The sequence below is a fragment of the Halomonas sp. 3H genome (assembly GCF_024206005.1).
GTDB lineage: Bacteria > Pseudomonadota > Gammaproteobacteria > Pseudomonadales > Halomonadaceae > Halomonas > Halomonas campaniensis.
Window position 1 is genome coordinate 1,289,808 of record NZ_CP100360.1, and the last position, 54,875, is coordinate 1,344,682.

The following is a 54,875-nucleotide window of genomic DNA, read 5'->3' on the forward strand; positions in this document are numbered from 1 at the left end:
CGCCGGGGGCAATGGGGGAGCGGAAATAGGTGCCGAAGGTGCCCAGCAGCTCGCCCTGGGCGGTCAGTACCGGGCTCGACCAGCAGGCGCGCAGCCCCTCGGCCCGGGCGGCGTCGCGGAAGGCGTCCCAGCGCGGGTCGGTCTCGATGTCCTCGGTGAACACCGGCTGGCGCAGGAAGGCGGCGGTGCCGAAGGAGGCCACGCCCGGCCCGACCGGGACGTCCTGCAGCCGCCGGGTGTAGCGCGGCGAGAAGCGTCGGCTGGGAGTCAGGCTGAGGGTGCAGTGGCGCGGGTCGTAGCGCATGAAGGCCACCACCGCCTCGGGCAGGATGATGCCGATCCAGCGGGCGATGGCGTCCAGCGTCTCGCCCAGCGGCACCTGCTGGGCGATCAGCTCGTGGACCTCCTGCTGTGCCTCCATGGACGAGAGTTCGTCGATCATTTCCCTGGCCTCCTGCGTGCGGGCGAGCGGATCCTTCCGCCTCATGTCGGTCGAGACTGGAGGCCTATCCTGCCGGATCATGTCGCCGGCGAACAGCGGCGATCCCGACAGCGGTTAATCGGCCGGTCACAGCACGGTGCGATCGAACTGGCGGCGGAAGTACATCTCCAGGCGCAGGTTCACCTCCCAGCGGGTGTCATAGTCGACCTCCCGCGGGAAGTGCAGGGCGGGGGCCACGTCCAGGAAGAGGATGCCGCGGTGCACGTCGCGACGGTAGCGCACCTCCAGGTAGCTGTCCTCGATACGCGGCCGGGAGCCGCTCTCCCCCAGCACGGCGGCGGTGTAGCGCAGCGCGCTGCGCCGGTTGAGGCGACGGTTGAGCTCGGCTGCCTCGCTGAACTCCAGCTTGTCGACCTCCTCGCGCCACTGCACGTTGGTGATGAAGCGCAGGTGGCGCTGCTCGTCCAGGGGGCGGCCAAGGTCCCAGCGGGTGCGGGCGGAGTAGCCGTCCTTGTTGAACCAGGAGAGGCGGTTGTCGCTCTCCAGCTGCCAGGGGCCGTCGTCGAGGGTCCACAGGCGCTGGCTGATTACCCGGGCGTAGGGATCCAGCGGCAGGCGCACGCGGATGCCGGCGCCGACCTGGGTGTTCCAGCGTTCGGTCTTGTCGCGGCGGCTCAGCCGGTTGAGACCGATGCGCAGGCTCTCGACGCCGCTGATGCGCTCGTCGGTCAGCTGGTCATCCTGCTCGGCGAGGGTGCCGCGGGTCTCCTCGGGCTCGCTCTCGATGATCAGGCGCAGCCGCTCCTCGGTGGTGGGCAGGTCGAGGCGGAAGCGCACCCCGAGGTCCTGGTCGAGGGACTCACCCTCGCGCCACCGCCAGGCCTGGCTGAGGCGCAGGTAGGAGTCGGACTCCACGGTGAGCGCATCGGTGGTGCCGAAGAAGCCGTCGATGCGCCGCGAGGAGCTGTCGACCCAGCGCGAGACGCTCTCGTGGAAGGGGTCGATCTGCTCGTTGGCCCAGGCCGGCAGGTCGCTGTCGTTGTCGATGTCCGGCGTGGCGTCGCCTTCCAGCGGCGCGGCGGTATCGGCCTGGGCCCCCAGGGCGGCGCAGGCGACCAGTGCCATTAGGACCTTTCTCATCCGTGGATTCCCTTGTCTGTTCCCCGCCTGCCAGTCTATCCGCGAACGGCGGCGGCGTCGCCCGTGCCGTGCCACCCGCCGGTGGACCGCTCCGGCGCGGCTGGGTACGCTTCCTGCCAGCGACCCGCCCGATCACGGAGTGATGCCATGACCCTGTCCCCCCCGCTGCTTGCCGCCCTCTCGGCGCTGCTCGCCTTTCTGGTGGCCCTGGGCCTGGCCGGGCTGGTGGCGGTCCGGCGTCGCGAGGTCCTGCAGGAGCGCCTGGCCGAGCTGCGCGAGGCGCTGACCACGGCGAGCACCCAGCGCGACGAGGCACGGGAGAGCCGCGAGCGCTACCAGGCCTGGTGGCAGCAGGAGCGGGCCGAGCGGGAGCAGCGCGCCGCGGCGCTCGCCGAGCTGCAGGCGCGCCATGCCGAGCTGGCCACCACCCTGGAGCAGCGTGAGCACCACTTCGCCCAGCAGCTGCAGCTGCTCAGGGAGAGCCGCGACCAGCTCCGGCAGGAGTTCGAGAACCTGGCCAACGAGATCCTCGAGCGCAAGGGGCGGGCCTTCTCGGAGCTCTCCCAGCGCAACATCAGCGGCCTGCTGCAGCCGATCCAGGCGGAGATGAAGGGCTTCCGCGAGCAGGTCGAGACCCTGCATCGCCACGACACCGAGCAGCGCGCCGGCCTGCGCACCGAGCTCAAGCACCTGCAGGCGCTCAACCGTGAGATCACCGATCAGGCCGACCGCCTGACCCAGGCGCTGCAGGGGCAGAAGAAGATCCAGGGCAACTGGGGCGAGCTGATGCTGGAGAACGTGCTGGAGGGCTCCGGGCTGCGCCCGGACAAGGACTACCGGCGCGAGGTGAGCTTCAGCACCGACAACGGGCGCCGGCGCCCCGACGCCATCGTCTACCTGCCCCAGGGCAAGCACCTGGTGATCGACGCCAAGACCTCGCTGTCGGCCTACGTGCGCTACGTGAACGCCGAGGACGAGTCGAGCCGCCGCCAGGCGCTGGCCGAGCACGCCCGGGCGGTGGGCGAGCGCATCACCGAGCTGGCCGACAAGCACTACTACGACCTGCCGGGGCTCAACTCGCCGGAGGTGGTGGTGATGTTCATCCCGGTGGAGTCCGCCTACGTGGAGGCGCTGAAGTACGACGAGACCCTCTTCCAGCGCGCCATCGAGCACAACGTGCTGGTGGCCACGCCCACCACCCTGCTGACCAGCCTGAACATCGTGCGCCAGCTGTGGCGCTTCGAGGACCAGAGCCGCCACAGCGCCGAGCTGGCCAGCCGCGCCGAGCGCTTCTATGCCAAGCTGCGGGGCTTCCTGGAGAGCATGGAGGACGTCGGCAAGAAGCTCGACGGCGCCCGGGACAGCTACGACCGGGCGATGGGCCAGCTGGTCAACGGTCGCGGCAACCTGATCAAGCAGACCGCCGAGTTCCAGGAGCTGGGCGTGGCGGTGAAGCGCGAGCTGCCGGCGGCGCTGGTCGAGCGCGCCCGCCTGGAGCTTGACCACGCCCCCGAGCGCAAGGGCTGAGCGGCGGGCGACGATGCCGCCCGCCGTTCAGCGGCAGAGGGCGTCGCGGGCCTGGGCCGGGGTTCGCTCGTGGCCGGAGGGCAGGGCGGCGGCCGGGTCACGCAGCCAGGCGGCGAGGTCGGCCTCGGTGCGCTCCCGCCGGGTGTAGCGGGTCAGCATGTGGTAGCCGTCCGGGTAAAGCGCCAGGCGCCAGCCGGGGACGTCGTCGCCCCGCTCGGGCAGCCGGTCCAGCAGCGCGCAGATCGCCTCGGGGGGGATGACCTGGTCCTCGTCGCCGTAGAGGATCAGCGCCGGGGCGGGCAGCCGGCGGGCGGCCTCCAGCGCCAGGTCCATGGTCTCGCTGACGCCGTGCAGGGTATCCACTCGGGCGCGGCGCAGGATCAGCGGGTCCCGGGCCAGGTGATCGATGATCTCCGGGTCGTCGGTGGGCCGGATGCCGAGCCGGCGCACCGCGTTCGCCGAGAAGCTCACCGAGGGGATCAGCCGCACGCCGAGCCACAGGGAGGCGCGCTGGTACCAGGGCATGGCGTCCAACCCCCACACCGCCGGCGCCACCAGCACGCTGCCGGCTAGCCCGGGCGGCGGGTCGTCGGCCAGCGTAAGCAGCACCACCGCCGCCCCCATGCTCTTGCCCAGGAGATAGAGCGGGGTGTCCGGATGACGCTCGCGCAGCAGCTCGACGAGCAGCCGGACGTCGTCGGTGAGCCGCTGGTGGCCGGGCCAGATCCGGCGCTGGTCGGTGAGGCCGAACCCGCGCTGGTCGAAGGCGTAGGTCGCGATGCCGTGGGGCGCGAGCGCCTCGGCCATCACTGCGAAGCTGCCGGCGTGGTCGTTGAAGCCGTGCACGGCCAGCACAAGGGCGCGGGGCTCGCCCTCGGCGGGCCAGTGGCGTAGCGGCAGCCGGTAGCCGTCCTCGGCGATCACCCGGTGGGGCTCGAGGCTTGCCGCGTCGGTGCCCGGGCCGGGCTGCTGCTGAAGGGCCTGGCCGCAGCCGGCCAGGCTCGCCGCCAGCAGCAGGCCCGCCAGCGCTCCCGCCGCGCCCCTGACCGGGCGGCTCACGGCGTCTCCGGATAGCCCAGGGAGCGCCTCAGGCGGTCGGCATGGGTCGCCACCCAGCGCGGGTCGATGGGCCCCCAGTCGCGGATCACGTAGCGGCCGATGTTGTGTCGCTCGCCCGCCTCGTGCACGAACTCGCAGGCGATATCCAGCTCGCCCAGCGCCGACAGGGTGTCCTGGGCGGTGCGTCGCGGCATGCCGGTGGCCGCGGTGATGGCGGGGACGCTGGCGGTGCCGTTCGCCACCAGGTGGGCAACGTAGAGGCGGCGGTAGAAGCTGGACTGGGTCTTGCTGATGGCGGTCATCGGGTGGCTCGTCGGGGAGTGGCCCGTCCTATCCTAGCGGCCCCGTGCGGTGAAACCAGCCCTTCATCACGTCGGTGATGCGCCGCATGTCGGCCTCTGAGGTGACGTAGGCCGGCATGGTGTAGAGCCAGCGGCCGATGGGGCGCAGCCAGACGCCCTGCGCCCGGGCCCAGTCGCCGACGCCGGCGAGGGTCGAGGCGTCATGGGCCTCGATCACCGCGGTGGCGCCCAGCACGCGGATGTCTGCCACCGCCGGGTGGGCGGCCAGCGCCTCGTCCATCACCAGTTCCTCGTGCAGCACCCGGTTGAGCGTGGCGATCCGGCCCAGGTAGTCCTCCTCCTCGAACACCGCCAGGCTCTCCAGGGCCACCCGGCAGGCCAGCGGGTTGCCCATGAAGGTGGGGCCGTGCATGAAGGCGTGCTCGGGGGAGTCCCCGATGAAGGCGTCACGCACCCGGTCGGTGGCCAGCGTCGCCGCGTGGCCCAGATACCCCCCGGTGAGCCCCTTGGAGAGCACCATGATGTCGGGGGTGACGTCGGCGTGGTCGGCGGCGAACATCCGCCCGGTGCGGCCGAAGCCGGTGGCCACCTCGTCGAACACCAGCAGCACGTCGAACTCGTCGCACAGTGCCCGGGCGCCCCGTAGGTAGTGGGGCGAGGTCATGTTGAGCCCGCCGGCGGCCTGCAGCAGCGGCTCCATCAGCAGCGCGGCGATCTCGTGGTGGTGGCGCGCCAGCACCTCACGCAGGGCGGCGAGGTCCGTTGCCACCGCCTCGGGCCGGGCGTCGAAGGGGGCGGTGGGCGCCGGGGCGAAGTGGTGGCGGGGCAGGTAGCCGGCGAACAGCGAGTGCATGCCCTCCTCGGGGTCGCAGACCGCCATGCAGCCGGCGGTGTCGCCATGGTAGGCCTTCATCAGCGAGAGCATCCGGTGCTTGCCGGGCCGGCCGCGCAGCTGGTGGTACTGCACGGCCATCTTCATGGCCACCTCCATGCCCACCGAGCCACTGTCGGAGTAGAAGACGTGGTCGAGGCCCGCCGGGGTGACCCGCACCAGCTCCCGGGCGAGCCGGTCGGCGGGCTCGTGGGTGAGGCCGCCGAGCATCACGTGGCAGAGCGCGTCGGCCTGCTGCTGGATGGCCCGGACGAGGCGAGGGTGTCGGTAGCCGTGGATCATGCACCACCAGGAGCAGGTGGCGTCGAGCAGCGTCTCGCCGCCTTCCAGCGTGAAGCGCGGCCCCTCGCCGCCGACCACCTTGGGCGCCGGGCGCTGGGTCTTGAGATGGGCATAGGGGTGCCAGACGGGGGAGTGGTCGTGATGGGTCATTACAGCCTCGGCAGAGGACAGGGAGTAACGAGCGGACGCGAGAAGGCGCCGCGCATCTCGGGGAGATGACGGACAGGAGTGCGTCGAGAGGGGGTGATGCGATGGTGCGGATGAGAGGACTTGAACCTCCACGCCCGAAGGCACCAGGACCTAAACCTGGCGTGTCTACCAATTCCACCACATCCGCACGGATAGGCAGGCGCAGTCATTTTACGGACGGCGACTCCCAAGTCAATGAGCATCGGGTAGTTCCAGATAATCGGCGGCGGCCTCGGCCATGGCCCTGGGAGTCGCCGTCGCCAGCCTCGGCACCACGCCTAGGCAGGGGGCGGGCAGGTGGTGCGCCAGGGTCGCCAGGTTGTCGCGGTAGAGGGCGTCGTCCGCGGCGAAGGCGGTGTCCACCAGGCTGCCCACCCAGCCGGCCAGGCGCAGGCCGGAGGCCGCGACCGCCTCGGCCGTCAGCCGCGCGTGGCCGATGCAGCCCAGGCGCAGGCCCACCACCAGGATCACCGGCAGCCCGAGCCGCACCGCCAGGTCGGCGAGGTCCTCGTCGTCGTTGAGGGGGACCCGCCAGCCGCCGGCGCCCTCGATCAGGGTCAGGTCCCGCCCCGCGGCCAGCGGGGGACGAACCCGCTCGATCAGGGTGTCCAGGCGCAGTGACACCCCGGCCCGCCGGGCCGCCAGGTGCGGGGCGATGGCGGGGGCAAAGGCGACGGGATTGACCGTGGCGTAGTCCACCGCGGGGTGGCTTTCGCCCTGGAGCGCCAGGGCATCGGCGTTGCGCAGGCCCTCGGGAGTGGTCGCGCTGCCCGAGGCCACCGGCTTGAGGCCCAGGGTGGTGAGGCCGGCGCGGCGGGCGCGGGCCAGCAGGCCGGCGGTGATCAGGGTCTTGCCGGCGTCGGTGTCGGTACCGGTGACGAAGAAGGCGCTCATCTCAGGCGTGAAGCTCCAGGGTCAGCAGGCGATAGGTCACGGGCAGGCCATCGGGTTCGCGCAGGGCCTCATAGCGACGTGCGGCGCGGGCCAGGTCGGTGCGGGTCAGGCGGGCGCCGGGGCGCGCGGCCTGGGCGCCGACCCCCTTGATGGAGGCCATCACCGCGGCCAGGTCCGGGTAGTGGAAGCGCTGGGTGCTGGCCTCGACCTGGACGCGGGAGAAGCCCGCCAGTCGTGCCGCACGGCGGTGGCGATCGCTCCCCTGGAAGCCCAATAGGGCGGCGGGGCGGCCGGGTCGTGACCAGGCCCGGCTTACCTCCTCCAGGGTGCCCGGCCCTAGGGTATTGATCAGCGCGCGGCCCCCGGGGCACAGCACCCGATGCAGCTCCGCGAGCGTCCCTTCCAGGTCCGGGCACCACTGCAGGGCCAGGTTGGAGAACACCAGGTCCAGGGCGGCATCGGGCAGCGGCAGGGCGGCGGCGTCGGCGCAGAGCCAGCGGACCCGGTCGCCGTGGCGTCGGCGGGCCTCCTCGAGCATGCCCGGCGCCAGGTCGAGGCCGGTGACCGCGCCGCCCTCGCCGACGCGGCAGGCCAGGCGGGCGCTCCAGTGGCCCGGGCCGCAGCCCAGGTCGAGGACCGACGAGGCGCGTTCGGGCAGCCGGGCCCAGAGGCGCTCGCCCATGACGCGCTGGGCCTCGGCGAGGCGCGCGTAGTCCGACGCGGCCCTTGAGAAGGCCCGCGCCACGCGGCGCTGCCAGTCGGCCGCTGGCGCCGGATCATGGGCGCGGGGCAGGGCGCTGGCGGCGGTCATGCCGGCGCCTCCTCGGCGGGTGCCGACCGGGCGGCCCGCATGTCGCCGGTCATCGCCGCCAAGGCCTCGGCCAGGGCCGCCGGCCGCGACAGCATCGGGCAGTGGCCGGCGTGGTCGAGGACCCGGTCGGCGCCGGCGATGGCGGCCGGGGGCAGCAGCGGGTCGTGGCGGCCGGCGAGGCGCCGCACCGGGCAGGGGGCGTCGGCCAGCACGCGCGATACATCGAGCGCGGCGAGCTGGTCGAGGCCCGCGGCCAGGGTGGCGGGGTCGACGTCGTCGACCAGGTCGAGCAGGCGGCGATGGGAAGCCCGCGGGTCGGGCTCGCCGCCGAGCTGCCAGCGCAGGAAGTGGCGACGGGTCGCCGCCGGGTCCCGGGCGAAGGCGCGGCGGAAGGCGGTAAGCTCCGCGCGGGTGACGCCTTCGGGGTCGCAGAAGCGTGTGCCGATGCCGAGCAGGATCAGCGCACGGGGAGGTGGCAGCCTGGCGAGCAGCGCCCCGGCCAGCAGCCCGCCCAGCGACCAGCCGATCCAGACGGCATCGGCGGACAGGTCCACCGCCATGGCCTCGGCCAGTCCGGCCAGGCTGCCCGGCGCCGCCAGCGGGGCGCGGGCGCCGTACCCGGGCCAGTCCGGCGCGGTGACCGTCACGTCACCCGGCCAGTGGTCCGCCAGCGGCCGCCAGATGCCGGCGTCGACGCCCCAGCCGGAGAGCAGCACCAGCCGCGTCATGGCGTGAGCTCCCGCCGGTAGGCGTCATGGGCCTGGCAGGCCGCGAGCCCCTCGAGCAGGGCATCGAGGTCGGCCTCGGTGTGGGCGGCGGAGAGGGTGATGCGCAGCCGCGCCTGGCCGCGGGGCACCGTGGGCTCGCGGATGGCGCCGACCGAGAGCCCATGCTCTGCCAGCCGGGCCGCCCAGGCCATCACCCGGTGGCTCTCGCCCAGCACCAGCGGCTGGATCGGCGTGTGGCTCTCCGCCAGCGGCAGCCCCAGGGTCGCCGCCTCGCGGCGGAAGCGGGCGATCCGCGCACCCAGCCGGGCGCGGCGCTCCGGCTCCTCGGCCAGGAGCTCCAGGGCCCTGAGGGTCGCCGCCGCCACCCCGGGCGGCTGGGCGGTAGTGTAGACGTAGGGGCGGGCGAACTGGATCAGGTGTTCGATCAGCTCGCGGCTGCCCGCCACGAAGGCGCCCGCGGTGCCCAGCGCCTTGCCCAGGGTGCCCACCAGCACCGGCACGGCGTCGATGCCGTGGGCACGGCCCACGCAGCCGTCGCCGACCTCGCCGATCACACCCAGGCCGTGGGCGTCGTCGACCATCAGCCAGGCGCCGTGTCGGCGCGCCGTCTCGGCCAGCCCGGCGATATCGGCCACGTCGCCGTCCATGCTGAACACGCCATCGCTGACCACCAGCCGGGGGGCGTCGGCCGGGCTGCGGGCCAGCAGGCGGTCGAGGTCGGCCAGGTCGCCATGGTGGAAACGCCGCGAGGGGGCCCCGGCCAGGGCCGCGCCGTCGAGCAGCGAGGCGTGGTTGAGGCGGTCCTGGAAGACCCGGGTCTCGCCATCGCAGAGCGCCTGGAGGGTGCCCAGGTTGGCCATGTAGCCGGTGGAGAAGAGCAGCGCCCGGGGGCGCCCGGTGAGTGCGGCCAGCCGCGCTTCCAGCGCCTCGTGGACCGCCAGGTGGCCGCTGACCAGGTGCGAGGCCCGGGCGCCGGCGCCAAAGCCCCGCGCGCCTTCCGCCATGGCCTCGGCCAGCCGCGGGTCCCGAGCCAGGCCCAGGTAGTCGTTGCCGGCGAAGTCGCGGCCCTCGGGCGCCTCGCCCGCGGTGCGGCGCTGTCGCCACAGGCCGGCCGATCGGCGGCCCCGGGCCCGGGCGGCGAGGCGAGTTGGCCAGTCGGCACTCATGCTCGGGGGCATGGTCAGTCGCCGCTGGCGAGGGTGGCGTCGTAGGCGAGCGCCTCGGCCCGGGCGGCGGCCTGCCGGGCTGCGCGGCGGGCGAAATCAGCCTCGAGCTCATTCTCCACCCGGGCCCGGGCGCGGGCGTCATCGACGCAGGTGTCCCTGCGCTCGGGATGCAGGCCCAGCCGGGCGAACAGTGCCCGGTCCCGTTCCGCCCGGGGATTGCCGGTGGTCAGCAGCTGGTCGCCATAGAAGATCGAGTTGGCCCCGGCCAGGAAGGCCAGCGCCTGGGTGGCATCGTCCATCTGCTCGCGCCCGGCCGAGAGGCGCACGTGGCTGGCCGGCATCAGGATGCGCGCCACGGCGATGGCGCGGATGAAGGCGATGGGGTCCAGGTCCTCCACGTCTTCCAGGGGCGTGCCCGGCACCTTGACCAGCATGTTGATCGGCACCGACTCCGGGTGAGGCTCCAGGCGCGTGAGCTGCTGGAGCAGGGCGGCGCGGTCGCGGGGCGCCTCGCCCATGCCCAGGATCCCGCCCGAACAGACCTTCATGCCGGCATCGCGCACGTGGCCCAGGGTCGCCAGGCGGTCGGCGTAGGTGCGGGTGGTGATGATCTCGCCGTAGAACTCGGGCGAGGTGTCCAGATTGTGGTTGTAGTAGTCGAGCCCGGCCTCGGCCAGGCGGCCGGCCTGGCCGGCGTCCACCATCCCCAGGGTCATGCAGGTCTCGAGCCCCAGCGCCTTGACCCGGGCCACCATCTCCAGCACCACGTCCAGGTCCTTCTCGCGGGGGCTCTTCCACGCCGCGCCCATGCAGAAGCGGCTGGCGCCGGCATCTTTTGCCGCCCGGGCCTGTGCTACCACCTTCTCGACCTCCAGCAGCTTCTCCCTGCCCAGGCCGGTGTTGTAGTGGCCCGACTGGGGGCAGTACTTGCAGTCCTCGGGGCAGGCCCCGGTCTTGATGGAGAGCAGGGTGGAGACCTGCACGGCGTTGGGGTCGAAGTGGTCGCGGTGCACCTGCTGGGCGCGGAACAGCAGGTCGTTGAAGGGCAGCGCGAACAGCGCCTCGATCTCGTCGAGGGTCCAGTCGTGGCGAATCGCCGCCGGGCTGGCTAGGGTCTGGGTATCGGTGCCGGTGGGCGCGTCGTGGGGCACAGGGGTCATGGGAGGCTCGCCTATGGTCAACTTTTCTGGGGCTATGAAGTTGACGGACAGCTTAAGGCGGCTGCGGCACTTGTCAACCTCGGGAATCCTCAAGGTTGACGAAGCGCTGCGGCGCGCCCTGCCGGGCCGCTGCGCCTTCTGCCTTGCGCCGGCCCTGGGCGAGCGCCCCTGGTGTGCGGCCTGCCACGAGGCGCTGCCCTGGAACCTGCCGGCCTGCCCGCACTGTGCCGAGCCGCAGCCGGGGGCCCTGGCCGGGCGGCCCTGCGGGGCCTGCCTGCGCCGGCCGCCGGCCTTCGACCGGGCCCGGGTGCCACTGCGCTACGAGGCCGAGGTGAGCGGGCTGGTGCAGCGCTTCAAGTTCCACGCCTCGCCGCGGGCCGGGGCGATCCTGCTGGCCCTGCTGGAGGAGTCACTGACGGCCTCGGCGCGGGCCTTTCCCGGGGCGCTGATGGGGGTGCCGCTGCATCCTGCCCGGGCGCGGGAGCGGGGCTTCGACCAGGCCGACTGGCTGGCGCGGCGGCTGGCCCGGCGCCTGGGGGTCCCGCACCGCGTCGCCCACCGTCGGCGCGATACCCGCAGCCAGCGTGGCCTGGACCGGAGCGAGCGGCGTGCCAACCTGCGCGGGGCCTTCGCGGTGCCGGGACGACTGCCGCCCCGCCTGGTGCTGCTGGACGACGTGATGACCACCGGCGCGACCCTGGATGCCCTGGCCCGAGCCTGCCGGCGGGCCGGGGCCGAGGAGATCGAGGTGTGGGTCCCGGCGCGAACGCCGCTCCACGCCCCCTGAGCGCGCCGGCTCTGTTAGGATGCCCCCTTTGGCCCTGCCCGGAGTCATGCCATGGAACGCACCCCCCATCCCTTCGCCGAGCTGTCGCCTGCCCGGGTGGTGTCCGCCGTGGAGTCGCTGGGCTTCTGGCTGCCCGGCGAGCCCTTCGCGCTCAACAGCTACGAGAACCGCGTCTACCTGATCCACGATGACGAGAGGCGGCGCTGGGTGGTGAAGTTCTACCGCCCCGAGCGCTGGACGGATGACCAGATCCAGGAGGAGCATGACTTCCTGGCCGAGCTGGCCGCCGAGGAGGTGGCGGTGGCCGCGCCGTGGTGCGACGAGGCGGGGACGAGCCTGCACCGGGCCGAGGGCTTCCGCTTCGCGCTCTTCCCCCAGCTGCCGGGCCAGGCGCCGGAGCTGGAGAATCCCGCTCACCTGTTCGTGCTCGGCGAGCTGATCGGAGCGGTGCATGCGGTGGGGGAGCGCTCGCGCTTCGTCCATCGCGCCACCCAGGACCTGGACCGGATGGTGCTCGAGGCCCGCGAGGGCGTGCTGGACAGCCCCTGGCTGGATCGGCGCCAGCGCGAGGCCTATGGCCGGATCACCCTGGCCCTGCATGAGCGCCTGGCCCGCCACGCCTGGCGCCCGGCGCAGGCGATCCGCGTGCACGGGGATTGCCACATCGGCAACATCCTGGGGCGCGACGAGGCCTTCGCGCTGGTCGACTTCGACGATTGCCTGATGGCCCCGGCGGTGCAGGACCTGTGGATGCTGCTCACCGCCGAGCAGGACGAGGAGCGCCACATGCAGCTCTCCGAGGTGATCGAGGGCTACGAGCAGCATCGCGAGTTCGACCGCCACGAGCTCTCGCTGGTCGAGCCGCTGCGCACCCTGCGGCTGCTGCGCCACAGCGCCTGGCTGGTCGCGCGCTGGGAGGACCCGGCCTTCCCCAGCGCCTTCCCCTGGCTGGCGGATGCCGGCTACTGGGACGGCCATATCCGCCTGCTGGAGCAGCAGCGCCAGGTGCTGGAACGCGCCCCGCGCTGGCTGGCCTGACGCGCCGCCCGAAACGCGAGACGCACCCCGTGGGGTGCGTCTGCATCATGCCGTGGCGTTGCCGCGGTTACCGGTCGGGGTCGGGCTGCTCGGCGGGGATCGGGTTGGCCACTCCGCTACCGTCGGCCTGGCGGCGCTGCTCGTTGATCTGGGCGGAGGGGTTCTCCTGCTCCTCGATCACCAGGTCGCTGGCCAGCCGCAGCTCGAAGCCGTGGTCGGGGGTCAGCTCGCAGCGGCCATCCTGGCAGGCCGCCACGCCGTAGCTGCCGTCGGCCTCGTAGGCGGCGGAGGACATCTCGCCGCTGTAGATGTCGCTGTCGGCGCCGTCGGTGGCGATGCAGGTGACGGCCTTGGTGGTCACGCGCAGGCGCTCGCCCTCCACGCGGGCGTCGCCGATCATCACGCAGTGGTCCGGCAGCTGGTGGGAGCCGCGGCCATCGGCCACCGGGCGCATCAGGATGTCGTCACGGCGGGGCTCGTCCCGGTCCAGCGTCAGGCTGTCGATGACCTGCACCTCGATCCGGGCATCGGCGGGCAGCTCGAGGCTCGCGCCGAAGGCCAGGGAGGGCATCAGCAGGGCGGCCAGCAGCAGTGTCTTGGGGGTCTTGATCATGTCGGGCTCTCGAAGAGGTGACGTGGCACAGCATGAGAGGCTCCGATTCTAGCACAGCGGAGTGAGCTTCAGGCAGCGCAGGGGGCGGGGGGGTGCGGCAGGTTGTCACGTGGTGGGGCCCGGCCTGGCCATCCTGCGGCGCGGGTGGCGGCCGCGGAGGGGGCCTGCGCCGGCGGGAACCATGCGCTAGAATGCAGGGTTCCCGAGGATTGATATTGTACAGGATTAATTTCTTGTATATCTTCTGTACATGAATGGCCGTTGCGACGGTCCGATACCCGGCCATGTCGGCTCCGCCGACCCGACACGGCCATGCCGCATGACGACAACCGATGGGGCCCCCACGATGACCGAAGAACTCGCCAACCACTATCGGCAGATCATCCTCGCCCTGGGCGAGGACCCGGAGCGTGAGGGCCTGCGCGACACGCCGAAGCGCGCCGCCAAGGCGATGCAGTTCCTCAACCGCGGCTACGTGCAGTCGCTGGAGGAGATCGTCAACGGGGCGGTCTTCGAGTCCGAGACCGACGAGATGGTGCTGGTCAAGGACATCGAGCTCTACTCCATGTGCGAGCACCACCTGCTGCCCTTCATCGGCCGCTGCCACATCGCCTACCTGCCCCGCGGCAGGGTCCTGGGTCTCTCCAAGTTCGCCCGCATCGTCGACATGTATGCCCGGCGCATGCAGATCCAGGAGAACCTCACCCGCCAGATCGCCGAGGCGGTGCAGCGGGTCACCGATGCCCGCGGCGTGGCGGTGGTGATCGAGGCCAAGCACATGTGCATGATGATGCGCGGGGTCGAGAAGCAGAACTCGAGCATGACCTCCTCGGTGATGCTGGGGGCCTTCCGGGAGAACCAGTCGACCCGCCAGGAGTTCCTGACCCTGATCAACGGGCGCTGAGTCACGCCATCCAAGGAGACCGCCATGCCGCTGCACGCCATCGACGACCAGCACTTCGACCACGACCTGGCGACCATTCGCATCAAGAACCTCCGCCTGCGCACCTACATCGGCATCAAGGAGGAGGAGATCAAGAACCGTCAGGACGTGGTGATCAATGCGGTGATCCGCTACCGGGCCGACAAGGCCGTGGCCTTCAACCATATCGAGCAGGCGCTGAACTACCGCACCATCACCAAGCAGGTGATCGCCCACGTGGAGGAGAACCGCTTCCTGCTGCTGGAGCGCATGACCCGCGAGGTGCTCGACCTGGTGATGGCCCACGAGCCGGTGCTCACCGCCCAGGTGGAGATCGACAAGCCCCACGCCCTGCGCTTCGCCGATTCCGTCTCGGTCACCCTCTCCGCCACGCGGGAGCCTCGCCGCTAGCCCCTGTCGCAGGAAAAGCGCGCGATACCCGACCCCGGTGCTTGGAGCATCGGGGTCTTTGCGCTTAGCATGGGGGGCAGCTTCGAAGCCCACTGATATCGGGAGCCTTGCTTGGACGGCGACAACGCCACTCGTTCCCCCGCACGCCGACGCTATTCCCCGTGGGCCATGGCCGCCATCGTCACGGCACTCTTCGCCCTGCTGCTGCAGGGCGGCCTGGTGCCGCTCAACCTGGCCGCCGCGCTGATGGCCCTGGTGGGACTGCGACAGATTCGCCGCGAGCCCGAGCGCTACATCGGGCGCGCCTTCTGCTGGCTGGCCATCGTCCTGGTGCTGGTGCTGGCGCTCCTCACGGCCATGGTCGAGCCGATGGCCCCCGCCGTGCTTGATGACGTCATGGTGCCCGACGACGGGGCCGGCAGCCGATGACCCGGCCCCGCCACGCTCTCGCTTGCCTATCCCCATAACAACACCGCATCGCGGTCAGGAGACCCTCATGGAAGCCCTCAAGGAAACCCAGCTCTACTGTCCCTTCGCCTACATCGACGGCAGCTGGGTCGCCGCCGACAGCGGCGAGCAGATCAAGGTCGTCAACCCGGCTACCGGTGAGCCCATGGGCGACGTGCCGCGCCTGGGCCGCGCCGAGACCGAGCGCGCCATCGAGGCCGCCCACGCGGCCCTGCCGGCCTGGAAGGCGCTGACCGCCCAGGAGCGCGCCGACATCCTGATGAAGTGGCACGACCTGATGCTCGAGCACCAGGACGACCTGGCGATGATCATGACCTTCGAGCAGGGCAAGCCGCTCAAGGAGGCCGCCGGCGAGATCGCCTACGCGGCGAGCTTCCTGCGCTGGTTCGCCGAGGAGGCGCGGCGCGTCTACGGCGAGACCATTCCCGCCGCCAAGGCCAACCAGCGCATCGTGGTCACCAAGCAGCCGGTGGGCGTGGTCGGCGCCATCACCCCGTGGAACTTCCCGGCGGCGATGATCACCCGCAAGGCGGGCGCGGCCCTGGCCGCCGGCTGCACCATCGTCTGCAAGCCGGCCAGCCAGACCCCGTTCTCGGCCACCGCGCTGGCGCTGCTGGCCGAGCGTGCCGGCGTGCCCCGCGGGGTGTTCAACGTGGTGCCGGGCCGGGCCAGCGAGATCGCCGCGGCCATGACCGAGTCGCCGCTGGTCCGCAAGATCACCTTTACCGGCTCCACCGAGGTGGGCCGCGAGCTGATGGCCAATGCCGCCCAGCACATCCAGAAGATCTCCCTGGAGCTCGGCGGCAACGCGCCGTTCATCGTCTTCGAGGACGCCGACCTGGACGCCGCGGTGGAGGGCGCCATGGCCGCCAAGTTCCGCAACGCCGGCCAGACCTGCGTCTGCACCAACCGCTTCCTGGTGCAGTCCAGCGTGGTCAACGCCTTCTGCGAGAAGCTCGCCGTGGCCATGAACAGCGAGCTGAAGGTGGGCGACGGCACCCAGGCGGGCATCAACATCGGCCCGCTGATCGACGAGAACGCGGTGGCCAAGGTCAGCGAGCACGTCCAGGATGCCGTGAACCACGGCGCCGAGCTGCTGCTGGGCGGCCACCCTCACCCGCTGGGCGGCAACTTCTTCTCGCCGACCCTGGTCAGTTTCGCCAACGCCAGCATGAAGGTGGCCCACGAGGAGACCTTCGGCCCGCTGGCCGCGGTATTCCCCTTCGATGACGAGCAGAGCGCGGTAGAGATGGCCAACGACACCGAGTACGGCCTCGCCGCCTACTTCTACTCCCGCGACCTGGGCCGCGTGTGGCGCGTCGCCGACGCCCTGGAGTACGGCATGGTGGGCATCAACACCGGCCTGATCTCCAACGCCGCCGCGCCCTTCGGCGGGGTCAAGGCCTCCGGCCTCGGCCGCGAGGGCGGCCACCAGGGGCTCGAGGAGTTTCTCGAGACCAAGTACCTCTGCATCGATCTGGGCTGATAGCGCCTAGCTGTGATCTCTCTGTAGGTTGTTCATCCGGAGCCTACCCGGAAAACTGGAGGTGCGAACCAAACCAACCTCCGAGAGGCCCGGATGAACACCCATAAGAATGCCCGTCTCACCCCCCACGGTCGAGCCCTGCTGGTGCATAGAGTGCTGGTGGAAGGGTTGCGTCCCGAAGAGGTCGCCCAGGCCCAAGGCGTCAGTGTACGGACGGTCTACAAGTGGGTGCGCCGCTTCCGCAAAGAGGGGCATGCTGGCCTTCAGAATCGCTCGTCACGCCCTGGCCGAAGCCCCTTCGCGACTGACCCGGCGACCGTGGAGCAGATCATCGAATGTCGCCAACGACGCCAGACCTATCGGCAGATCGCCGAGGCGCTGGGCATCGGGCGCAGCACCGTGGCACGGATACTCAGACGGGAGGGGTTGAACCGTTTGGCCGCCCTCGAGCCCGCCAGGCCCGACAACCGCTATGAACACGAGGCGCCTGGGGATCTCCTGCACCTGGATATCAAGAAGCTTGGCCGCTTCGCGCGCCCGGGCCATCGGATCACCGGTGATCGCCAGCAGAACACGCGCGGCGCCGGCTGGGAATATGCCCATATCGCGATCGACGATCACTCGCGGGTGGCCTTCGCCACCCTCTACCCCAATGAAACCGGTTGGAGCGCGTGCTACGCGCTGTTGGACGCCGTGCGCTACTACCGAGGACTGGGGGTCCACTTCATCCGTGTCCTGACCGACAACGGCGCTTGCTACAAATCCAAGCCATTTCGCCGCTTGTGTCGGCGCCTGGGGCTAAAGCACAAGCGTACCCGACCCTACACCCCACGCACCAATGGCAAGGCAGAGCGGTTTATCCAGACCGCCCTGCGCGAGTGGGCCTATGCGCGGTCCTACGAGAGCTCAGCGCAGCGAGGCCAGCATCTGCCGGCCTGGCTGCACCAATACAACTGGCATCGTCCGCATGCCAGTCTGGATTACCACCCTCCGGTTAGCCGGTTGGGCCTTTCCGTGAACAACCTGGTGGGTTTACACACCTAGCGCCCTTCGGGCAGCGCCTAGCGCCTAGCGCCCGGCAAGAAGGCAACGGGCGGCAGGTGTCGAGGCCGAAAACGAGAAACCCGCTGGAGTCCAACTCCAGCGGGTTTTTTCATTGGCACCAGTGTCAGCGGTGGCATCATCTTGCGGCGCTCGGCGCTCGGCGCTCGGCGCTCGGCGCTCGGCGCTCGGCGCTCGGCGCTCGGCGCTCGGCGCTCGGCGCTCGGCGCTCGGCGCTCGGCGCTCGGCGCTCGGCGCTCGGCGTCAGTGCCTGAAGTGGCGCATGCCGGTGAACACCATGGCGATGCCGGCCTCGTTGGCGGCGTCGATCACCTCCTGGTCGCGCATGGAGCCGCCGGGCTGGATCACCGCGGCGATGCCGGCGGCGGCGGCGGCGTCGATGCCGTCCCGGAAGGGAAAGAAGGCGTCACTGGCCATCACCGAGCCGGGCACCGAGAGGCCCTCGTCGGCGGCCTTGATGCCGGCGATCTTCGCCGAGTAGACGCGGCTCATCTGGCCGGCACCGACGCCGATGGTCTGGCCATCCTTGGCGTAGACGATGGCGTTGGACTTGACGTACTTGGCCACCTTCCAGGCGAAGGCCAGGTCGCGCATCTCCTGCTCGGTGGGCACCCGCTCGGTGACCACGGTGAGCTCGTCGCGGCCGACCATGCCCAGGTCGCGATCCTGCACCAGCAGGCCCCCGGTGACGCGCTTGAGGTCGTGGGCGTGCTGGCGCTCGCCGGGCCAGTGCTGGCCCACGTCGAGCAGGCGTACGTTCTGCTTCTCGGCGACGATCGTGGCGGCCTCGGCTGCCACGCCGGGGGCGATGATCACCTCGACGAACTGGCGGTCGATGATGGCGCGGGCGGTCTCGGCATCCAGCGGCACGTTTAAGGCGATGATGCCGCCGAAGGCGCTGGTGGGGTCGGTGGCGAAGGCCTTGTCGTAGGCCTCAACGGCCGTGGCACCCACCGCCACGCCGCAGGGGTTGGCGTGCTTGACGATCACGCAGGCGGTCTCGGCGAAGGCCTTGACGCACTCGAAGGCGGCATCGGTATCGGCGACGTTGTTGAAGGAGAGCGCCTTGCCCTGCAGCTGGGTGGCGGTGGCGACGCTGGCCTCGCTGGCATCGGCCTCGACGTAGAAGGCGGCACTCTGGTGCGGGTTCTCGCCGTAGCGCATGGCCTGCTTCTTGACGAACTGCAGGTTGTAGGTGCGCGGGAAGCCGTCCTCGCCGCCGGGCACCCGCTGGCCCAGGTAGTCGGCGATGGCGGCGTCGTAGCCGGCGGTGTGCTCGAAGGCCTTCACCGCCAGGTCGAAGCGGGTGGCGTCACTCACCGCGCCGTCCTGGGCGGCGATCTCGCCCAGCACCCGGGCGTAGTCGCCGGCGTCTACCACGATGGTGGTGTGGGCGTGGTTCTTGGCGCAGGCGCGCACCATGGTGGGGCCGCCGATGTCGATGTTCTCGATGGCGTCCTCCAGGGTGCAGTCCGGCTTCGCGACGGTCTGGGCGAAGGGGTAGAGGTTGACCACTACCATGTCGATGGGCGCGATGTCGTGCTCGGCCATCACCGCGTCGTCCTGGCCGCGGCGCCCCAGGATGCCGCCGTGGATCTTCGGGTGCAGGGTCTTGACCCGGCCGTCCATGATCTCGGGGAAGCCGGTGTGCTCGGAGACCTCGGTGACCGCGATGCCGTTCTCCTGGAGCAGGCGGAAGGTGCCACCGGTGGAGAGCAGCTCGACGCCGCGCTCGGACAGCCCGCGGGCGAAGTCGACGATGCCGGTCTTGTCGGAGACGCTGATCAGCGCGCGGCGGACCGGGGTGGGGGAGGCTTGGGCCATGGGATCACTCTCTGCTGGCATGAAGGAACGGGGCGGGGGTCGCGCGGTGCCGGCGGCGGGCCGACACGCGGAAGGGAGCCCTCGGGCTCCCTTCGCTGGATTCGGGTCAGATCAGGTCATACTGCTTGAGCTTCTTGCGCAGAGTGCCGCGGTTGAGGCCGAGCATCTCGGCGGCGCGGGTCTGGTTGCCCTGGGTGTGGTCGAGGACGGCGGCGAGCAGCGGCGCCTCGACCTCGGCCATCACCATGGCGTAGAGCCCGGTGACCTCCCCGCCGTCCAGGTGGGCGAAGTAGCGGCGCATGGCGCCATCCACCGCCTCGCGCAGCGGCTGCTGCCCGGACGTGCCCGCCAGGGGCCGTTCCTGGCCCTCGCCGGCCAGGCCGGTGAGTTCGCGACGGCTGCCCGACAGGTCGGGATGCTGGGGGAAGGCTTGGCTGGTCATGCGGCTCGGGTTCCTTTCGACGTCACGCGGGCCGCCATGGGCCCGGTGGCCTCGGCGGGGGCATGACGAAACAGTTCGTCAATGAAGCGGTACTGGGCGTTCGGGCATTCCAGGCCGTTGAAGGTGCCCCTCAGGGCACGCCTGTCGGCCTCGTCCAGGCGGCCATCGCCGGCCAGGTACCAGCCGACGTGCTTGCGCGCGATGCGCACGCCCATGTGCTCGCCATAGAAATCGTGCAGGGCCTCGAGATGGTCGCGCAGCACGGCGGCGCGCTCCTCGTCGGCCGGGGGAGCGAGGAGCTCCCCGTGGCGCAGGTAGTGGTCGATCTCGCGGAAGATCCAGGGGTTACCCTGGGCGCCGCGGCCGACCATCACCGCATCCGCTCCAGTATAGTCGAGGACGCGGGCGGCCTTCTCGGCAGAATCGATATCGCCGTTGGCGAACACCGGAATCGACACCGCGGCCTTGATGGCGGCGATGGTGTCGTACTCGGCGTGGCCGGTATAGCGCTGCTGGCGGTGGCGGCCGTGCACGGCCAGCGCCTGGATGCCGGCGGCTTCGGCCAGGCGGGCGACGCGCAGGGCGTTGTTGCTCTCGGCGCACCAGCCGGTGCGGATCTTCAGGGTCACCGGCACCTCCACCGCGGCCACCACCGCCTCGAGGATCTCGGCCACCAGCGCCTCGTCGCGCAGCAGGGCGGAGCCGGCGGCCTTGTTGCACACCTTCTTGGCGGGACAGCCCATGTTGATGTCGATGATCTCTGCGCCCTGGGCGGCGTTGAGTCGCGCCGCCTCGGCGAGCATCTCGGCATCGCCGCCGGCGATCTGCACCGCCCGGGGGCCGGGCTCGCCGCGGTGGTCCATGCGCAGCCGTGACTTGCGGGTATGCCACAGGCTGGGGTCCGAGGTGACCATCTCGCCCACCACCAGGCCCGCGCCCAGCCGCCGGCAGAGCTGGCGGAAGGGGCGGTCGGTGACGCCGGCCATGGGCGCCAGGATCACCCGGTTGGGCAGTTCATGGCGACCGATCCGGGGCAGGGGACGAGAGTCGGGCATGGCGCTGTCTGGTGGCTGGAAAGGGGGCCATATCATACGCCCCCCGCGGGTCCGATTGAAGTGGCAGGGAGAGGTTACCGACGCGGCCTCCTCCCGGGGCCCGCGCTCAGTTCGGCCGGCGGCCGCTGAGGCGCACCCATCCCTCGCGCGTCACCGGCTCGTCCATGCGCAGCCCCTGGGCGCGGTAGGCCTCCAGCACTTCCTCGGCCTGGGCCTCGAGGATGCCGGAGAGCGCCAGCCGGCCGCCGGGGGCGACGTGGCCGGCGATCATCGGTGCCAGCTCCACCAGGGGGCCGGCGAGGATATTGGCCACCACGATGGGAAAGCGCTCGTCGTCGTCGAGCTGTTCGGGGTAGCAGAGCCGGAAGGCCGTCTCGTCCACCGCGTTGCGCTCGGCGTTGTCGCGGCTCGCCTGCAAGGCCTGGGGATCGATGTCGGTCCCGGTGGCGCGCGCCGCGCCGAGCCTGAGCGCGGCGATGGCCAGGATGCCGGAGCCGGTGCCCACGTCGAGCACCGCCTGGCCGTCGAGGACATCGCTGACGGCGAGGCCGTCCAGCCAGGCCAGGCAGAGCGCCGTGGTGGGGTGGGTGCCGGTGCCGAAGGCCAGCCCCGGGTCCAGGTGCAGGTTGACGGCGCCGGGCTCCGGCGGCTCGTGCCAGCTCGGCACGATCCACAGCCGCTCGCCCATCTGCAGCGGCTGGAAGTCGTCCATCCACTCGCGCTCCCAGTCGCGGTCGGCCAGCAGCTCGACCTCGATCTCGGGACAGGGCTCCTCGGGCGTCTCGACGGCCCAGGCCTGGCGCACCCGCTCGAGCATGGCGTCGACCCCCTCGAGGTCGTCGTAGAGGCCGGTGAGGACCGTCTCGTGCCACAGCGGGGTGGTGCCGCGCTCGGGCTCGAAGACCGGGTCGTCGTGGGCGTCCTGAAGGGTGATGGCGGTGGCGCCCTCGGCGAGCAGCAGCTCCTCGAGGGTCTCGGCCTGTTCCGGGGCGATCCGGGCCTTGAGTTGCAGCCAGGGCATAAGGGTTCCCGTGGTGGCTCAGGAATGAAAAGGCCGCACGGCGGTGTCGATGCGGCCTGGAATAATGGCTTGGCTCGGCGGCGAGGGGGCCGGGGGCAGGCTTGGAGGGGGTCCTACGCTAGGGATGGCGTCGGTAGCGCCCAGGGAGGGGGTCCCAGCGCCCCCGGACAAGCCTGCCGCCGGATCAGCCCCGAGCCAAGCGGCACTCGGGGCCGACGAGTACCGGCGATCCAGGGCTCAGAGCCCCAGCTTCTTCTCCAGATAGTGGATATTGACCCCACCCTGCTGGAAGTAGCCGTCGCGGACCAGGTCCTTGTGCAGGTCGGTGTTGGTCTTGATGCCCTCCACCAGCAGCTCGTCCAGGGCCACGCGCATGCGGGTCAGCGCGGTCTCGCGGTCGGCGCCCCAGGTGATCAGCTTGCCGATCAGCGAATCGTAGTGGGGTGGCACCGTGTAGCCGGTGTAGACGTGGGAGTCCATGCGCACGCCCAGGCCGCCGGGCGGATGGTAGAGGGTCACCTTGCCGGGGGAGGGCATGAAGGTGCGGGCATCCTCGGCGTTGATGCGGCACTCGAAGGCGTGGCCGGCGAGCTTGACCTCCTCCTGGGTGATCGACAGCGGCAGGCCGGAGGCGATGCGCAGCTGCTCGCGGACGATGTCCACGCCGGTGACCATCTCGGTGACCGGGTGCTCCACCTGAACGCGGGTGTTCATCTCGATGAAGAAGAACTGGCCGTTCTCGTAGAGGAACTCGAAGGTGCCGGCGCCGCGGTAGCCGATGGTGATGCAGGCCTGGCGACACGCCTCGAGCACCTCGGCGCGGGCGGTCTCGTCGATGCCCGGGGCGGGGGCCTCCTCGATCACCTTCTGGTGGCGGCGCTGCAGGGAGCAGTCGCGGTCATAGAGGTGGATGGCGTTGCCCTGGCCGTCGGCCAGCACCTGGACCTCCACGTGGCGCGGGTTCTCGAGGAACTTCTCCATGTAGACGGTGCCGTCGCCGAAGGCCGAGTGGGCCTCGGTGCGGGTCACGTTCACCGCCGAGAGCAGGTGGGCCTCGGTGTGCACCACGCGCATGCCGCGCCCGCCGCCGCCGGCAGCGGCCTTGATGATCACCGGGTAGCCGATGCGCCGGGCGATGGCGACGATCTCGCCCTCGTCATCCTCCGGCAGCGGGCCGTCGGAGCCCGGCACCGTGGGCACGCCGGCCTTCTTCATCGACTCGATGGCGCTGACCTTGTCGCCCATCAGGCGAATGGTCTCGGCGCGGGGGCCGATGAAGGTGAAGCCCGAACGCTCGACCTGCTCGGCGAAGTTGGCGTTCTCGGAGAGGAAGCCGTAGCCGGGGTGGATGGCGCTGGAGTCGGTGACCTCGGCGGCACTGATCAGCGCCGGGATGTTGAGGTAGGACTGCGCCGAGGGCGCCGGGCCGATGCACACGGCCTCGTCGGCCAGGCGTACGTGCATCAGCTCGCGGTCGGCCTTGGAGTGAACCGCCACCGTCTTGATGCCCAGCTCCTTGCAGGCGCGCAGGATACGCAGGGCGATCTCGCCGCGGTTGGCGATGAGTACCTTGTCCAGCATGATGAATCCGCCAGTGTCGGGTGAATGGGGAGGACAGCGGTGATCAGGCGATCACGATCATCGGCTGGTCATATTCGACCGGCTCGCCATCCTCTACCAGGATCGCCTCGACCACGCCGTCGCGGTCGGCCTCGATCTGGTTCATCATCTTCATCGCCTCGACGATGCACACGGTATCGCCCTTCTTGACGCTGGAGCCCACCTCGATGAAGGGCTTGGAGCCCGGCGCCGGGGAGCGATAGAAGGTGCCGACCATCGGCGAGTTCACCGCCTGGCCGCGGAAGGTGGGGGCGTCGTCGGCGGGCGGTTCGGCGGCAGCGGCGGGTGCCGGGGCGGCCTGGGCCTGGGGCGCCGGTGCGGCATAGCCCTGGGGCATGGCCGGCTGCCAGCTTCCGCCGTTGGGGTGACGGCTGATGCGCACCGACTCCTCGCCTTCCTGGATCTCGATTTCGCTGATGTTGGACTCTTCGAGCAGCTCGATCAGCTTCTTGACCTTGCGGATATCCATGACGTTGTCCCGATCGCTTGGGTTCGGTGGTTGGCGGTTGGCCCGGGACGCTGTCAACCCGAGCCAACTTTCAATAGATCGCGGCAAGATAGCGGCTCTTGGCGCGCCTATCGGCCTCTGAAAAGGGGTTGACGCCGGAGTTTGCCGAAAATCATGGAGGATGTCCAGCCTCGCGGAGAACGCCGTTCGAACCCCGCAGTTAAACGTGCGTTTGACGACGTTCGCGGCATCTCGGCGGGGGCTCAGCCCCGGCGACTACCCAGCCAGTCAAGCACGCCATCGAGGTGGCTGGCCAGCCCGGCGGCACGCACCTCGCCCTGGATGCGGGCATCGCGGAGCTCCTGCTGGCCGTCGAAGAACAGCAGGCTGGGAGGGCCGAAGAGGCCGAAGTGGTCGAGCAGTTCGCGGGTGGTGTCGTTGGTCTCGGTGACATCGACGTTGATGCGGGAGAAGGCCGACAGCGGCTCGGCCACCTGCGGGGAGGGGTAGACCTGGCGCTCCATCTGCTTGCACGAGATGCACCAGTCGGCGGTGAAGTGCACGAAGGCGGGGCGGCCGTCACTCACCGAGGCGAGGGCCCGCTGGAGCCCGTCGAGGCTCTCCACGGTGGTGACCTCGGCGGGCTCGGCCGCGGCCCCGCCGCCGCTGCCGAGATGGGCCAGGGGACGCAGCGGGTCCGTGGCGCCGCCGGCGGCGCCCAGCACCAGGGCGACGCCCCAGGCGAGCAGCAGCAGGCCGGCGGCCTGGCGCACCCGCGGCCAGCCCTGTGCCTGGTTGACGGTCATGGCGCCCAGCGCCAGGGCGCTGCCGATGGCCAGTGCGGCCCACAGCAGCAGGGCCACGCTGGCGGGCAGCAGGCGCTCCACCAGCCAGATGGCCACGCCCAGCATCAGAATGCCGAAGGCGATCTTGACGCCGTTCATCCAGGCTCCGGTGCGCGGCAGCAGGGTGGTGCCGAAGGTGCCCACCAGCAGCAGCGGTACGCCCATGCCGAGCCCGAGGGCGAGCAGGGCGGCCCCGCCCATCAGGGCGTCGCCGGTGGTGGAGATGAACACCAGGGCGCCGGCCAGGGGCGCCGAGACGCAGGGGGAGACCACCAGCACCGAGAGCGCGCCGGCCAGCGCCAGCCCGCCCGGGCCGCTGCGCTGGGCGCGGGCCTGCCAGGCATCGATGCGTCCGGAGAGCCGCGACGACATGCGCAGCTCGAAGGCGCCGAACATCGCCAGGGCGAAGAGGGCGAAGAGCACCGCGAAGGTGATCAGCACCGGGGCCGACTGCAGGCGGGCCTGCAGGTTGAGCCCGGCGCCGAACAGGCCCATCAGCACCCCCACCGCCGCGTAGGTGAGGGCCATGCCGCCCACGTAGCTGGCGGAGAGCGCGAAGGCGCGGGGCCGGGTGGGGTTCTGGCCGACGATGATCGACGAGAGGATCGGCACCATGGGCAGCACGCAGGGCGTGAAGGTCAGGCCCAGGCCGGCGAGGAAAAACAGGCCCAGCGCCAGGGGCAGGCTGGCGTCGGCCATGAGGGCGCTGAAGCGCCCATCGTCGCTCTGGGGCGCGAGGGATGAGGAGGCGCTGTCCGTCCCTGCGGCGCCGCTCCCCTCGCCGCCGTCGCCGCCATCGGCCCGCCAGCCGGCGAAGGCGGCCGGCGCCGAGCGCTCGGCGGCCTCGAGGTCGACCCGCTCGGGCGGGTAGCAGAGACCGGCATCGGCGCAGCCCTGGAAGGTCAGGGTCACCGGCAGCACGCCGCTGGCGCCCCCCTCGATGGGCACCTCGAAGACCATGGTGTCGCGGAACACGTAGACGTCGCCGAGGAACTCGTCGCTGGTGAACTCCCCCTGGGGGATCTCGGGCTCGCCAAGGGTCGCGTCGTCGGACGCCACCGCGAACTGGTGGCGATAGAGGTAGTGCTCGGGCGTGACCTCGACCCCCACATAGAGGGTCTCGCCGTCGTGCCAGGCGTCGGGCTGGAAGGCCTCCAGCACCGGCAGGAATTCGGAGCTGTTGGAGGAGGAGAACCACTGCGCCTGGCCGGTGAGCGGCAGCAGCATCAGGCAGAACAGCAGGGCGAGGCGTCTGGCGATCAAGTCGGGCATCCTTAACCTGGTGTGTGTCGGGGCGAGCTCGAATCAGAGACCCATGGCCCGCGGTGCGGTTCCCCGCGATCACGGCCGGGGCGCTGGAGTTCGCAGTGGGTGCTAGGATAGCGCAGAAGCACGTGGCAGTTGGCGTGCCGAGTCCTGTGTCGTCTGCGCTCCATTGTCGCATCGACGCGGGCCTAGTTCATTAGACAGGGATTATCACGACATGGCCTGGAAAAGCTGGCGCGCCGCCCGGCGCCGCAGGAGCAACGAGGTGCTGGAGCGTCCCCAGTACGGCTGGATCTGGAAGCCGCTGCTGACCCTGCTGGGGCTCTATCTGGTGGTCACCGTGGGGCTGGGGATCTGGTGGAGCCAGGCCCCGGCTCCCTTCGACGTGGAGCAGGCCACCCTGGAGCGGCGCGGCGAGGCTGCCCTCGAGCCCGCGGGCCGGGGCGCCGTGACCACCGCGACCCTGGCGGCCACGGTCGTTACCCTGCTCGACAAGCCGGGGGGCTACCTGCGCAACGACATCGCCCCGCCGGGGCTGTGGCTCGACAACATGCCCCACTGGGAGCTCGGCGTGCTGAACCAGGCCCGCGACCTGGCCCGTGCCCTGCCGGGCATGACGGCGGCCTCCCCGGACGCCCTGGAGGTCGCCGCCGAGCGGCTGATGGGCGACGACCGCGACTGGGTCTATCCGTCCACCGAGCAGCGCCTCGAGGAGGCCGTGGAGGCCCTCGACGCCTACCTGGCCACCCTGGGCGAGCCCGACCCGGCGGGCCTCGTCGCGGGCCAGGGGCTGGCGCCCTGGCTGGCCGGCGTCGCCGACCGTCTCGACGATCTGGGGCTGCGGCTCTCGGCGAGCGTGGGGCAGCGCGGCGCCCTGCGCGGGCTCGACGTGGACGCCGATGCGCTGCCGCCGCGCACGCCCTGGCATCGGGTCGACGATATCTTCTTCGAGGCGCGCGGCACCGGCTGGGGCCTGCTGCACCTGCTGGAAGGGGTGCACCGCGACCAGGCGGACGTGCTGGCCGAGGCGGGCGCCGACGCGGCCTGGGAGCGGTTGGTTGCCGAGCTGGCGATGACCCAGCGGCGGCTGTGGAGCCCGCTGGTGCTCAACGGCTCGGGCTTCGGCCCGTTTGCCAACCACTCCCTGGTGATGGCCCACCACGTGATCCGCGCCCGTGACGCGGCCTCGGCGCTGGCCGAGCGGCTGGGCGCGCTGCCGACGCCACCCGCCGCCCCCAACGAGGCGCCGCAGGCGCCGGTCGAGCCGCCGGTGGTGGAGGTGGAACAGAGCGACGATGCCGACGTGACGCCACCGCCCGAGGCGCTGGCCGAGCCGGGCGCGGCCCCGGAGGCCCTGGTCGACGAGATGGCCGAGGAGGCTGCCACGCCCGGGGACGAGACGATGAACGCCCGGGAAGAGGAAGAGCAGGCCGAGGAGGCCGCCGCCCCCGACGAGGGGGCGGAGAGCGATGCGGCAGCGCAGGAGGGCGCCCCGCCGGGTGACGAGGCCGACGATTCGGCGGCGTGACCCGCCCCACCCGGAAACGCGACGGGCCGCCCCGAGGGCGGCCCGTCGTCATTGGCTGACCCCGCCCCGCAGGGCGGCCCGGTCAGGCCTTCTCGTGGGCGGCGACCGCCTTCTCGATGGCCTTGCGGGCGGCCTCGGCGCCTTCCCAGGACTCCACCTTCACCCACTTGCCCTTCTCGAGATCCTTGTAGTTCTCGAAGAAGTGGGCGATCTGCTGGCGGAGCAGCTCGGGCAGGTCGGTGACTTCCTGAACGTCATCGTAGAGGCTGGAGAGCTTGGAGTGGGGCACGCAGACCAGCTTGGCGTCCTCACCGGCCTCGTCGGTCATGTTGAGGATGCCGACCGGGCGGGCGCGGATGATGCTGCCGGGGGCCACCGGGTAGGGGGTGACCACCAGGGCGTCCAGCGCATCGCCGTCGTCGGCCAGGGTGTGCGGGATGAAGCCGTAGTTGGCCGGGTAGAACATCGGGGTGGCCATGAAACGGTCGACCAGCAGCGCCCCCATGTCCTTGTCGATCTCGTACTTGATCGGGGCGTGGTTGGCCGGGATCTCGATCGCCACGTAGACGTCGTTGGGGAGGTCCTTGCCGGCGGGGATGTTGTCGAAGTTCATCGTCGCTTCCTTGGGTTGGCAAAAAGTCAGGCCTGGCGAATCGGATTGCCGAAAAAATCCGCCGAATTATACGGAGCCGCCGAGGGGATTACCAATGCGACATAGGTGCCGAGGGGCGTCGGCCACCTCTGCGTCTTTCGTTGACACCCCGGCATCGCGTCACGAGTGTATCATGGGCCGCCAAGGGAACGGTCGGCGCCCGCAGGCCGGGGGCGTGGCGATCGTCGAGGCTTCGGATCGAGGAGAACGACTTGGCATCTGCGCAGCTTTCATTGAGTTACGGTCAGGCGTTTGTGGCCCCGGATCGGCGCCACCACCGCAGTTCCATGTCGGTGCGCTTTCCGGAGCCGGCGCTGCTCAATGCCAAGGGCGCCAGCGCCCTGATCAGTGACTCCACCTCGCGCAACGCCATCGCCAAGCAGGCCGGCGACCTCAGCGTGCGGGGCTTCCTGGCCGACTACTACTCGACCCCCGACCACTGGGACGTCAAGACCTCGGCCACCCGGGTGCTGCGCGCCCTCAACGGCTGGTGCTACAGCCAGAGCCAGTTCGTGGCCGAGGGCAGCTTCGTATCGTCGCTCTCCGCCATGGTCTATCGCTGTCGCGTGGGCCACCTCTTCCACCTGGGCGATACCCTGGTGTTCCGCCTGCGCGGCGCCGAGTTCGAGCAGCTGACCCGAGACCACGTCACGGACCTGGGCGGCTACCGCTACCCCTCCCGGGCGCTGGGCATGGATGTCAGCATCGACATCGACTACGTGCAGGTGCCGCTCAAGCAGGGCGACATCTTCCTGTTCACCACTCAGGCGGTGCTCGGCACCCTGATGCCGTCGGAGTACGTGCAGCTGATCCGCCAGGATGCCAGCGACCTCAACGCCGCCTGCGACCGCCTGGCCGAGGCGGCGGTGCAGCGCGCCCAGTCCCGCGGCTACGGCGCCGAGCAGTTCTGCTTCCAGCTGGTGCGCATCGACGAGCTGCCCGACGAGCAGCCCGACATGCCGGGACGCCCCTACGGCGACCTGCCGATCCCGCCCGAACTCTCGCCGGGGGATCGCCTGGATGGTCTCGAGGTGCAGGCGGTGCTGTCGCGCACCGCCCAGTCGCGGGTCTACCGGGTGCGCGACGCCCACACCGAGCGCGAGATGGTGATGAAGGCGCCGAGCCCGGAGCTCTCCACCCGTAACGCCTACCTGGAGCACTTCCTGCTGCAGCAGTGGGTGGTGGAGCGGGTCAAGTCGCCCTTCGTGGTGCGCATCATGGAGCCGTCGCGGCCGCGCCGCTACCTCTACTATCTGATGGCCTACGTGGAGGGGGAGACCCTGGCCGAGTGGGCGCGGCGGCACCCCCAGGCCAGCCTGGTGCAGCGGCTGGACATCGCCAACCAGCTCGGCAAGGCGGTCCAGGCGCTGCACCACCGCGACCTGCTCCACCAGCAGATCCATCCCGGCAACGTGCTGATCGACAGCCACGGCCAGGTGGTGCTGACCGACTTCAGCGCCTGCCGGATGCGCGACGGCAGCAACCAGAAGGCCGCCCGGGAGCTCGCCCGGCAGGTGGGGCTCACCGAGCACAGCGCGCCGGAGTATGCCCTGGACGACGAGATCGGCCGGCGCAGCGACCAGTACTCCCTGGCCTCCACGGTCTACTGGCTGCTGACCGGAGAGCTGCCCTACGAGCTGCCCCCCCATCGGCTGCGCAGCCATACCGACCTGGAGCAGCTGGTCTACCGCAGCGCGCGGACCCGCAACCCGGAGGTGACCCCGGGGATGGACGAGGCCCTGCGTCGCGCCTTGGATCCCCAGCGTTCGCTGCGCTTCCGGCGGATGTCGGAATTCCGCCATGCCCTGCGCCAGCCGGCCGGCGCCGAACGCGGTGACGCACCGGGCGGCCGGCGGCGTGACACGGCTCACTTCTGGCAGGGGGTGGCGGGCATCCTGCTGCTGCTGCTGGTGCTCTCCTGGTTATTGAGATAGGGCAGCGCCCAGCTGCGAGCGCCTAGCGCCAAGCTGCTTGGTGACGGGCGGCAGATGTTGAGGAAGAAACTGAGAAGCCCCGTCGGATCGAGAATCCAGCGGGGCTTCTTGTAGACGTCTACTGTGCGGCGAATACCATCCTGCTCGGCGCTCGGCGCTCGGCGCTCGGCGCTCGGCGCTCGGCGCTCGGCGCTCGGCGCTCGGCGCTCGGCGCTCGGCGCCTAGATCTTGAACTCCGGCAGCTTGCGCTCGACCCGGGCCAGCTTGAGGTGCGCCACCTTGGGCAGGCCGTTCTCGAAGGGCGGAAAGTCCTCGCCCTGGATCAGCGGCGAGAGGTACTGGCGGCAGGCCTCGGTGATGCCGAAGCCATCCTCGCGGATGTACTCGCGGGGCATGAACTTCTCGCGGTTGGCGACCTCCGCCAGCGGGGCCGGCTCGATGGTCCAGCTGTAGGGATTGTCGGAGACCCGCTTGATCGCCGGCATCATGGAGTTCTTGCCCTCGATGGCCAGCTCCACGGCCTTCTCGCCCACGGCGTAGGCCTGCTCCACGTCGGTCCTGGACGCCAGGTGGCGGGCGGCCCGCTGCAGGTAGTCGGCCACGGCCCAGTGGTACTTGTAGCCCAGGTCCTGCTTGACCATGCCGGCCAGGGTCGGAGCCACGCCGCCCAGCTGGCGGTGGCCGAAGGCATCGGTGTTGCCGGAGTCGGCCAGGAAGGTGCCGTCCTCGTAGCGGGCGCCCTCGGAGACCACGATCACGCAGTAGCCGTACTGCTTCACCGCCTCGTCGACCCGCGCCATCACCGCCTCGCGATTGAAGGCCACCTCGGGGAAGATCACCAGGTGGGGCGGCTCGCCCTCGCCCCGGCCGGCGAGGCCGCCGGCAGCGGCGATCCAGCCGGCGTGGCGGCCCATCACCTCGAGCACGAACACCTTGGTGGAGGTGGCGCACATGGAGGCGATGTCCAGGGAGGCCTCCAGGGTGGAGGTGGCGATGTACTTGGCCACGCTGCCGAAGCCCGGGGAGTTGTCGGTGATCGGCAGGTCGTTGTCCACGGTCTTGGGCACGTGGATGGCGGTCAGCGGGTAGCCGAGCTTCTCGGAGAGCTGGGAGACCTTGAGGCAGGTGTCGGCGCTGTCGCCGCCGCCATTGTAGAAGAAGTAGCGGATATCGTGGGCGCGGAACACCTCGATCAGCCGCTCGTACTGGGCGCGATGGCTCTCGATGTCCTTGAGCTTGTAGCGGCAGGAGCCGAAGGCACCGCCCGGCGTGTGGCGCAGCGCGGCGATGGCCTCGTCGGATTCCTGGCTGACGTCGATCAGGTCCTCGGTGAGGGCACCGATGATGCCGTTGTGGCCGGCGTAGACCTTGCCGATCTGGTCCGGGTGGCGGCGGCAGGCCTCGATCACGCCGCAGGCGCTGGCATTGATCACGGCGGTGACGCCGCCGGACTGGGCGTAGAAGGCATTGTGCTTGGCCATGGGGCTTTCCTGCTCCTGGTCGCGTCTGGTCGGGGGATGGGGGGACGAAGGTCGTGGGATTCTAGCCGAAAGCGCCTGGGGCTGCATCTGCGCGGGCCGCCGGCCCAAGCCTCCCTGTGGCCGGGCAGCGACGCCGCCGGCTGGAGCGCCGCGGTGGCGCCATGCTAGTCTCGCCACACCCCGCAGCCGCGCCCCGCGGCGTCACGACGCAGTCGGAGAGACTCCATGCACCTTCATATCCTCGGCATCTGCGGCACCTTCATGGGCAGCCTGGCGCTGCTGGCCCGCGAGCTGGGCCACACGGTCAGCGGCTCGGATGCCAATGTCTATCCGCCCATGAGCACCCAGCTCGAGGAGGCCGGCATCAGCCTGTGCGAGGGGTACTCGGCGGACAACCTCGTGCCGCGCCCGGACCGGGTGGTGATCGGCAATGCGCTGTCGCGGGGCAACCCCGAGGTGGAGGCGGTGCTGGACCTGGGGCTGCCCTACGTCTCCGGCCCCCAGTGGCTGGCCGAGGCGGTGCTTCCCGGGCGGCGGGTGATCGCCGTGGCCGGCACCCACGGCAAGACCACCACGGCCAGCATGACCGCCTGGCTGCTGGAGTCGGCGGGACTCTCGCCGGGCTTTCTGATCGGCGGGGTGCCGCGCAACTTCGGCGTCTCGGCGCGCCTCGGCGCTCACGACGCCCCCTTCGTGGTGGAAGCCGACGAGTACGACACCGCCTTCTTCGACAAGCGCTCCAAGTTCGTGCACTACCGCCCTGAGATCGCGGTGCTGGGCAACCTCGAGTTCGACCACGCCGACATCTTCGACGACCTGGCCGCCATCGAGCGGCAGTTTCATCACCTGGTGCGCACCGTGCCCGGCCGGGGGCGGCTGCTGGTGGCCGACGGCGAGCCGGCCCTCGACCGGGTGCTGGCCATGGGGGCCTGGACCCCGGTGGCGCGCTTCGGCAGCGCCGCGGAGAGCCCCTGGCGGCTCGAGCTCGAGCGCGACGACGCCTCGCGCTTCCGGGTGATCCACCAGGAACTCGTTCAGCAGGAGGGCGCGGGCAGCGTCGACGAGGATGCCGTGGTCGACTGGCCGCTGACCGGCGCCTACAACGCCCGCAACGGCCTGGCGGCTCTGGCCGCCGCCCATGCCTGCGGGGTCGACCTGGCCCGCGGCGCGGCGGCCCTGGCCCGCTTCGAGACCCCGCGGCGCCGCCAGGAGCTGCGCGGCGAGGTGGCCGGCATCCAGGTGATCGACGACTTCGCTCACCACCCCACGGCCATCGCCGCCACCCTGGAGGGGCTGCGTGCCGCCACCGCCCGCGGGCGGCTGCTGGCGGTGATCGAGCCGCGCTCCAACACCATGCGCCTGGGGACCCTGCGCGACCGGCTGGCCGAGAGCGTGGCCGCCGCGGACGCGGCGTTCTGGTACCAGCCGCCGGGGCTGGACTGGTCGCTGGCGCCGCTGCTCGAGGCGAGCCCGGTGCCGGCGCGCCTCGAGCAGGACCTCGAGACCCTGGTGGCCGCGCTGGTCGAGGAGGCGCGGCCCCTCGATCGCATCGTGGTGATGTCCAACGGCGGCTTCGGCGGCATCCACGACAAGCTGATCGCCGCCCTGGAGGTGGCCCATGGCTGAGGCCCGGCAGGCGCCGAACTTCCATCCCCCGGTGACCGTGGCGCTGACCGGGGCCTCCGGTGCCCAGTACGGCCTGCGGCTGATCGAGGCGCTGGTGGCGGCCGGCCATGAGGTCTGGGTGATGATCTCCAAGGCGGCCCACCTGGTGATCACCACCGAGACCGACGTCGAGCTGCCGGCCCGGCCCGAGCGGCTCGCCGAGGCGCTCATCCGGCGCAGCGGCGCCCGTCCCGGCCAGGTCCGCTGCTTCGGCCGCGAGGACTGGATGGCGCCGGTGGCCTCCGGCTCCGGGGCGCCATCCTCCATGGTGATCTGCCCCTGCTCCACCGGGACCCTCTCCGCGGTGGCCACGGGGGCCAGCAACAACCTGATCGAGCGCGCCGCCGACGTGGCCCTCAAGGAGCGCCGCCGGCTGATCCTGGTGCCCCGCGAGACCCCCTTCTCGGCGATCCACCTGGAACACATGCTGGCGCTGACGCGCATGGGGGCGGTGATCCTGCCGGCCGCGCCGGGCTTCTACCACCAGCCGCGCTCGGTCGAGGACCTGGTCGACTTCATCGTGGCGCGCATCCTCAACCAGCTGGGCATCGAGCACCGGCTCATGCCGCGCTGGGGGGAGTGAGCCCCGGGCTTCCTGCCGTTCCACCCTGCCGATGACTCACGGACGAGGCCGTGCCGATGATCAAGCTGTCCCTGCTGTCGGTGTTCGTGCCGACCTTCCTGTTCGTGTCGCTGACCCCGGGCATGTGCATGACCCTCTCCATGGTGCTGGGCATGACCCAGGGCGTTCGGCGCACCCTGTGGATGATGGCCGGCGAGCTGGTCGGGGTGGGGCTGGTGGCCGCCGCCGCGGGGGCCGGGGTGGCCACCCTGATGCTGCGCCAGCCGGAGCTGTTCGCCCTCTTCAAGTGGGTCGGCGGCGTCTACCTGGGCTATCTCGGCGTGATGATGTGGCGCTCCCGGGGGCGCATGGCGATTCCCCTGGAGCGGGTCGAGCTGGCCCCGGCCGGTCGCGGACAGCTGGCCCTGCAGGGCTTCGTCACGGCGGTGGCCAACCCCAAGGGCTGGGCCTTCTTCGTTGCGTTGCTGCCCCCCTTCCTCGAGGCCTCGCGGCCCCTCGCCGGCCAGCTGGTGGTGCTGATCACGATCATCCTGGCCATCGAGTTCCTCTGCCTGCTGCTCTACGCCGCCGGGGGGCGCGGCCTGCGCCGGGTGCTGGGCGAGGACGGCAACGTGCGCCTGCTCAACCGCATCGCCGGCACCCTGATGGTCGGCGTCGGGATCTGGCTGGCCCTGGGATGAGAGGTTGCGGCGCTAGACGGGCGGCAGCCAGGCGATGCGCGCGGCCACCAGCGCCAGCGAGCCGGCGGTCAGCCAGGCCCAGGGGCAGGGCGCCAGCCGGGCCCGGGGCCTGGCCTGCCAGGCGAGCTGCACCAGGGCGCAGACCACCAGGCCCAGCAGGGCGCCGCCCACCAGGTCGCTGAGCCAGTGGACCCCGATCACCAGCCGGGAGAGTGCCATGGGCACCACCAGCAGGATCGCCCCCCAGTAGACCCAGTGGCGCTGCGCGTGGGGCAGCTCCCGGGCAACGAAGGCGGCCGCCATGCCGGCCAGCACCACCATGGTCGAGGTATGGCCGCTCGGGTAGGCCAGCGAGCCGGCGAGGTACTCCGGGGTGTCGGGGCGGGCGCGCCCGACCAGCGCCTTGCCCAGCGTGTTCAGGGCGGCGATGCCGCCCAGGCCCGCGGCGAGATGGGCGAAGGCCGCCAGGTGGCGGCGCCACAGCAGCCAGCCCGCCCAGGGCAGCACCAGCGCCAGCACGCCGAGCCGGTCGCCCGCCCGGGCCAGCGCCTCGCCGAGGTGGGTCAGCCAGGGAGTGGCCAGGGCGGCGAACAGCGCCTGCAGGCCCAGGTCCATGGGCAGTGGGCCGTGCTGGTGGATCACCAGCAGGGTCCAGCCCGAGAGGCCGCCCATGGTGAGGACCAGCAGCAGCCAGCTGGCCAGCGGGACCTCGCCCTGGCCGCGGGCGCTCTGGGCCAGCCACAGGCGCCGCATCACCGGATGGCGCCGCGCGCCGATGGCCAGCAGTCGGTAGACGCGCCCGGTGCGGGTGACCTGCTGGCGCAGCCAGGAGAACACCACCGCCAGCGCCACCAGCAGGCCGGCCAGTGCCACCAGCCAGGCCTGCACGCCGGGCGGCACGTCGAGCAGCTGCTGCCAGGTGCGGCCGAGCAGGTAGCCCGGCAGCACGTAGGCGGGCGCCCACAGGGCCGCCGACGCCAGGTTGGCCCAGGTGAAGGCGCGGGGGGACATCCTGAGCATGCCGGCGATCATTGGCACCACCGGACGCACCGGCCCGACGAAGCGCCCGAAGAACACCGACAGGGTGCCGTAGCGCTGGAAGAAGCGCGCGCCCCGGGCCAGCCACTCCGGGTGGCGGGAGAGCGGCCAGAGCCGGGTAACGCGTTCGTGCTGGGTATAGCCGAGCAGGAAGCTGGCGCCGTCGCCGATCACCGCGCCCAGGAAGGCGGCGAGGATGATGGCCGGCAGCGCCAGCTCCTGGTGGCCGGCCAGGGAGGCGGCGGCGGTGATCAGTACCACCCCCGGCACCAGCAGCCCTACCAGGGCCAGGGACTCGACCAGGGCGATGGCGGCGATGATCAGCAGCAGCAGGGTGGGGGAGGGCGTCAGCTGGTAGAGGGCGTCGGCAAGGTTCAAGACGGGGCTCCGGTGTCGGGTCTCAGGCGTCGCCGAGGCGCTGGGTGCGGGCCTGCAGCCGCTGGAGGAAGTGGTCGGGCGTCTCCCCGGGCCGCAGGTGGCTGATCATCATGCGCGTCTCCACCGCGCCGGTATCCAGCAGGACCGTGCGGTGCAGGGCCTCCTCGATGCGCTGGCGGACCAGCAGGGCACCGTTGTCGCTGGTGTCGGGCAGCACCAGCCAGAAGTCGGCCTCGCCCTGCCGGCCGAGCAGGTCGTGGTCCCGGCTGTGCTGTTCCACGATGCGACACAGGGCGGCGAGCAGGGCCTGGCGCGCGTGCGTCCCGAACTGCTCGCCGGCCATCTCCAGCTGGGGCAGGTGGATCACCAGCACCGCCAGCCGCTGGCCCAGCAGCTCGGCACGCTCGCACTCGCTCAGCAGCCGGGCCTCCAGCGGGGCGCGCTTGAGGGCCGAGCACTCGGCATCGACGGGGTCGGTGGCCTGCAGCAGGGCCCGCTGATGGAGGATCTCCCAGGGGGCCAGGCCCGCCACCACGACCAGGGCGAGGTAGGCCAGCAGCAGGTCGAGGCCGAGCTGGCTGTCGCCCAGCAGCAGCCAGATCGGGGTGAGGGTGACGTTGAGCAGCATCGCCGGCCCCAGCGGCAGCAGCAGCAGGGTCAGCAGCGGCGGCAGCCCCAGCCAGAGCGCCGCCTGGTCCGGCTGCTGCGGCAGCTCCACGGCGATCATCAGGTAGCCGCCGATCAGCACCAGGTAGGCCGACAGCCGGGCGGTCTCCGGCTGGCCCAGGCGCATCAGGGCGGCGGTGACCATCAGCGGGGCCAGCAGGGCCGGCAGCAGGATACGGGCGAAGTCGCCCATCAGGTAGCACCACAGCGCCAGGCCGAGCAGCAGCAGGGCGCCCATGAGATAGATCAGGGCATGCAGCCGGGCGTGGCGGAACTCATCCATGGTCCACCTCGTGCACCACGGTCATCGGGTCGGGCTGGCGCTGCAGGGCGCGGCACTCCTCGCCCAGGGAGGCGATCCGGCCGAGCGGAACGGCACGCAGTCGGTCGCAGGGCCCCAGCCCGTCGAGCAGTGCCCGTCGGCGCTGGACGGCCTGGGCGGGATCACGGCTGAGCAGCAGTGCGCCGAGGGTGCGGCTGTCGAGGCGATAGCAGTGCTCGAAGCTGCGCGTCAGCTCGCAGAGGCGCTGGGCCCGGGGCCAGAGGTCCTGACGCGAGGTGCGCAGCAGCAGCAGCTCGCAGTGCACGCCGTCGCGCTGTGCCCGGGCCCGCTCGCGGGTGAGGTCGCGGGCCAGCTGGGCCCGGGGCCACAGCCGCAGCCCGGGGATCAGGTGCAGGCGCCGCCGGGCCAGGCCGCGCAGCGGCTGCAGGTCGCGGGCGCGGGACAGCCCGAGCAGCATCATGGCCGCCAGCAGCAGCCCCGAGACCACCGCGTGCTCCAGCGGCATCGTCCGGGCCAGCCAGCCCCAGGTCAGGCCGGCCAGCAGGGCGTTGAGCGCCGCCATCCAGGCCGGCTGGGGCAGCATGATCAGCGCGGCCCAGGCCCACAGCCACAGCGGGTGGCGCTCCGGCGCGCTCCACAGCAGGGCGGCCAGCAGCACGCTCGGCAGCAGCTGCCAGGGCACCAGCGCCGGCCGGCGGTGGCTGAACTCCACCAGCGCCGCGCTGATGCCCAGCCAGGCGGCCGCCAGCCACAGCAGCAGGGCCTCGGTCAGGGTGGACGAGGCGGGGGCCATCAGGGCCGGCAGCAGGGCCGCGACCATCAGGTTGAGGCGCAGCAGGCCGACTTTGTACTTGCTCTGCATGGTGGCTTACTATGACTCCCTTCCCGACATCCGCTGGTCCCGACCCCACCCAGTATAACGCCCTGGCCGCCGTCGGCGGCCACGCCCACAGGAGACACCCTTCGGCATGACAGCTCAAGTCACCCGAACCGGCGCCGAGGCCGTCGGCGCTGTCGACACCCGCGACATCGAGGCCTACATGACCCGGCTGGGGCAGGCCGCCCGCGCCGCCGCGACGGCGATGCGTCGCACCCCGACCGCGGCCAAGAACGCCGCCCTGCTGGCCATGGCCGAGCGGCTCCAGGCGGCCCGCGCCGAAGTGCTGGCCGCCAACGAGCGTGACCTGGCTCGCGGCCGCGAGAGCGGGCTGGACGCCGCACTGCTCGACCGCCTGGCGCTCAACGAGGCGCGCCTCGACGCCATGGTCGAGGGGCTCTCCCAGGTGGCCACGCTGCCGGACCCGGTGGGCGAGATCGACGGGCTGCGCGCGCGGCCCAGCGGCATCCAGGTGGGGCAGATGCGGGTGCCGCTCGGAGTGATCGGCATCATCTATGAATCACGGCCCAACGTGACCCTGGAGGCCGCCAGCCTCTGCCTCAAGTCCGGCAATGCGGCGATCCTGCGCGGCGGCTCCGAGGCGCGAGAGTCCAACGCCGCCATCGCCGCCTGCATCCGCGCCGGCCTCGCCGATGCGGGCCTGCCCGAGGCCGCGGTGCAGGTGGTGGCCACCACCGACCGGGCCGCGGTCGGCCGGCTGATCGCCATGCCCGAGTATGTCGACGTGATCATCCCCCGCGGCGGCAAGTCGCTGATCGAGCGCATCGCCCGGGAGGCCCGGGTGCCGGTGATCAAGCACCTCGACGGGGTCTGCCACGTCTACGTGGACGCCACCGCGGACCTCGACAAGGCCCTGGCCATCGCGGTCAATGCCAAGACCCACCGCTACGGTACCTGCAACACCATGGAGACCCTGCTGATCGACGCCCCGGTGGCCGAGGCCCTGCTGCCGCGGCTGGCCGCCGCCTATGGCGAGCACGGCGTGGAGCTGCGCGGCTGCGAGCGTACCCGGGCGATCCTGCCCGGGTGTGCCGTGGCCACCGAGGAGGACTGGGACGCCGAGTACCTCGCGCCGGTGCTGGCGATCCGAGTGGTCGACGGCATGGACGCGGCCATCGCGCATATCGAGCGCCACGGCTCCCACCACACCGATGCCATCGTCACCGAGAGCTATGGCCTGGCGAGGCGCTTCCTGGCCGAGGTGGACTCCAGCTCGGTGATGGTCAACGCCTCCACCCGCTTCGCCGACGGCTTCGAGTACGGCCTGGGCGCCGAGATCGGCATCTCCACCGACAAGCTCCACGCCCGCGGGCCGGTGGGCCTCGAGGGGCTGACCACCCGCAAGTACGTGGTGCTCGGCGACGGCCAGGTCCGCCAGTGACCCCGCACGCCCCGGGCCTGCCGGCCCGGGTCGAGGATGCGCCCGCCGCGCCGCGCATCGCCATGCTCGGCGGAACCTTCGACCCGGTGCATCTCGGCCACCTGCGCAGCGCCGTGGAGCTCCGCGAGGCCCTGGCGCTGGATCGCGTGCACATGATCCCCGCCAGCGTGCCGCCACTGCGCGGCGAGCCGCGGGTCTCCCCGGAGACCCGCCTGACCCTGTTGCGGCTCGGCATCGGCGATACGCCGGGCCTGGTGGCCGACCCCCGTGAGCTGCACCGCGAGGGCCCCTCCTGGAGCGCCGACACCCTCGCCTCGCTGCGGGAAGAGTTCGGGGCCGAGGCGCGCCTGGTGATGGCGCTGGGCCACGATGCCTTCCTGCGCCTGGCGGAGTGGCGCGACCCCGAGCGGCTGTTTGCCCTGGCCCACCTGGTGGTGGTCGACCGCCCCGACTTCGAGGCGCCGCTGCCCGCCGCACTGGACGCCCTGATCGCCGGGCGCGAGGTCGGCGATGCCGACACGCTCATGGCGAGCCCCGCCGGCGGGCTGCTGCGCCTCAGCCTGCCCTCGCGCATGGCGATCTCCGCCACCGAGGTGCGCCGCCGCCTGGCCGAGGGCCGCAGCGTGCGCTATCTGCTGCCCGAGGCCGTGGAGCGCCACCTGCTCGACCAAGGGCTCTATCGAGACTGATCATGGCCATGCTCCCCCTCGCAGGCCTGCCGCCGGGACAGCCCGCGCCGTGTGGCGATGGCAGAAAGGCCGGGAACGAGCGCTGCCAGCCGGCGGTCAAGGCGTTACAATGGCGGTTCAACGACATTCAGACAGAAGACCCTATGCATATTGACGCACTCAAGACTCTGGTGGTGGACGCCCTGGAGGATCTCAAGGCCAAGGACATCGCCCAGCTGGATGTCTCGACGCTGACCAGCGTGACCGACCTGATGGTGGTCGCCAGCGGTACCTCCACCCGCCACGTGGCGGCCCTGGCGGCCAGCGTGGTCGAGAAGGCCAAGCAGGCCGGCGTGCAGCCGCTGGGCGTCGAGGGCGAGAACGGCGCCGACTGGGTGCTGGTGGACCTGGGGGATGTCGTGGTGCATGTGATGCTGCCCGAGACCCGCCAGCTCTACGATCTGGAGCGCCTGTGGGCCGACCTGCCCAGCGATGCCGACCGCGCCGCCCGGCGCGACGAGGGCGAGGTCCGCGGGGCATGAGAGTCCGCCTGCTGGCGGTGGGGACCCGCATGCCGTCCTGGGTGACCCAGGGGGTCGAGGAGTACCGCAAGCGGCTCCCCCGGGACTTCGCCCTGGAGGTGGAGGAGATCGCCCCGGGCCAGCGTGGCAAGAATGCCGATATCCCGCGGGCCATGGCCCTGGAGGCCGAGCGGATACGGGCCCGCCTGCGCGGCGACGAGCAGGTGGTGGCCCTGGAGGTGGGCGGCAAGGCCTGGAGCACCGAGCAGCTCGCCGAGCAGGCAGAGGCCTGGCGCCTGGAAGGCCGGGACGTGGCGCTGCTGGTGGGCGGCCCCGATGGCCTCGAGCCGGGGCTCTCCGCCGCCGCCGACCTGCGCTGGTCGCTCTCGCCGCTGACCCTGCCCCACCCGCTGGTGCGCATCCTGCTGGCCGAACAGCTCTATCGCGCCTGGACGCTGATGGTCGGCCACCCCTATCACCGCTGATGAGCCAGCCGCCTGGTACCGAGTCCCATGCGCAAGACCCGCCAAAACCTGAAGAGCCCCGAGCAGGAGCTGCGCATCTTCCGCATGCGCGCGCTGCTGGCCGTGGTACTCGTCTTCGCCCTCACCGGGCTGCTGATGGGCCGGCTGGCCTATCTGCAGGTGGTCCAGCATGAGGTCTACAGCACCCGCTCCGAGAAGAACCGCGTGCGGGTCGAGCCGCTGCCGCCGACTCGCGGCCTGATCTACGACCGCAATGGCGTGCTGCTGGCCGAGAACCGGCCCACCTACAACCTGACCCTGGTGCGCGAGCGGGTCGACGACCTGGACGCCACCCTGGCGCTGCTGGTGGAGCTGCTCGAGCTGCCCGACGAGGAGGCCGAGGCCTTCCGGGTGCGCTCCCGCCAGCGCCAGCGCCCCTTCCAGCCGGCACTGCTGATGAGCGACCTGGACGAGGCGCAGATCGCCCGGCTGGCGGTCAACCGCCACCTGCTTCCCGGGGTCGAGGTTGAGGCCCAGCTGCTGCGCTACTATCCCGATGCCGAGGTGATGGCCCATGCCCTGGGCTACGTGGGGCGCATCAACGCCGAGGAGCTGCAGACCCTGGATGCCGGGCGCTACGCCGGGACCCACTTCATCGGCAAGACCGGGGTGGAACGCTTCTACGAGGATGCCCTGCATGGCCAGGCGGGGCTGCGCAAGGTCGAGACCAATGCCCGCGGCCGGGTGCTGCGCGAGCTGGGGCGCACCGACCCGGTGCCCGGCCAGAACCTGACCCTGACCCTCGACAAGCAGCTCCAGACCCTGGCCTACGAGCTGCTCGACGGTCGCCGCGGCTCCATCGTCGCCATCGTGCCGGCCACCGGCGAGATCCTCGCCATGGTCTCGGCCCCGGGGTTCGACAGCAACCAGTTCGTCACCGGCATCGACGTCGCCTCCTATCGCGCGCTGCAGGAGGACCTCGACCTGCCGCTTTACAACCGGGCGATCCGCGGCCACTACCCGCCGGGCTCCACCATCAAGCCCTTCCTGGCCCTGGCGGGGCTGGCCGAGGGGGTGATCACCCCGGACAAGACCGTCTTCGATCCGGGCTACTACCAGCTGCCCAACGACTCCCGCCGCTACCGCAACTGGCTGCGCTGGGGGCATGGCCGGGTCGACATGGAGCGCTCCATCGCCGTCTCCAACAACACCTACTACTATTCGCTGGCCCACGACCTGGGTATCGACCGGCTCCACGAGAACATGGACGCCTTCGGCTTCGGTCGGCGGGTGGGGCACGACGTGTTCGGCGAGAGCACCGCGCTGATGCCCTCCCGGGACTGGAAGCGCGGGCGCTTCAACCAGCCCTGGTATCCCGGCGAGACCCTCTCGGTAGGCATCGGCCAGGGCTACTGGCAGGTCACGCCGCTGCAGCTGGCCACCGCCACGGCGGTGCTGGCCAACCGGGGAGAGTGGGTCAAGCCGCGCCTGGCGAGCCGCATCGGCGATGAGCCGGTCCCCCTCTACCTGCCCGACGCACCGGAGGACATCACCCTGAACAACGACGCCTGGTGGGACCGCATCTACGCCGGCATGGAGAAGGTGCTGACCGGCAGCGAGGGCACGGCGCGGCGCACCGGGGTCGGCCTGGAGTACCGCATGGGGGGCAAGTCGGGCACCGCCCAGGTCTTCTCGCTGGGCCAGGACCAGAAGTACAACGCCGAGGAGCTGGCCGAACGGCTGCGCGACCACGCCCTGTTCATGGCCTTCGCGCCGCTGGAGGAGCCGCAGATCGCCGTCTCGGTGATCGTCGAGAACGCCGGCGGCGGCAGCACCCATGCCGCCCACCTGGCCCGGGCCATGACCGATGCCTGGCTGCTCGAGGACGAGGAGCCGGATATCGAGGAGCTTCGCGAGGTGCTCGAGAATGACGACGGCAGCGTGGCGGGGAACTGACCCATGGCGATGATCGATCTCTCGCGGGTGCTACGCGCCCATCCGGTTCGCCCGCCTGCCAGCGGCATTGCCCGCCGCCGCAGCCTGTGGGAGCGCCTGCACCTGGACCCCTGGCTGCTGGCCATGCTGCTGGTGCTGATGGTCGCGGGCCTGGCGGTGCTCTACAGCGCCAGCGGGCAGCGACCGGCAGCGGTGACCGCCCAGGCCCTGCGCTTCGGGGTGGCGCTGGTCGTGATGTTCCTGATCGCCCAGCTATCGCCCACCACCCTGCTGCGCTGGGCGCTGCCGGTCTACCTGGCCGGGGTGCTGATGCTGGTAGCGGTGGAGCTGGTGGGCGACATGGGCATGGGGGCCCAGCGCTGGCTGGTGATCCCCGGGGTGATCCGCTTCCAGCCCTCCGAGCTGATGAAGCTGGCCATGCCGCTGATGGTGGCCGCTTACCTGAGCCGTCGCGAACTGCCGCCGCGGCTGCGGGACCTGGCGGTCTGCGCGCTGATCATCGGCGTGCCGGTGGTGCTGATCGCCAAGCAGCCGGACCTGGGCACCTCGCTGCTGGTGGGGGCGGCCGCGGTCTTCGTGGTGCTGCTGGCGGGGCTCTCCTGGCGCTTCATCGCCGGACTGGGGGTGCTGGCTGCCGCGGCGCTGCCGCTGCTGTGGATGAACCTGCACAACTACCAGCGCCAGCGAGTGCTGACCTTCCTCGACCCCAACAGCGACCCGCTGGGCTCGGGCTGGAACATCATCCAGTCGACCACCGCCATCGGCAGCGGCGGGGTATTCGGCAAGGGCTGGCTGCAGGGCACCCAGTCCCAGCTGGAGTTCCTGCCGGAACGCCACACGGACTTCATCGTGGCGGTGCTGGGCGAGGAGTTCGGGCTGGTCGGCATGCTGGCGGTGCTGCTGCTCTACCTGCTGATCATCACCCGCGGCCTGTGGCTCGCCGCCGGCGCCCAGGACACCTTCGGGCGCCTGGTGGCCGGCAGCATCATCCTGACCTTCTTCATCTACGTGTTCGTCAACGTGGGCATGGTCAGCGGCATCCTGCCGGTGGTCGGCGTGCCGCTCCCGCTGGTCAGCTACGGGGGGACCTCCAGCGTGACCTTGATGGCCGGTTTCGGTATTCTCATGGCCATCCACGCCCATCGCCGGCTGCTGCCGCGCTAGCGCCGGCAGTTGGCACTTCCAGGGAGAGGCAACAGCATGACGGTGTCCCGTTTTCATGGATCGAGCGCGCTGGCCTGGGCCGTCGGCGCCGGCCTGTCGCTGCTGGCGGCGACGGCCGCCGCAGCGGACTTCGACCCCCGCCGACACGAGGGCACCCGCGCCCTGGTCGGCGAGCTGGCCGAGAAGGGCATCGAGCGCGGCTGGCTGGAGCGGGTGATGGGCGAGGCCGCCTTTCAGCAGGGCGTGCTGGATGCCATGGCCGGCGCGGCCGAGCGCCGCCTGCGCTGGGACGAATACCGCCGGATCTTCCTGCAGCCCGAACGCATCCATCGCGGAGTGACCTTCATCGAGGCGCACCGCGACGCCTTCCGTCGCGCCGAGGCCGAGTACGGGGTGCCCGCCGAGGTGATCGCCGCCATCATCGGCGTCGAGACCAGCTATGGCCGCTTCACCGGTCGCCATCGGGTGCTCGACTCCCTGGCGACCCTGGCCTTCCACCACCCGACGCGGGGCGACTTCTTCCGCGGCGAGCTGGGCGCCTTCCTGGAGATCACCCACGAGCAGGGGGTCGAGCCCGGCGAGCTGCAGGGCTCCTATGCCGGCGCCATGGGCTACCCCCAGTTCATCCCCACCAGCTACCGCGCCTATGCGGTCGACTTCGACGACGATGGCATCCGCGACCTCTGGACCAACCCGGTGGATGCCATCGGCAGCGTGGGCAACTACTTCGCCGAGCACGGCTGGCGTGCCGGCGACCCCCTCTACTATGAGGCCGAGGGCCCCGCTACGCCGCCGGCCGACATCGACTTCAACCGGGCCGCGCGCCCGCCCGCCGTGCCGGCGGCCGCGCTCGCCAACGCGGGCCTCGAGGTTCCCGAAGAGCTGGCAGAGGACCATCGCCTGCTGCCGGTGTCGCTGGAGGACGGGGAGCAGAACTGGCGCTACGTGCTGGGCGAGCACAATTTCTACGTGATCACCCGCTACAATCACAGCCACCTGTATGCCATGGCGGTGATCGAGCTCGCCGAGGCGATCGCCGACGCCCGGGCCCTGGACGCCCACTGGCTCGAGGCGGTGAGCCGCGTTGCCGAGGAGGCCCCATGAACCCCTTGCCGATGCTGATGGTGGTGGCCCTGCTGGCCGGCTGCGCCGGCGGGGGAGGCAGTGCGCCCTCCGGCCCGCGGGATAGCGGTGCCGCGCCGGCCGCCACGCCCGCTGGCGGGGGAGGGCGCTACGCCATGACCGGCGACGCCTACCCGATGGAGCCGCCGGATGTCAGCCGGGTGCCGGATGCGGTGCCGCGCCTCGAGTCGCCCTCCCGGGGCGGCAACCGGCCCACCTACGAGGTGTGGGGCAAGACCTACCAGGTACTGCCCGACGCCCGCGGCTATGCCCGCCAGGGCACCGCCTCCTGGTACGGCGAGAAGTTCCACGGCTACGCGACCTCCAACGGCGAGATCTATGACATGTACAAGATGTCCGCCGCCCACCGGTCGCTGCCGCTGCCGACCTATGCCCGGGTGACCAGCCTGGACAACGGCAACTCGGTGATCGTGCGGGTCAACGATCGCGGCCCCTTCCACAACGACCGCGAGATCGACCTCTCCTATGCCGCCGCGGCGCGTCTGGACATCCTCGACCGGGGCACCGGGCGCGTGAAGGTGGAGGCGATCGACGTGGAGCGGTGGCTGGCCGAGAACGGCGGCGGGGTGTCCAGCAGCAAGCGCAATGGCGCTACCGCCGCCGCGGTCGCGCCGCCTGCCCGCCAGGCGGCCAGCCAGGTGGTCTCTGCCCCTGCGCCGCCGGCCGCTCCTGTGGCGCAGGCCGCGCCGTCCGCCAACGGGGCTGCCGCATCTGGCGGCCGCCCCACGGAGGGCCGCCCCGCGGAGGTCCGCCCCGAGGAGGTCCGCCCCGCGGATGGCCGCCCCGCGGAGGGCCGCCCCATCTACCTGCAGATCGCCGCCCTGGGCTCCGCCGAGAGCGCCCAGGCCCTGAAGGCGCGCCTGCAGGCCGAGCTCTCCCACCCGGTGCGGGTGGAGGCGGCCACCGGCATGCATCGTGTCCAGGTGGGCCCGCTGGCCCATGCCGGCCAGGTGGATCCCGTGCGCGACGAGCTGCGTCGCGCCGGCTTCGACCAGGCCTTTATCGTCAACGGCGCCCCGTGAGGGCGCCGACCTCTTACCGCAATCCCCGATGAGATCCGTCCCCATGAGAGAGCTGTTTTCCCCACGTCGTTTCCGGGCGGTGCTGCTGGGCCTGCTGCTGGTGGTGCCCCTGGCGCTGGCCCAGGGCGTTCCGGTGCCCCAGCAGCCACAGCCCCAGACCATGATCCCGTCGCCGCCCCAGCTGGCCGCCAGCTCCTGGATCCTGATGGATGCCGACAGCGGCCGGGTACTGGTCGAGCACAATGCCGACGAGCGCCTGCCCCCGGCGAGCCTCACCAAGCTGATGACCGCCTACCTGGTGGAGCGCGAGCTCGACCGCGGCAATATCGCCCTGGACGACATGGTACGGGTCAGCGAGAACGCCTGGCGCACCGGCGGCTCCAAGATGTTCATCGAGGTGGATACCCAGGTGGCCATCCGCGACCTGCTCTACGGGATCATCATCGCCTCCGGCAACGATGCCAGCGTCGCCGTGGCCGAGCACCTCTCGGGCGGCGAGGCCCCCTTCGCCGATCTGATGAACCAGCACGCCACCCGGCTGGGGCTGCACAACACCAACTTCCAGAACGCCACCGGCCTGCCCGGGGAGAATCACTACTCCTCGGCCCGCGACATGGCGCTGCTCTCCCAGTACATCATCAACGACTACCCCGAGCACTACGCCATCTACGCGGAGAAGTACTTCACCTACAACGATATCCGCCAGCCCAACCGCAACCGCCTGCTGTGGCGTGACCCCACCGTCGATGGCCTCAAGACCGGCTGGACCACCGAGGCGGGCTATGGCCTGGTGGCCTCCGCCAAGCGCGACGACATGCGCCTGATCTCGGTAGTCATGGGCACCAGCTCCGAGGAGGCCCGGGCCCAGGAGACCCAGAAGCTGCTCAGCTTCGGCTTTCGCTACTTCGAGACCCTGAAGCTCTACGACCGCGGCTCGGTGCTCAACACCCCGCGGATCTGGGGGGGCGACAGCAATGAGCTGCGCGTCGGCGTCGACCGCGACGTGGTGATGACCGTGCCCCGGGCCCGCAACGAGGAGCTCACCGCGCGCCTCGATATCCGCGCCGACCTGGCTGCCCCGATCCAGGCCGGCGAGCGCGTCGGCACCCTGGAGGTGCGCCTTGGCGAGGAGGTGGTCGGCGAGCAGCCGCTGGTGGCCCTGGAGACCGTCGAGGAGGGCGGCCTGGTCAAGCGGCTCATCGACCAGGTGCGGCGCTTCTTCAGCAACCTGATCGGCGGCTGGTTCGGCTAGGCCATCGGCCCGTCACAAGGGGGCAAGGAACGCGCCGTCCATGCCCCCTTGATCCTTGCCAACTGGCCGCTGGCCGCCGGCTTGCGTAAAATGGCGGGATATTCACGACCTGCCGGAAGGCTCCATGAACGACAAGTCACTGCGTGATCTGCGCTCCCCCGGCCGCCCGGCGGGCGGCAAGCCGCCGAAGATCACCTTCCCCTGCCGCTACCCCCTCAAGGTGGTGGGCGATGCCGCCGAGGATTTCGCCGCTAGCGTCTGCCAGATCGTCTCCCGCCACGATCCCGAGTTCGACCCCACCGGGATAGACGTGGTGCCGAGCCGCAACGGGCGCTTCCAGTCGGTGCGCCTGACCATCCGCGCCACCGGCGAGGCGCAGCTGCAGGCGCTGTTCGTCGAGCTCAAGGCTACCGGCCGCGTGCACATGGTGGTGTGATGGCGGCCGCTCCTGTCCTGCCCCCCGTGGAGCTGCATCGGCTGGGCCGTCGCCCCTACGAGCCGGTGTGGCAGGCGATGCGCGATCTCACCGACGCCCGCGATGCCGGGACCCCGGACCAGTTCTGGCTGGTCGAGCACGACCCGGTGTTCACCCAGGGGCGCGCCGGCAAGCCCGAGCACCTGCTGATGCCCGGCGACATCCCCGTGGTGGCGACCGACCGCGGCGGCCAGGTGACCTACCACGGCCCCGGCCAGGTGGTGCTCTATCCGCTGATCGACGTGCGCCGGGCAGGGCTCGGGGTGCGCGAGCTGGTCAGCGCTCTGGAGAATGCGGTGATCGCCCTGCTGGCGGAGCACGGGGTCGAGGCCCGGGCGCGCGCCGATGCGCCGGGCGTCTACGTGGGGGAGGCCAAGATCGCCTCGCTGGGGCTGCGCATCCGCCGCGGCGGCAGCTTCCATGGGGTGGCCCTCAACGTCGACGGCGACCTCTCGCCGTTCCAGCGCATCAACCCCTGCGGCTATGCCGGCATGGCGATGACGCGCCTGGCGGACCTGGTGGAGGACTGCCCGGATGTGGCGGCGGTGGGGGAGCGCCTGGCGGAGTGCCTGGCGCTCGAGCTGGGCCGGGAGCTGGTCAGCCGACGTTGATCGCGTCGATGCGATCGGGGTCAGGCTGCTGGCCGGGGACCTCGGCCGGGGCGGCCAGGCCCAGGTTGTTCTTCTCGAAGACTCGGTCGGCGCGGTAGCTGGAGCGCACCAGCGGGCCCGAGGCCACCTCCATGAAGCCCTTCTCCAGGCCGATGCGGCGAAAGCGCTCGAACTCCTCGGGGGTGACGTAGCGCTCCACCGGCAGGTGGTTGCGGGTCGGGCGCAGGTACTGGCCCAGGGTGACGATATCCACGCCGATCTCGCGCAGCTCGTCGAAGGTGGCCAGGATCTCCTCCTCGGTCTCCCCCAGGCCCAGCATCAGGCTGGTCTTGGTCAGCACTTCCGGCTTGTGCCGCTTGGCGTGGGCCAGCACGTCCAGGGTCTTGCGGTAGCCGGCGCGGGGGTCGCGCACCCGGCGGGTGAGGCGTTCCACGGTCTCCACGTTCTGGGCGAAGACCTCCAGGCCCGAGTCCACCACTGCCTCGATGGCGGCAGGCACGCCGTCGAAGTCCGGGGTCAGCGCCTCGACCACCACCTCGGGGGTGTTGGCCTTGATGGCGCGGATGCAGGCCGCGTAGTGGCCGGCGCCGCCGTCGTCGAGGTCGTCGCGGTCCACCGAGGTCAGCACCACGTAGCGTAGGCCCATCAGCTCCACCGACCTGGCGGTATTGGCCGGCTCCTCGGCGTCCAGCCACCCCTTCGGGTTGCCGGTGTCCACGGCGCAGAAGCGGCAGGCGCGGGTGCAGACCGAGCCCATGAGCATGATGGTGGCCGTGCCGTTGCTCCAGCACTCGCCCATGTTGGGGCAGTGGGACTCGGCGCAGACGGTGCTCAGGCGATGGGCGCTGACGTTGCGCTTGACGGCCTCGAAACGCTCGCCGCCGGGAATCTGGGCGCGCAGCCACTTCGGCTTGCGCCCCAGGTCAGGGCCATCGCCCTCCTGGCGGCGCTGCTTCATGCCGTCCTTGATGGCGGCGAAGCCCTGCTCGGTGCGGAACTTCTCTCCGCTGGGGATCGGTTTCGAGGTGTTGTCGCTCATAGGGTGGGAACCCCTCCGCTCGGCGGCTGCGAGGGCCATGGGTGGCGAGACGATGCCGACCGGGGGCGTTGCCCGGGTGAGCCCCGCATGGCGCGCAGACTGTTACGTGGGTTGCAGGCGGCTAATTTACCACAGCCGCGCCGGGCGGGGACAGACACCCGGCGGCGCGTGGCGCCGCCATCCGGCCTCGCCATGATGCCGGTCAGGAACCGATCGGCAGGCAGACCACGCCGTGGTTGGGCATGGGGCGAGGCGGGGCGTTGAAGTGGTCGTGGAAGTCCGCCAGGTGCTGACGCACGAAGCGTAGGAAGAGCTCGGTGACCGGGGTGGGGAGGCGCTCCCTGGGGTAGACGGTGCACCACGAGTGGCGCAGCGGGAAGGCCGGCAGCGCGAGCGTCTCGAGCAGGCCGGCCTCGATCTCCAGGCGGACCGCCAGGCGCGGCAGCACCGCCACGCCCAGCTGGGCCATCACGCCCTGCTTGATCGCCTCGTTGGTGCCCATCTCGATGCAGTGGGCCAGGTGCACGTCCTGGTCGGCCGCCACCTCCTCGAAGGCGCTGCGCACGCCTGAGCCGGGCTCGCGCATCAGCACGTAGTGGCGGGCGAAGTCTTCCAGGGTCGCGGACGGGGCGGAGAGCAGCGGGTGGCCGGGCCACACCACCGGCACCATCTCGTTGTCGAGGATCGGCATGAACACCAGACCGCGGTCCTCGGGGACCCGCGCCATGATCACCAGGTCGTCGCGCTGATCGGCCAGGCGTTCCAGGGCCTGGCTGCGGTTGCAGACGCGCAGCCGCACCCTGACATTGGGATAGTGGGCGCGGAAGCGCGCCAGCAGGTGGGGGACCACGTACTGGGCGGTGGAGACCGCGGCCAGGTTGAGCTCCCCGCTGATGGTGCCGGACATGTCGGAGAGGGTCATCTGCAGTCGCGAGACCTGGCCGAAGATCGCCCGTGCCGAGGCGGCGAGGGCATCGGCGGCCGGCAGCACGTGCAGGGTCTTGCCGGCATACTTGAACAGCGGCTGGCCCAGCGCCTGCTCGAGCTGGCGGATCTGGGCACTGACCGCTGGCTGGGTCAGGCCCAGGCGCTCCGCCGCCCGGGAGTAGGACTGCCGGTCGTAGACGGCCTGGAAGACCTGAAGCTGGCGGAAGGTCAGCCTATTGAGCAGCTTGGGCGTGGTCATGGTCGGGGCGGCGCCGTGGGGCCTCTTGCCTGTCTTGCTGTCATGCTAGCACCGCGGGCAGTGTGGCGGCCACGGCGCGACGCCGGCTCCGTCCGGCGAGATTATCGGATATCCTTGGCGCTTGCGCCTCTCGACCCGGATCGCCCATGAGCCCGTCGCCCTTTCGCCTGCCGACGCCAGAAGACACCGAGTCCGCCCCCGGGGTGGTGCTGGTGGCCACCGGGCAGGCGGGGCTGCGGGTGCGCCAGGCCTGCGAGGAGCTGGGCCTGGCCTGCCTGGTTGCCCCGCCGGCGCCGGCCGAGGCCGTGGTGGAGCATGCCCTGGCGGCGGGCTGCCGGGCGCTGCATCCGGGAGAGAGCGATGCCGGATCCCAGCTCGAGCTGGCCCACGCCTGCGGGCGGGCCGGGCTCGCCTTCGTGGGTCCCAGGCCGGCGCTGATCGAGGCGATGCACGACGGCGAGGCGATCCGCCTGCTGATGCGCGAGGCCGGGGTGCCGCTGGCCGAGGGTGACGCGACGGGGCCGCGGGTACGGGTGCCGGTGCTGGCCGACCGCCTGGGGTGCCTGCGTTTCCTGCCGGCGCGGGACCGGGTCCATCCCGGGCTTGTTCGGGCGCCGGTGGCCTGGCTGACTCCGGAACAGCGCGCCTACCTGGGGCAGCTTGCGCTGCAGGGGCTGGCCGGCCTCGGGCTCGTCGGCCTGGTCTCCCTCGACTTCCGGGTCAGCGGCAATCGGCTCGGTTTTGCGGCCATGGGGCCGGGACTGGATGGCAGCGAGGCGCTGGACGAGGCGCTGACCGGCGTGGACCCGGTGGTCGAGCAGCTGCGCCTGGCAGCCGGCGAGCGGCTGCGGGATCGCCAGGCGGCCCTGGCCCCTCGCGGCCATGCCCTGCAGTGGCGGCTCTTCCCGGAGGCGGGCGCCGGCTTCTCTGGCGGCCCGGGGCTGCGCCTCGACCGCCCCCTCGAGGCCCCCGGCGAGGCCCGCCTGCTGGCCTGGGGCCGTCGCCCCGAGGAAGCGATTCGCCGAGGGCGACGCGGCCTGCGGGAGCTGCTGGGCGAGGCGCCGGCGGAGGCGATGTTGACGGGGCTCGCCCCTCGCTGACATGAATTCGTCACCGACCTATTTCTCGCGTGAGAGCAGGATCTGCGCTATATTGCAATGCAGCAAAGCTCCTCGTCGACAGGCCTGGAGCCACTTTCCCCTGATTCCGCAACGCCAGGAGCTCGTGATGAACCTTCCGATGCCGACACCCCCGGCAGCCGCGCTGTCCTTCCTGGATCCGTTCGGCTTTGGACGCGCCGCCGGTCGCTACTGGCTGGATGCCTTCGAGCGAAGCGTGCTCTACATGGACGTGATGCGCGTTCGTGGCAACCAGTACCTCGAGCATATCGAGAAGACCAAGCCCAGCGTGCTGGGCTTCGATGCCGAGGTGCTGATCGACGGCCGCGACCTTGCGCGGCCGGTCAACTACGAACTGCTGCGTATCCTGCCCCCCGAGGGGCTGGAGACCGATCCCCAGATGCGCCCCTTCGTGGTGGTGGACCCGCGTGCCGGCCATGGCCCGGGCATCGGCGGCTTCAAGCCCGACAGCGAGATCGGCGTGGCGCTGCGCGCCGGCCACCCCTGCTACTTCATCGGCTTCCTGCCCTATCCGGTGGATGGCCAGACCGTCGAGGACGTGGTCGAGGCCGAGGTCACCTTCCTGCGCCACGTCAACGAGCGCCACTCCCAGAGCGACGCCGAGAAGCCGATGGTAGTGGGCAACTGCCAGGCGGGCTGGCAGATCATGATGGCGGCGTCCCTGGAGCCCGACCTGTTCGGCCCCATCCTGATCGCCGGGGCGCCGCTCTCCTACTGGGCGGGCGAGCGTGGCCGCGCGCCCATGCGCTACACCGGTGGCATGACCGGTGGCAGCTGGGTGACCTCGCTGGTCAGCGACCTGGGCGACGGCCACTTCGACGGCGCCTGGCTGGTGCAGAACTTCGAGAACATGAACCCGGCCAACACCTACTGGGCCAAGCAGTATCGCCTCTACGCCAACGTGGACACCGAGGCCAGCCGCTATCTGGAGTTCGAGCGCTGGTGGGGTGGCCACGTGGTGCTGGGCGGCGACGAGATCCAGTACATCGTCGACAACCTGTTCGTCGGCAACCGTCTCTCCACGGCCCAGATGGTGACCTCCGACGGCCGGCGCATCGACCTGCGCAACGTCCGCTCGCCGGTGGTGGTGTTCTGCTCCCAGGGCGACGACATCACGCCGCCGCCCCAGGCGCTGGGCTGGGTGCGCGACCTCTACGAGGGCACCGAGGACATCATCGCCAACGAGCAGACCATCGTCTACTGCGTGCATGACTCCACCGGCCACCTGGGCATCTTCGTCTCGGGCAGCGTGTCCCGCAAGGAGCACGCCGAGTTCACCGCCAACATGGACTACATCGACGTGCTGCCGCCGGGGCTCTACGAGACCACCGTCTCCACCGCCGCCGAGCGCGAGGATGCGGAGCTGATCGAGCGGGACTACCTGCTGGAGTTCTCGCCGCGCACCATCGGGGAACTCGACCACTACGTCCAGCACGCCCCGGAAGACGATACCCGGTTCGCCACCGTGGCTCGCATCTCGGAGATCAACCTGGGCCTCTACCGGCTCTTCGTGCAGCCCTGGGTGCGCGCCCTGTCCACGCCGGAATCGGCGAAGTGGCTGCGCCGCATGCACCCCAACCGCCTGGGCTACCGCCTGCTCTCGGATCGCAACCCGCTGATGACCGCGGTGCCGGTGCTGGCCGAGCGGATCCGTGCCGACCGCCACCTGGTGGACGAGGACAACCTGTTCCGCGTGCTGGAGACGATCGCCTCCGACCAGATCGCCGGCAGCCTCAACGCCTGGCGCGACCTGCGCGATGGCGCCATCGAGCGGATGTTCCTCGACCTCTATGGCCAGCCGCTGCTGCAGTCGCTGGTGGGCCTGGGCGGTGACGCCCACGTGCATCGCCGTCGCCCCGGCGCCGAGCCGGAGCACCGCCGCTTCATCGCCCGGCGCCAGGCCGAGCTGCGCGAGCACATTGCCGAGGGGGGGAGCCACGAGGCGGTCATTCGTGCGCTGATCTTCGTGCTGGGCGGCGCGCCCTCCACCGACGAGCGTAACTTCAAGCGCCTGCGCGCCTCCCACGCGGAGCTCGAGCCGCAGCTCTCCGTGGCCGACTTCAAGCGCCTGATGCGCGAGCAGTTCTTCATCCTCAAGCTGGACCGCGAAGCGGCCGTCGAGGGGCTGCCCGAGCTGCTCAAGGGCCAGTCCGCCGAGCAGATCGCCGGGCACCTCGAGCATATCGAGCACGTGCTGGCGGCCAGCGGGGAGCTCTCCGAGCATTCCGCCGACCGGATGGCGCGGGTCAAGGGGCTGTTCGAGCAGGCCATCGACCAGGCGCCCCTCATCGAGGCCGAGTCGCGCGCCGAGGCCGAGGCCTGGGTCGGCAGCCAGGCGGAAGCCCAGCGCCTGGCGTTCAGCAGCGTCGAAGACCTGATGGAGTCGCAGCCGGTGGCCACCCGGTCCCAGGCGCCGGCCGCCAAGGCCGCGCCGGCGGCAGTCGACACGCCTGCCGCGACGGTAGCGCGGAAGGTCGAGCCCGCCGCCAAGGCCGAACCGACGGCCAAGGCAGAACCGACGGCCAAGGCAGAACCGACGGCCAAGGCAGAACCGACGGCCAAGGCAGAACCGACGGCCAAGGCAGAGCCGACGGCCAAGGCAGAAGCGTCTGACGAGTCTGCGGCCAAGGCAGAAGCGTCGGACAAGCCCGCCGCCTCGCCCGCGCCGAAGGCCGAGGCAGCGCCTGCCGCCAAGCCGACCACCTCGCGGCGGCGCACCACCACCCCGCGCCGCAAGCCCGGAGGCGGTGGCGGCAAGCGCTGATCGCGCCTTGCCACCGGGCCATTCTCGCCCCCGCCGCTCGCTGCGGCGGGGGCGATGTCGTTGTGGCAGGCGCCTTGCCCAGAGCGCCCTCGGCGGTCTAGGGTCAGAAGGCCGCCACGGCCCTCGCGCCGAGGTGCGACTGGCGTGATGCACGGCGCTGGGGTAGGGTAAGCGCATTTTTCACCCGCCGCGGATGGGCGGGAAGGAATCGTCAGGTGCGCCCTCGCGGGGCGCGCCATGCACATATCGTGGAGCACTATGGGCAAGTCACTGGTCATCGTCGAGTCGCCGGCCAAGGCCAAGACGATCAACAAGTATCTCGGCAATGACTTCATCGTGAAGTCGAGCGTGGGTCATATCCGCGACCTGCCGACCAGCGGCTCGGGCAAGGCGGCCTCGGATCC

52 protein-coding genes, 1 tRNA gene and 2 pseudogenes (2 of these 55 cut by a window edge) are annotated in these 54,875 nt (G+C 71.2%); 28 read left to right on the top strand and 27 right to left on the bottom strand.

Annotation, left to right across the window (positions count from 1 at the left end):
- A protein-coding gene (locus NFC98_RS06105) for a bifunctional diguanylate cyclase/phosphodiesterase (protein WP_254277227.1) crosses the window boundary here: on the bottom strand, positions 1 to 442 show its 5' end (the start). It extends 1,790 nt beyond the left edge of the window; the window shows 442 of its 2,232 coding nt (coding positions 1-442); its start codon is at positions 440 to 442; the stop codon falls past the left edge of the window.
- A 126-nt stretch (positions 443 to 568) separates the two neighbouring features.
- Positions 569 to 1,582, bottom strand: a complete 1,014-nt coding sequence (locus NFC98_RS06110) for a hypothetical protein (protein WP_254277228.1) — start codon at positions 1,580 to 1,582, stop codon at positions 569 to 571.
- A 147-nt stretch (positions 1,583 to 1,729) separates the two neighbouring features.
- On the opposite strand from NFC98_RS06110, the gene rmuC reads away from it, so the two are divergent.
- Positions 1,730 to 3,109 carry a DNA recombination protein RmuC gene (rmuC, locus tag NFC98_RS06115; RefSeq protein WP_254277229.1) on the top strand — a complete coding sequence of 460 codons (1,380 nt, stop codon included), beginning with the start codon at positions 1,730 to 1,732 and terminating at the stop codon, positions 3,107 to 3,109.
- Between the two features lie 27 nt (positions 3,110 to 3,136).
- Here rmuC and NFC98_RS06120 read toward each other — a convergent pair whose 3' ends face one another.
- The 9 genes from NFC98_RS06120 to bioB all read right to left on the bottom strand — a co-directional run bounded on the left by NFC98_RS06120 (position 3,137) and on the right by bioB (position 10,592).
- Positions 3,137 to 4,168, bottom strand: coding sequence for an alpha/beta hydrolase (locus NFC98_RS06120; RefSeq protein WP_254277230.1), 1,032 nt, complete (start codon positions 4,166 to 4,168; stop codon positions 3,137 to 3,139).
- Positions 4,165 to 4,470, bottom strand: a complete 306-nt coding sequence (locus tag NFC98_RS06125) for a helix-turn-helix domain-containing protein (protein WP_254277231.1) — start codon at positions 4,468 to 4,470, stop codon at positions 4,165 to 4,167. The genes NFC98_RS06120 and NFC98_RS06125 overlap by 4 nt, the downstream gene beginning before the upstream one ends.
- A 28-nt stretch (positions 4,471 to 4,498) precedes the next feature.
- Entirely contained in the window at positions 4,499 to 5,794 is a 1,296-nt protein-coding gene (gene bioA / locus NFC98_RS06130; protein WP_254277232.1) for an adenosylmethionine--8-amino-7-oxononanoate transaminase, read from the bottom strand.
- Positions 5,795 to 5,896: 102 nt separating this feature from the next.
- Positions 5,897 to 5,981 (bottom strand) — tRNA-Leu (locus tag NFC98_RS06135).
- Positions 5,982 to 6,025: 44 nt separating this feature from the next.
- Positions 6,026 to 6,727, bottom strand: a complete 702-nt coding sequence (gene bioD, locus NFC98_RS06140) for a dethiobiotin synthase (RefSeq protein ID WP_254277233.1) — start codon at positions 6,725 to 6,727, stop codon at positions 6,026 to 6,028.
- 1 nt (position 6,728) lies between these two features.
- Complete coding sequence (locus NFC98_RS06145; protein WP_254277234.1) at positions 6,729 to 7,538, bottom strand: methyltransferase domain-containing protein; 810 nt, start codon at positions 7,536 to 7,538, stop codon at positions 6,729 to 6,731.
- Positions 7,535 to 8,266, bottom strand: a complete 732-nt coding sequence (locus NFC98_RS06150) for an alpha/beta fold hydrolase (RefSeq protein WP_254277235.1) — start codon at positions 8,264 to 8,266, stop codon at positions 7,535 to 7,537. Before NFC98_RS06150 ends, NFC98_RS06145 begins: the two co-directional genes overlap by 4 nt.
- Positions 8,263 to 9,444 (bottom strand): 8-amino-7-oxononanoate synthase, encoded by a 1,182-nt coding sequence (gene bioF, locus NFC98_RS06155; protein ID WP_254277236.1) that lies wholly within the window; start codon positions 9,442 to 9,444, stop codon positions 8,263 to 8,265. The genes NFC98_RS06150 and bioF overlap by 4 nt, the downstream gene beginning before the upstream one ends.
- 2 nt (positions 9,445 to 9,446) lie before the next feature.
- A complete protein-coding gene (gene bioB, locus NFC98_RS06160; RefSeq protein ID WP_254277237.1) occupies positions 9,447 to 10,592 on the bottom strand; it encodes a biotin synthase BioB in 1,146 nt (381 codons plus the stop codon).
- 70 nt (positions 10,593 to 10,662) lie between these two features.
- Here bioB and NFC98_RS06165 point away from each other — a divergent pair, with 70 nt between their 5' ends.
- Both NFC98_RS06165 and NFC98_RS06170 read left to right on the top strand, forming a co-directional pair.
- A complete protein-coding gene (locus NFC98_RS06165; protein WP_254277238.1) occupies positions 10,663 to 11,379 on the top strand; it encodes a ComF family protein in 717 nt (238 codons plus the stop codon).
- A 51-nt stretch (positions 11,380 to 11,430) separates the two neighbouring features.
- Positions 11,431 to 12,417, top strand: coding sequence for a serine/threonine protein kinase (locus tag NFC98_RS06170; RefSeq protein WP_254277239.1), 987 nt, complete (start codon positions 11,431 to 11,433; stop codon positions 12,415 to 12,417).
- Positions 12,418 to 12,484: 67 nt separating this feature from the next.
- On the opposite strand, the gene NFC98_RS06175 is transcribed toward NFC98_RS06170, so the two are convergent.
- On the bottom strand, positions 12,485 to 13,030 hold the full coding sequence (locus NFC98_RS06175) for a hypothetical protein (protein ID WP_254277240.1): 546 nt from the start codon (positions 13,028 to 13,030) through the stop codon (positions 12,485 to 12,487).
- Between the two features lie 346 nt (positions 13,031 to 13,376).
- Between NFC98_RS06175 and folE the strand changes: the two genes are divergently transcribed.
- The 5 genes from folE (at position 13,377) to NFC98_RS06200 (ending at position 17,361) form a co-directional block, all read left to right on the top strand.
- Positions 13,377 to 13,934, top strand: coding sequence for a GTP cyclohydrolase I FolE (folE, locus tag NFC98_RS06180; RefSeq protein WP_254277241.1), 558 nt, complete (start codon positions 13,377 to 13,379; stop codon positions 13,932 to 13,934).
- A gap of 24 nt (positions 13,935 to 13,958) precedes the next feature.
- Positions 13,959 to 14,363: a dihydroneopterin triphosphate 2'-epimerase gene (folX, locus tag NFC98_RS06185; RefSeq protein ID WP_183333578.1), complete on the top strand. Its 405-nt coding sequence runs from the start codon at positions 13,959 to 13,961 to the stop codon at positions 14,361 to 14,363.
- Positions 14,364 to 14,474: 111 nt separating this feature from the next.
- Positions 14,475 to 14,792: a hypothetical protein gene (locus NFC98_RS06190; RefSeq protein WP_254277242.1), complete on the top strand. Its 318-nt coding sequence runs from the start codon at positions 14,475 to 14,477 to the stop codon at positions 14,790 to 14,792.
- Between the two features lie 67 nt (positions 14,793 to 14,859).
- The gene (locus NFC98_RS06195) at positions 14,860 to 16,317 is read left to right on the top strand and encodes an NAD-dependent succinate-semialdehyde dehydrogenase (protein WP_254277243.1); all 1,458 of its coding nucleotides are present in this window, start codon (positions 14,860 to 14,862) and stop codon (positions 16,315 to 16,317) included.
- A gap of 93 nt (positions 16,318 to 16,410) precedes the next feature.
- On the top strand, positions 16,411 to 17,361 hold the full coding sequence (locus NFC98_RS06200) for an IS481 family transposase (protein ID WP_254277244.1): 951 nt from the start codon (positions 16,411 to 16,413) through the stop codon (positions 17,359 to 17,361).
- 261 nt (positions 17,362 to 17,622) lie between these two features.
- On the opposite strand, the gene purH is transcribed toward NFC98_RS06200, so the two are convergent.
- The 7 genes from purH to dsbD form a co-directional block, all read right to left on the bottom strand.
- Entirely contained in the window at positions 17,623 to 19,203 is a 1,581-nt protein-coding gene (purH, locus tag NFC98_RS06205; RefSeq protein WP_254277245.1) for a bifunctional phosphoribosylaminoimidazolecarboxamide formyltransferase/IMP cyclohydrolase, read from the bottom strand.
- 106 nt (positions 19,204 to 19,309) lie between these two features.
- The gene (gene fis, locus NFC98_RS06210; protein WP_254277246.1) at positions 19,310 to 19,645 is read right to left on the bottom strand and encodes a DNA-binding transcriptional regulator Fis; all 336 of its coding nucleotides are present in this window, start codon (positions 19,643 to 19,645) and stop codon (positions 19,310 to 19,312) included.
- Positions 19,642 to 20,700, bottom strand: coding sequence for a tRNA dihydrouridine synthase DusB (gene dusB / locus NFC98_RS06215; protein ID WP_254277247.1), 1,059 nt, complete (start codon positions 20,698 to 20,700; stop codon positions 19,642 to 19,644). The genes fis and dusB overlap by 4 nt, the downstream gene beginning before the upstream one ends.
- Positions 20,701 to 20,806: 106 nt before the next feature.
- Positions 20,807 to 21,721 (bottom strand): 50S ribosomal protein L11 methyltransferase, encoded by a 915-nt coding sequence (prmA, locus tag NFC98_RS06220; RefSeq protein WP_254277248.1) that lies wholly within the window; start codon positions 21,719 to 21,721, stop codon positions 20,807 to 20,809.
- Positions 21,722 to 21,958: 237 nt separating this feature from the next.
- Positions 21,959 to 23,302, bottom strand: a complete 1,344-nt coding sequence (gene accC, locus NFC98_RS06225) for an acetyl-CoA carboxylase biotin carboxylase subunit (RefSeq protein WP_254277249.1) — start codon at positions 23,300 to 23,302, stop codon at positions 21,959 to 21,961.
- 43 nt (positions 23,303 to 23,345) lie between these two features.
- Positions 23,346 to 23,810: an acetyl-CoA carboxylase biotin carboxyl carrier protein gene (accB, locus tag NFC98_RS06230; protein WP_254277250.1), complete on the bottom strand. Its 465-nt coding sequence runs from the start codon at positions 23,808 to 23,810 to the stop codon at positions 23,346 to 23,348.
- A 242-nt stretch (positions 23,811 to 24,052) separates the two neighbouring features.
- The gene (gene dsbD, locus NFC98_RS06235) at positions 24,053 to 25,897 is read right to left on the bottom strand and encodes a protein-disulfide reductase DsbD (protein WP_302055098.1); all 1,845 of its coding nucleotides are present in this window, start codon (positions 25,895 to 25,897) and stop codon (positions 24,053 to 24,055) included.
- Positions 25,898 to 26,117: 220 nt separating this feature from the next.
- Here dsbD and NFC98_RS06240 point away from each other — a divergent pair, with 220 nt between their 5' ends.
- Complete coding sequence (locus NFC98_RS06240) at positions 26,118 to 27,428, top strand: DUF2333 family protein (RefSeq protein WP_254277251.1); 1,311 nt, start codon at positions 26,118 to 26,120, stop codon at positions 27,426 to 27,428.
- An 82-nt stretch (positions 27,429 to 27,510) separates the two neighbouring features.
- On the opposite strand, the gene ppa is transcribed toward NFC98_RS06240, so the two are convergent.
- Entirely contained in the window at positions 27,511 to 28,041 is a 531-nt protein-coding gene (gene ppa / locus NFC98_RS06245) for an inorganic diphosphatase (protein ID WP_183333557.1), read from the bottom strand.
- Positions 28,042 to 28,292: 251 nt separating this feature from the next.
- Between ppa and NFC98_RS06250 the strand changes: the two genes are divergently transcribed.
- Positions 28,293 to 30,014, top strand: coding sequence for a bifunctional protein-serine/threonine kinase/phosphatase (locus NFC98_RS06250; RefSeq protein WP_254277252.1), 1,722 nt, complete (start codon positions 28,293 to 28,295; stop codon positions 30,012 to 30,014).
- Between the two features lie 221 nt (positions 30,015 to 30,235).
- On the opposite strand, the gene NFC98_RS06255 is transcribed toward NFC98_RS06250, so the two are convergent.
- The gene (locus NFC98_RS06255; RefSeq protein ID WP_254277253.1) at positions 30,236 to 31,495 is read right to left on the bottom strand and encodes a 6-phosphofructokinase; all 1,260 of its coding nucleotides are present in this window, start codon (positions 31,493 to 31,495) and stop codon (positions 30,236 to 30,238) included.
- Between the two features lie 225 nt (positions 31,496 to 31,720).
- Between NFC98_RS06255 and mpl the strand changes: the two genes are divergently transcribed.
- The 3 genes from mpl to NFC98_RS06270 are packed head-to-tail and all read left to right on the top strand — an operon-like array spanning position 31,721 to position 34,423.
- Positions 31,721 to 33,121, top strand: coding sequence for a UDP-N-acetylmuramate:L-alanyl-gamma-D-glutamyl-meso-diaminopimelate ligase (gene mpl / locus NFC98_RS06260; RefSeq protein WP_254277254.1), 1,401 nt, complete (start codon positions 31,721 to 31,723; stop codon positions 33,119 to 33,121).
- On the top strand, positions 33,114 to 33,743 hold the full coding sequence (locus tag NFC98_RS06265) for a flavin prenyltransferase UbiX (protein ID WP_254277255.1): 630 nt from the start codon (positions 33,114 to 33,116) through the stop codon (positions 33,741 to 33,743). Before mpl ends, NFC98_RS06265 begins: the two co-directional genes overlap by 8 nt.
- A 56-nt stretch (positions 33,744 to 33,799) precedes the next feature.
- Positions 33,800 to 34,423 carry a LysE family translocator gene (locus tag NFC98_RS06270; RefSeq protein ID WP_254277256.1) on the top strand — a complete coding sequence of 208 codons (624 nt, stop codon included), beginning with the start codon at positions 33,800 to 33,802 and terminating at the stop codon, positions 34,421 to 34,423.
- A 12-nt stretch (positions 34,424 to 34,435) separates the two neighbouring features.
- Here the strand turns inward: NFC98_RS06270 and NFC98_RS06275 are convergent, their stop codons facing one another.
- The 3 genes from NFC98_RS06275 to NFC98_RS06285 are packed head-to-tail and all read right to left on the bottom strand — an operon-like array spanning position 34,436 to position 37,650.
- Positions 34,436 to 35,839, bottom strand: a complete 1,404-nt coding sequence (locus NFC98_RS06275; RefSeq protein ID WP_254277257.1) for a bifunctional DedA family/phosphatase PAP2 family protein — start codon at positions 35,837 to 35,839, stop codon at positions 34,436 to 34,438.
- Positions 35,840 to 35,861: 22 nt separating this feature from the next.
- Positions 35,862 to 36,788, bottom strand: coding sequence for a GGDEF domain-containing protein (locus tag NFC98_RS06280; RefSeq protein ID WP_254277258.1), 927 nt, complete (start codon positions 36,786 to 36,788; stop codon positions 35,862 to 35,864).
- Entirely contained in the window at positions 36,781 to 37,650 is an 870-nt protein-coding gene (locus NFC98_RS06285; RefSeq protein ID WP_254277259.1) for a hypothetical protein, read from the bottom strand. The genes NFC98_RS06280 and NFC98_RS06285 overlap by 8 nt, the downstream gene beginning before the upstream one ends.
- Before the next feature lie 106 nt (positions 37,651 to 37,756).
- On the opposite strand from NFC98_RS06285, the gene NFC98_RS06290 reads away from it, so the two are divergent.
- From NFC98_RS06290 to NFC98_RS18000, 8 genes and pseudogenes are all read left to right on the top strand, one after another.
- Positions 37,757 to 39,067 (top strand): glutamate-5-semialdehyde dehydrogenase, encoded by a 1,311-nt coding sequence (locus NFC98_RS06290; RefSeq protein ID WP_254277260.1) that lies wholly within the window; start codon positions 37,757 to 37,759, stop codon positions 39,065 to 39,067.
- 62 nt (positions 39,068 to 39,129) lie between these two features.
- Positions 39,130 to 39,756 carry a nicotinate-nucleotide adenylyltransferase gene (gene nadD / locus NFC98_RS06295; protein ID WP_254277792.1) on the top strand — a complete coding sequence of 209 codons (627 nt, stop codon included), beginning with the start codon at positions 39,130 to 39,132 and terminating at the stop codon, positions 39,754 to 39,756.
- A 143-nt stretch (positions 39,757 to 39,899) separates the two neighbouring features.
- Complete coding sequence (gene rsfS / locus NFC98_RS06300; protein ID WP_254277261.1) at positions 39,900 to 40,277, top strand: ribosome silencing factor; 378 nt, start codon at positions 39,900 to 39,902, stop codon at positions 40,275 to 40,277.
- Positions 40,274 to 40,741, top strand: a complete 468-nt coding sequence (gene rlmH, locus NFC98_RS06305; protein ID WP_254277262.1) for a 23S rRNA (pseudouridine(1915)-N(3))-methyltransferase RlmH — start codon at positions 40,274 to 40,276, stop codon at positions 40,739 to 40,741. The genes rsfS and rlmH overlap by 4 nt, the downstream gene beginning before the upstream one ends.
- A gap of 27 nt (positions 40,742 to 40,768) precedes the next feature.
- On the top strand, positions 40,769 to 42,676 hold the full coding sequence (gene mrdA / locus NFC98_RS06310) for a penicillin-binding protein 2 (protein WP_254277263.1): 1,908 nt from the start codon (positions 40,769 to 40,771) through the stop codon (positions 42,674 to 42,676).
- A gap of 3 nt (positions 42,677 to 42,679) precedes the next feature.
- Positions 42,680 to 43,840: a rod shape-determining protein RodA gene (gene rodA, locus NFC98_RS06315; RefSeq protein WP_254277264.1), complete on the top strand. Its 1,161-nt coding sequence runs from the start codon at positions 42,680 to 42,682 to the stop codon at positions 43,838 to 43,840.
- Positions 43,841 to 43,876: 36 nt separating this feature from the next.
- Entirely contained in the window at positions 43,877 to 44,944 is a 1,068-nt protein-coding gene (mltB, locus tag NFC98_RS06320; RefSeq protein WP_254277265.1) for a lytic murein transglycosylase B, read from the top strand.
- A 155-nt stretch (positions 44,945 to 45,099) separates the two neighbouring features.
- Positions 45,100 to 45,531, top strand: a pseudogene (locus NFC98_RS18000) (septal ring lytic transglycosylase RlpA family protein); the annotation flags it as partial.
- Between the two features lie 207 nt (positions 45,532 to 45,738).
- Here NFC98_RS18000 and NFC98_RS18005 read toward each other — a convergent pair.
- A pseudogene (locus tag NFC98_RS18005) lies at positions 45,739 to 45,828 on the bottom strand (hypothetical protein); the annotation flags it as partial.
- On the opposite strand from NFC98_RS18005, the gene NFC98_RS18010 reads away from it, so the two are divergent.
- From NFC98_RS18010 to lipB, 4 genes are all read left to right on the top strand, one after another.
- Entirely contained in the window at positions 45,790 to 46,005 is a 216-nt protein-coding gene (locus NFC98_RS18010; protein WP_367948966.1) for an SPOR domain-containing protein, read from the top strand. The pseudogene NFC98_RS18005 and the gene NFC98_RS18010 overlap by 39 nt on opposite strands.
- Before the next feature lie 43 nt (positions 46,006 to 46,048).
- Positions 46,049 to 47,257 (top strand): D-alanyl-D-alanine carboxypeptidase family protein, encoded by a 1,209-nt coding sequence (locus NFC98_RS06330; protein WP_183333524.1) that lies wholly within the window; start codon positions 46,049 to 46,051, stop codon positions 47,255 to 47,257.
- A gap of 124 nt (positions 47,258 to 47,381) precedes the next feature.
- Positions 47,382 to 47,693 (top strand): YbeD family protein, encoded by a 312-nt coding sequence (locus NFC98_RS06335; RefSeq protein ID WP_254277267.1) that lies wholly within the window; start codon positions 47,382 to 47,384, stop codon positions 47,691 to 47,693.
- Complete coding sequence (gene lipB, locus NFC98_RS06340; RefSeq protein ID WP_254277268.1) at positions 47,693 to 48,343, top strand: lipoyl(octanoyl) transferase LipB; 651 nt, start codon at positions 47,693 to 47,695, stop codon at positions 48,341 to 48,343. The genes NFC98_RS06335 and lipB overlap by 1 nt, the downstream gene beginning before the upstream one ends.
- Here lipB and lipA read toward each other — a convergent pair.
- Together lipA and NFC98_RS06350 are read right to left on the bottom strand one after the other, a co-directional pair.
- Positions 48,330 to 49,382, bottom strand: coding sequence for a lipoyl synthase (gene lipA / locus NFC98_RS06345; RefSeq protein WP_254277269.1), 1,053 nt, complete (start codon positions 49,380 to 49,382; stop codon positions 48,330 to 48,332). The genes lipB and lipA overlap by 14 nt on opposite strands.
- A 202-nt stretch (positions 49,383 to 49,584) precedes the next feature.
- A complete protein-coding gene (locus NFC98_RS06350) occupies positions 49,585 to 50,568 on the bottom strand; it encodes a LysR family transcriptional regulator (protein WP_254277270.1) in 984 nt (327 codons plus the stop codon).
- A gap of 146 nt (positions 50,569 to 50,714) precedes the next feature.
- Here NFC98_RS06350 and NFC98_RS06355 point away from each other — a divergent pair, with 146 nt between their 5' ends.
- The 3 genes from NFC98_RS06355 to topA form a co-directional block, all read left to right on the top strand.
- On the top strand, positions 50,715 to 51,668 hold the full coding sequence (locus NFC98_RS06355; protein WP_254277271.1) for a biotin carboxylase N-terminal domain-containing protein: 954 nt from the start codon (positions 50,715 to 50,717) through the stop codon (positions 51,666 to 51,668).
- 127 nt (positions 51,669 to 51,795) lie between these two features.
- Entirely contained in the window at positions 51,796 to 54,471 is a 2,676-nt protein-coding gene (locus tag NFC98_RS06360) for a DUF3141 domain-containing protein (protein ID WP_254277272.1), read from the top strand.
- Between the two features lie 258 nt (positions 54,472 to 54,729).
- Positions 54,730 to 54,875: the start of a type I DNA topoisomerase gene (gene topA, locus NFC98_RS06365; protein ID WP_254277273.1), read on the top strand. Its footprint extends 2,494 nt past the window's final position; only the first 146 of its 2,640 coding nucleotides appear in the window; it begins with the start codon at positions 54,730 to 54,732; the stop codon falls past the right edge of the window.

What these genes read in the sequence shown, in the direction of transcription:
- NFC98_RS06110 (WP_254277228.1), bottom strand. Translation starts at nt 1,582, where the DNA reads ATGAGAAAGGTCCTAATGGCACTGGTCGCCTGCGCCGCCCTGGGGGCC.
- rmuC (WP_254277229.1), top strand. Translation starts at nt 1,730, where the DNA reads ATGACCCTGTCCCCCCCGCTGCTTGCCGCCCTCTCGGCGCTGCTCGCC.
- NFC98_RS06125 (WP_254277231.1), bottom strand. Translation starts at nt 4,470, where the DNA reads ATGACCGCCATCAGCAAGACCCAGTCCAGCTTCTACCGCCGCCTCTAC.
- bioA (WP_254277232.1), bottom strand. Translation starts at nt 5,794, where the DNA reads ATGACCCATCACGACCACTCCCCCGTCTGGCACCCCTATGCCCATCTC.
- bioD (WP_254277233.1), bottom strand. Translation starts at nt 6,727, where the DNA reads ATGAGCGCCTTCTTCGTCACCGGTACCGACACCGACGCCGGCAAGACC.
- NFC98_RS06145 (WP_254277234.1), bottom strand. Translation starts at nt 7,538, where the DNA reads ATGACCGCCGCCAGCGCCCTGCCCCGCGCCCATGATCCGGCGCCAGCG.
- NFC98_RS06150 (WP_254277235.1), bottom strand. Translation starts at nt 8,266, where the DNA reads ATGACGCGGCTGGTGCTGCTCTCCGGCTGGGGCGTCGACGCCGGCATC.
- bioF (WP_254277236.1), bottom strand. Translation starts at nt 9,444, where the DNA reads ATGCCCCCGAGCATGAGTGCCGACTGGCCAACTCGCCTCGCCGCCCGG.
- bioB (WP_254277237.1), bottom strand. Translation starts at nt 10,592, where the DNA reads ATGACCCCTGTGCCCCACGACGCGCCCACCGGCACCGATACCCAGACC.
- NFC98_RS06170 (WP_254277239.1), top strand. Translation starts at nt 11,431, where the DNA reads ATGGAACGCACCCCCCATCCCTTCGCCGAGCTGTCGCCTGCCCGGGTG.
- NFC98_RS06175 (WP_254277240.1), bottom strand. Translation starts at nt 13,030, where the DNA reads ATGATCAAGACCCCCAAGACACTGCTGCTGGCCGCCCTGCTGATGCCC.
- folE (WP_254277241.1), top strand. Translation starts at nt 13,377, where the DNA reads ATGACCGAAGAACTCGCCAACCACTATCGGCAGATCATCCTCGCCCTG.
- folX (WP_183333578.1), top strand. Translation starts at nt 13,959, where the DNA reads ATGCCGCTGCACGCCATCGACGACCAGCACTTCGACCACGACCTGGCG.
- NFC98_RS06195 (WP_254277243.1), top strand. Translation starts at nt 14,860, where the DNA reads ATGGAAGCCCTCAAGGAAACCCAGCTCTACTGTCCCTTCGCCTACATC.
- NFC98_RS06200 (WP_254277244.1), top strand. Translation starts at nt 16,411, where the DNA reads ATGAACACCCATAAGAATGCCCGTCTCACCCCCCACGGTCGAGCCCTG.
- purH (WP_254277245.1), bottom strand. Translation starts at nt 19,203, where the DNA reads ATGGCCCAAGCCTCCCCCACCCCGGTCCGCCGCGCGCTGATCAGCGTC.
- fis (WP_254277246.1), bottom strand. Translation starts at nt 19,645, where the DNA reads ATGACCAGCCAAGCCTTCCCCCAGCATCCCGACCTGTCGGGCAGCCGT.
- dusB (WP_254277247.1), bottom strand. Translation starts at nt 20,700, where the DNA reads ATGCCCGACTCTCGTCCCCTGCCCCGGATCGGTCGCCATGAACTGCCC.
- prmA (WP_254277248.1), bottom strand. Translation starts at nt 21,721, where the DNA reads ATGCCCTGGCTGCAACTCAAGGCCCGGATCGCCCCGGAACAGGCCGAG.
- accC (WP_254277249.1), bottom strand. Translation starts at nt 23,302, where the DNA reads ATGCTGGACAAGGTACTCATCGCCAACCGCGGCGAGATCGCCCTGCGT.
- accB (WP_254277250.1), bottom strand. Translation starts at nt 23,810, where the DNA reads ATGGATATCCGCAAGGTCAAGAAGCTGATCGAGCTGCTCGAAGAGTCC.
- NFC98_RS06240 (WP_254277251.1), top strand. Translation starts at nt 26,118, where the DNA reads ATGGCCTGGAAAAGCTGGCGCGCCGCCCGGCGCCGCAGGAGCAACGAG.
- ppa (WP_183333557.1), bottom strand. Translation starts at nt 28,041, where the DNA reads ATGAACTTCGACAACATCCCCGCCGGCAAGGACCTCCCCAACGACGTC.
- NFC98_RS06255 (WP_254277253.1), bottom strand. Translation starts at nt 31,495, where the DNA reads ATGGCCAAGCACAATGCCTTCTACGCCCAGTCCGGCGGCGTCACCGCC.
- mpl (WP_254277254.1), top strand. Translation starts at nt 31,721, where the DNA reads ATGCACCTTCATATCCTCGGCATCTGCGGCACCTTCATGGGCAGCCTG.
- NFC98_RS06265 (WP_254277255.1), top strand. Translation starts at nt 33,114, where the DNA reads ATGGCTGAGGCCCGGCAGGCGCCGAACTTCCATCCCCCGGTGACCGTG.
- NFC98_RS06270 (WP_254277256.1), top strand. Translation starts at nt 33,800, where the DNA reads ATGATCAAGCTGTCCCTGCTGTCGGTGTTCGTGCCGACCTTCCTGTTC.
- NFC98_RS06280 (WP_254277258.1), bottom strand. Translation starts at nt 36,788, where the DNA reads ATGGATGAGTTCCGCCACGCCCGGCTGCATGCCCTGATCTATCTCATG.
- NFC98_RS06285 (WP_254277259.1), bottom strand. Translation starts at nt 37,650, where the DNA reads ATGCAGAGCAAGTACAAAGTCGGCCTGCTGCGCCTCAACCTGATGGTC.
- NFC98_RS06290 (WP_254277260.1), top strand. Translation starts at nt 37,757, where the DNA reads ATGACAGCTCAAGTCACCCGAACCGGCGCCGAGGCCGTCGGCGCTGTC.
- nadD (WP_254277792.1), top strand. Translation starts at nt 39,130, where the DNA reads ATGCTCGGCGGAACCTTCGACCCGGTGCATCTCGGCCACCTGCGCAGC.
- rsfS (WP_254277261.1), top strand. Translation starts at nt 39,900, where the DNA reads ATGCATATTGACGCACTCAAGACTCTGGTGGTGGACGCCCTGGAGGAT.
- rlmH (WP_254277262.1), top strand. Translation starts at nt 40,274, where the DNA reads ATGAGAGTCCGCCTGCTGGCGGTGGGGACCCGCATGCCGTCCTGGGTG.
- mrdA (WP_254277263.1), top strand. Translation starts at nt 40,769, where the DNA reads ATGCGCAAGACCCGCCAAAACCTGAAGAGCCCCGAGCAGGAGCTGCGC.
- rodA (WP_254277264.1), top strand. Translation starts at nt 42,680, where the DNA reads ATGGCGATGATCGATCTCTCGCGGGTGCTACGCGCCCATCCGGTTCGC.
- mltB (WP_254277265.1), top strand. Translation starts at nt 43,877, where the DNA reads ATGACGGTGTCCCGTTTTCATGGATCGAGCGCGCTGGCCTGGGCCGTC.
- NFC98_RS06330 (WP_183333524.1), top strand. Translation starts at nt 46,049, where the DNA reads ATGAGAGAGCTGTTTTCCCCACGTCGTTTCCGGGCGGTGCTGCTGGGC.
- NFC98_RS06335 (WP_254277267.1), top strand. Translation starts at nt 47,382, where the DNA reads ATGAACGACAAGTCACTGCGTGATCTGCGCTCCCCCGGCCGCCCGGCG.
- lipB (WP_254277268.1), top strand. Translation starts at nt 47,693, where the DNA reads ATGGCGGCCGCTCCTGTCCTGCCCCCCGTGGAGCTGCATCGGCTGGGC.
- lipA (WP_254277269.1), bottom strand. Translation starts at nt 49,382, where the DNA reads ATGAGCGACAACACCTCGAAACCGATCCCCAGCGGAGAGAAGTTCCGC.
- NFC98_RS06350 (WP_254277270.1), bottom strand. Translation starts at nt 50,568, where the DNA reads ATGACCACGCCCAAGCTGCTCAATAGGCTGACCTTCCGCCAGCTTCAG.
- NFC98_RS06355 (WP_254277271.1), top strand. Translation starts at nt 50,715, where the DNA reads ATGAGCCCGTCGCCCTTTCGCCTGCCGACGCCAGAAGACACCGAGTCC.
- NFC98_RS06360 (WP_254277272.1), top strand. Translation starts at nt 51,796, where the DNA reads ATGAACCTTCCGATGCCGACACCCCCGGCAGCCGCGCTGTCCTTCCTG.